Below are 57,671 nucleotides of genomic sequence, written 5' to 3' on the forward strand. Positions count from 1 at the left end.
GCTTTCGCCTTACCCGGCCTACGAAAAATTGCAATATCAAACAGTTACGCAAATATCTGTAGGCCCGCGCAAGCAGCGCCGCCGGGCAATTCCTGAAGATTGCGCCTGGCCAGCACGATGAAGCCCTCTTTACAGAGGGCTTTTATCGCACAATAGCGAAGATTAACGCTTAAAGCGGTCCGGGAAGGTCATTTCGCTGTAGCGAACGAAGCGGGTGCCTTTCGCCAGTTTGTACCCAAACCAGATGACGAGGAACAGCGGAATACCGATGTAGGTCGCCGCCACGCCGCCCCAGTCAATGGTGTCCTTGAGGAACGCTTCGTAGTTCTGTCCGAGGGTGATGATCAGGCACAGCACGAAGGCGAAGATCGGCCCCAGCGGGAAGAACCCGGAACGATACGGCAGATTATTAATATCGTTACCCTGCAGGACGAAGCCACGACGGAAACGATAGTGGCTGATGGCAATCCCCAGCCAGGCGATAAAGCCCGTCATCCCCGAGGTGTTCAGCAGCCACAGGTACACCGTCTGGTTACCGAACATCGAAGTCAGGAAGCACAGCGCCGCGATAACGGTGGTCGCATACAGGGCGTTGCGCGGTACGCCGCCACGCGACAGCTTCGAGAAAATGCGCGGCGCTTTGCCGTCGCAGGCCAGGGTATACAGCATACGCGTAGAAGCGTACATCCCCGAGTTACCCGCCGACAGAACGGCCGTCAGGATAACGGCGTTCATGATCGCCGCCGCCGACAGCAGACCGGCGTGCTGGAAGACCAGCGTGAACGGGCTGACGGAGATATCTTTAACGTCGTTGCGCAGCAGGCTCGGATCGGTATACGGAATGATCAGGCTGATAATCAGGATCGCGAAGACGTAGAACAGCAGGATACGCCAGAAGACCTGGCGCACCGCGCGCGGAATGTTCTTTTCCGGGTTCTCAGACTCACCGGCGGCAATACCGATAAGCTCGGTGCCCTGGAAGGAGAAGCCGACAATCATCGCCACGCCGATCATCGCCGAGAAGCCGCCGGCAAACGGCGCATCCGCGATCCCCCAGTTGCTCCAGCCGGCAGGCTGCGCCCCTTTGAAGATGCCAACAATCATCATCACGCCGACGATGATAAAGATAATGACGGTGGCCACTTTGATCAGCGAGAACCAGTATTCCGCCTCGCCAAATCCGCGCACCGAGATCCAGTTCAGCAGGAACATAATGCCGAGGAACAAGGCGCTCCAGATCCAGCCTGGGGTATCAGGGAACCAGTAGCTCATCACCAGCTGCGAGGCCACGAGGTCAACGGCGATCGTTACCGCCCAGTTGTACCAGTAGTTCCAGCCCAGCGCGAAGCCGAAGCCCTCTTCAACATAATTCTGCCCGTAGGTGGCGAAGGAACCGGACACCGGCATAAACGCCGCCAGTTCGCCCAGGCTGGTCATCAGGAAATAGACCATCAGACCGATCAGAATATAAGACAGCAGCGCCCCGCCGGGACCTGCTTGCGAAATCGTTGCGCCAGAGGCAACAAAAAGACCCGTACCGATGGAACCGCCGATGGCGATCATGGTCAAGTGGCGCGCCTTTAGTTCACGACGTAGCGTGGGCGCTTCTGTGGTTTTAGTTTCCGAAACCATGTGATAATGCTATCCATCCAAAAAATGAGGCGCGATTGTAGCAGACGATCGGGGTTCCATCCGGTACAAATGCAAAGTTATAAGAGAGCTTCATGATCGACCGCAAATTATTAGTAAAGCACTAACCTGCGGAATTGCCAGCAAATTCCCCCCTCTATCAGGCGATAAAGCCGGATCGCTACACCTGGCAATACTGCAGAAAACGTTGTAATGCTTTGGAAATATGCTTCTGCCGGTGGTGGATCCGCCACAGCGTGCGCGTCAGCCGGGGCAGCGGCACTTTCAGCTCCGCCAGCGTGCCGGAGGCCAGCTGTTCGGCAATCACCCGCCGCGATAAGCAGCTGATCCCCAGCCCATGGCGCACCGCGTGTTTGATCGCCTCCGAGTTGCCCAGCTCCATCCCCAGATGAAACGCCGGCAGATGCGACAGCAGAACGTAATCGACAATCTCCCGGGTGCCAGACCCATGCTCGCGCAGGATCCACGGCGCCTCGGCCAGCTGCTGCAGGGTCACCTCCCCCGCCAGCAGCGGCGAGTCAGGCGCGGCAAACACCACCAGCTCATCTTCCAGCCACGGCTCGGCGATAATATCGGCGGCATGGCACGGCCCCTCGATCAGACCGAAATCCACCCGCAGGTCGGCAACGGCGTTGATCACGTCCAGGCTGTTGCCCACGCTCAGCTCAACCGGCAGATCCGGGAAGTCATGGCGATAGCGGGCAATGATCTCCGGCATAATATAGTTGCCGATGGTGCTGCTGGCGTAGACCCGAATCGCCCCGTTGTCGCCGCGAAACAGCTGCTCGATCTCCAGGGCCCGCTCCAGCAACGCCAGGGCGCGCGGATAGAGCAGCCGTCCATGCTCATTGACCACCAGCCGCTTGCCGACGCGGTCGAACAGCTGTACACCAAGCTGCCCTTCCAGATCGGTCAGCGCGGCGCTGACCGCCGATTGCGAAAGCGCCAGCATCTGTGACGCCTGAGTGGTCGACCCACTCTTATGGACTTCGGCGAACACTTCCAGCTGCCGCAGCGTAATATGCATAACCCACCCGTTTAGTAATCCAGTCTGAATAACCTTCCTTACTATGGTGACACAAATCGAGGCGGCTGACGGAAGGAAAATCCCCTTACGTCACAAAATCATCGTCTTGCTGACAAGAGCAGCTCGCTTGCGCGCCTCACTCCCCTGCCCCGTTGTCCCCGGCGAAGCGGCCATTAACCACTTATTACGATTGATTATAAACATATAATCAATTTTATATTTAATCCCGCGCGGCGTAACCTTTAGGCAGACAAAGGAGAAGGTTATGACAGCACTCACTTTACCCACCAAACATCGTTCCCTGTGGCATTTTGTCCCAGGCCTGGCGCTGACCGCCGCCCTGACCGGCGCCGCCCTGTGGGCCGGTAGCTTCCCGGCCATCGCCGGGGCGGGCTTCAGCGCCCTGACCCTCGCTATCCTGTTCGGGATGGTCGTCGGTAACACGGTCTATCCGAAAATCTGGCAGCCCTGCGACGGCGGGGTGATCTTCGCCAAACAGTATCTGCTGCGCCTGGGGATCATCCTCTACGGCTTCCGCCTGACGTTCGCCCAAATTGCCGACGTCGGCGTGAGCGGTATTTTGATTGACGTTCTGACGCTCTCCAGCACCTTTTTCATCGCCTGCTTCCTGGGCCAGAAAGTGTTTGGGCTCGATAAGCACACCAGCTGGCTGATCGGCGCCGGCAGCAGCATCTGCGGCGCGGCGGCAGTGCTTGCCAGCGAGCCGGTGGTCAAAGCCGAAGCCAGTAAAGTGACCGTCGCCGTCGCCACGGTGGTGATCTTCGGTACCATCGCCATCTTCCTCTACCCGGCGATGTACCCGCTGCTGGCGCACTGGTTTACCCCGGAGACCTACGGGATCTATATGGGTTCCACCATGCATGAAGTGGCGCAGGTCGTCGCCGCCGGCCATGCGGTCAGCCCGGATGCGGAGAACGCCGCGGTTATCGCTAAAATGCTGCGCGTGATGATGCTGGCCCCGTTCCTGCTGTTCCTGGCGGCGCGTGTTAAACAACTGACCCCGGCAGGTAACGGCGAGAAAAGCAAAATCACCATTCCGTGGTTTGCCATTATGTTCATCCTGGTGGCGGTGTTTAACTCCTTCCATCTGCTGCCGAAAGCGGTTGTGGAGATGCTGGTGACGCTGGATACCGTCCTGCTGGCGATGGCGATGGCCGCTCTTGGGGTGACCACTCACGTCAGCGCCCTGAAAAAAGCCGGGGCGAAACCGCTGCTGATGGCGCTGATGCTGTTCGTCTGGTTGATTGTCGGCGGCGGGGCCATTAACGTCGCCATCCACAGCCTGATGGCATAAAGCACTACATCTTTCTCCAGTTAAGCCGCTATCATTACCCACCCCCCAGCGGCTTTAACTGGAGTTTTTTTATGAAATACGTAGGAGCGCACGTGAGCGCCTCAGGTGGACTGGCCAATGCCGCCATTCGCGCCGCCGAAATCGAAGCAACCGCCTTCGCCCTCTTCACCAAAAATCAGCGCCAGTGGCGCGCCGCGCCGCTCAGCGACCAGACCATCGCCGAATTCAAAGCCGCCTGTGAAAAGTATCACTTTGGCCCCGGACAGATCCTGCCGCACGACAGCTACCTGATTAACCTCGGCCACCCGGTGGAAGAGGCGCTGGAAAAATCCCGTGACGCCTTCATCGATGAGATGACCCGCTGTCAGCAGCTGGGGCTGACGCTGCTCAACTTCCACCCCGGCAGCCATCTGCAGCAGATCCCGGAGGAAGAGTGTCTGGCGCGCATCGCCGAATCGATCAATATCGCGCTGGCGAAGACCGAAGGCGTCACCGCGGTTATCGAAAATACCGCCGGCCAGGGCAGCAACCTGGGCTTTAAGTTCGAGCACCTCGCGGCCATCATCGACGGCGTGGAAGATAAAACCCGCGTCGGCGTCTGCATCGATACCTGCCACGCGTTCGCCGCCGGCTATGACCTGCGCAGCGCCGAAGCCTGCGAGAAGACCTTTGCCGACTTCGACCGTATCGTCGGCTTTCAGTATCTGCGCGGCATGCATCTCAACGATGCCAAGAGCGCCTTCGGCAGCCGGGTTGACCGTCACCATAGCCTGGGGGAGGGCAACATCGGCCACGATTGCTTCAGCTGGATCATGCAGGACAACCGCTTCGACGGCATTCCGCTGATTCTGGAAACCATCAACCCGGATATCTGGGCGGAAGAGATTGCCTGGCTGCGGGCGCAGCAGATCGCCGAAGTGGCGTAAATAGAGACATAAAAAAAGGGCCGAACAGTCGGCCCTTTTTTATTGCGCAGAGATTATGCCGCTTTTTCGACTTCCGCTACCTGCGCTTCCGGGCGTTTCAGCACCGCGTAGGAGAGGCCCGCCACCAGCGTCCCGGCAACAATCGCCAGCAGGTAGCCCAGCACTGGCGTAATCGCCCCCGGGATCAGCAGAACAAACAGCCCGCCGTGCGGCGCCATCAGTTTCGCGCCAATCGCCATCGAGATAGCGCCGGTTACCGCGCCGCCGACGATACAGCAAGGCAGCACGCGCATCGGGTCACGGGCGGCAAAAGGAATCGCCCCTTCAGAGATAAAGCACAGGCCGAGAACCAGCGCGGCTTTACCCCCTTCCCGCTGCCCTTTGTCGAACTTATTGCGGGCAACCAGCGTCGCGATACCCATCGCCAGCGGAGGCACCATACCGGCCGCCATGATCGCCGCCATCGGCGCGTAGGTCTGGGTACTCAGCAGGCCAACGCCGAAGGCATAGGCCGCTTTGTTCACCGGGCCGCCCATGTCGGTACACATCATCGCGCCGAGGATCGCGCCCAGCAGAACCGCGTTGGCGGTGCCCATGGTTTGCAGCCAGTGGGTCAGCCAGGCGAGGATACCGGCGACCGGTTTACCAATCAGGTAGATCATCGCCAGGCCCACGATCAGGCTGGAGACCAGCGGAATGATCAGGATCGGCTTCAGCGCTTCCATACTCTGCGGCAGTTTCAGCTTAGTGCTGATGGCTTTCGCCACGTAACCGGCAAGGAAACCGGCAATGATCCCGCCGATAAAGCCGGAGCCGCCGCTGACCGCCAGCATACCGCCGATAAGACCCGGGGTCAGACCCGGACGGTCGGCAATAGAGAAGGCGATAAAGCCCGCCAGCACCGGCACCATCAGCGCGAAGGCCGAGCCGCCGCCGATTTGCATCAGCGCCGCCGCGAGGGTGTCTTTCACTTCAAACGCTTTGATCCCGAAGGCAAAGGAGAGCGCGATACACAGGCCGCCCGCCACCACCATCGGCAGCATGTAGGAGACGCCGGTCAGCAGGTGGCGGTAGGCGCCCGCCGACTCTTTTTTACCTTCGCCAGCAGCCTGAGGTTTACCGGAAGGCTGGTACGGTTTGGCTTCAGCCACCGCTTTGTCCAGCTCCTGGGCGGTTTTCTTCAGCGCCAGACCGGTGGTGGTGCGATACATCGGCTTGCCAGCGAATTTCGCCAGGTCGACTTCGATATCGGCGGCGACGATCACCAGATCCGCCTCGGCCACCTCTTCCGGGGTGATAGCATTGCCCGCGCCGACGGAGCCGCGGGTTTCCACTTTCACCCACCAGCCGCGTTTTTTCGCTTCGGTTTCAATGGCTTCAGCCGCCATAAAGGTATGGGCAACGCCGGTCGGACAGGCAGTGACCGCGACAATACGTTTCGGTCCGCCGGTGGCCGCCGGGACTGCCGCGGCGGCAGGCGCCGCGTACGGCGTCGCGTGGCCTTTGGCTTCGCTGAGGAACAGCTCCGGGTGCGCCACGGCGCGATTAATATCGCCGAGGTAGACCTGTTTGCCGTTCAGCGCGCTGTCAGTGGGCAGCGCCGACCCGAGAACAATCACCAGTTCGGCGTCGTTCGGATTATCAGTCAGTTCAAGGTGCGCTTTTGGCGCTGCGGCACCCAGCAGGGTTTTCGCCATATAGGTGCGCGCCTGTCCGAGTCCGGCATCAATAATCAGCAGCGTTTTCATTATGCCTCTCCTGCTGTCAATTAAAGGGTTGTAAGTCGACGCGCGCCATCATCGCGGCCAACTGGGTACGGTCGGTGATCCCGACGTTGCTCTGGCTGACTGCCAGGGCAGCGACGGCGGTCGCCAGGCGCAGGGTATGCTCGCTGGATTCACGCATCAGCAGGCCGTAAATCAGGCCGCCGACCATCGAATCGCCGGCGCCAACGGTGCTGACCACTTCGACTGAAGGCGGTTTGGCAATCCACTCGCCGGAGGCGTTCACCCACAGCGCGCCCTCTTCGCCCAGGGAAATCACCACGTGGGCGATCCCCTGCTCGCGCAGCGCATGGGCGGCGTCGATAACGTCTTTCATCTCCGGCAGCTTACGGCCAGCCCAGATCTCCAGCTCGCGACGGTTCGGTTTCACCAGCCACGGCGCCGCTTTCAGTCCGGCAACCAGCGCTTCGCGGCTGCTGTCGAAAATGATGCACGGGCACTGGCTGCGCAGACGGGTCATCCAGTCGGTAAAGGCCTCCGGGCTGACGCCGGACGGCAGGCTGCCGCTGACGCAGACCATATCGAACTGCCCCAGCCAGCTCAGGGAGTCGTTGACGAAGCGTTCCCAGTCGCCTGGGGTGACTTCAAAGCCGGAGAAGTTGAAATCGGTCACTTCGCCATCTTTTTCCGTCAGCTTAACGTTGATGCGGGTCCGCCCCTGCACCACCTGGAAACGGTTGGCGATCCCCAGCTCGCTGAACAGCTGCTGAAAGCCATCCTGGTTGTCTTTCCCCAGGAAGCCGCCGACGGTGACGTCAATACCAAGATCTTTCAGCACTTTCGCCACGTTAATGCCTTTCCCGGCGGCGTGCAGGCCGGTGGTACGCACCAGGTTCACTTCACCGCGCTCGATCTCCGGGGTGAAGCCCACCAGATCGTACGCCGGGTTTAAAGTAATGGTTGCTACACGTCTACTCATTTATGCGCCCTCCCCAAGGCCTGCGGCGATCGCTTCGCCAATCGCATCCAGCGCTTGTTGCGCATCCTCACCCTGCGCGGTAAAGCGCAGACGGTGACCTTTTTTCACACCCAGCGCCACGACCTTCATCAGGCTGCGGCCGTTGGCCGGCTTGCCGGAACCGTCGAGGTTAGTGACGGTGACGTCGCTGGAAAATTGTTTAATGGTGTTGACCAGCATGGTGCCCGGACGGGCATGCAGGCCGTGCTCATTGCGCACCACGAATTCGGCGCTCAGCACATCTTCGGCAATCGCGTCGTCGCTGGTCAGCAGCGCCAGCACGGTGGCGGCGTCGGCTTTCAGCAGATGGTCAGCTTTCTTGTCCAGCAGCAGCTTGCTCAGGCGGTTCAGCACCGCGGTTGGCTGATCGTCGGTCATCGCCACCGTGACCAGCAGGGAAACCGGCTGGTCGTCGCGGGTGAAGGCGGTGGCGGCGCGGCTGACCGCCACGGCGCTGCGCAGATTGCCTTCGGCGCTGTCGTTCAGCCAGATGCCCTGACCGAGGTTCAGCGGCGTATCGTTAATGACGTGGCTAACGAAGGCGGAATCCACAGCGCCTGCTTCTTTCAGACGCGCGGCGTTCAGCGCCTGCAGGGTCAGCAGATCGCTGGCCGCGACGTCGAGACTGAGGGTCTCGTTGTCCAGCTTCAGCGCTTCGCTCTGCTTCTCCCCCATCAGCAGCGCCCGCAGCTCTTCCGCGGTGGTGGCGGACTGCAGCTGGGCGGCGACCGCGTCATCGCTCAGCACATGGGTCAGCTGACGCAGCAGGCCGAGGTGTTCATCTGAGCTGGCGGCAATCCCGATCGCCACATAGGCGGTCTGCCCTTCGCCCCAGGTGACGCCCTGCGGGAACTGAAACACCTGAACGCCGGTCTTCAGCACCTGGTCACGCGTATCCGTCGTGCCGTGCGGGATCGCGATCCCGTTGCCGAGGAAGGTCGAGGTCTGCTGCTCGCGCGCCAGCATGCCGTTCACGTAGCCATCGGCCACGTTGCCGGCGCTGACCAGCGCAGCGGCGACCTGCCGGATGGCCTCTTCTTTATTACCGGCCTGCTGGCCGGGATGAATATCCTGCACAGATAACTGGAACATGGTTCTCCTCTCCTGCTGAATTGAATCGTTTCAGCTAACTTGAGAAAAAAGGCGCCATCTGACGGTGAACGATATGCCGAATGACGCTGAAACGTTTCAAGAATTCTGTACCTTTCTTGCTCAACGCGCAAGGTACGTCAGCGACTTGATTGCAGAACTTAGAGGTACTGCACACTTTTGCTGAAGCCCTGGCGCCTGGCCGCGGTAAACGTCAGCTTTTTGCTGAACCCTCTATTTTGAAACGCCTTTTTAATTATTCGTGCCATACTACTGTTTATTTTCAGCCAGCAGGCGTAAACTCCGCGCCGTCTCCTGAAACTACAGAAAACCAAACACATGGAAAACCGAAGCGCCGCCCTCCCCCGACGCGGGTTCGATGTCACCTCTTCCGCCTTCCTGATCGTCGCCTTTCTGACGGGCATTGCCGGGGCGTTGCAGACGCCGACCCTGAGCCTGTTTCTGACCAATGAAGTGCATGTCCGCCCGGCGATGGTGGGTTTCTTTTTTACCGGCAGCGCCGTCATCGGCATTCTGGTCAGCCAGTTCCTCGCCGGACGTTCTGACCGTCAGGGCGATCGCAAGCAGCTGATTGTCGTCTGCTGCCTGCTGGGGGTGCTGGCCTGCGTGCTGTTTGCCTGGAACCGGAACTATTTCATTTTGCTGTTCATCGGCGTATTCCTTAGCAGCTTTGGTTCGACCGCCAACCCGCAGATGTTCGCCCTCGCGCGCGAGCATGCCGACAAAACCGGCCGCGAAGCGGTGATGTTCAGCTCCATTTTGCGCGCCCAGGTCTCCCTGGCCTGGGTGATTGGTCCCCCGCTGGCCTATGCGCTGGCGATGGGGTTTGGCTTTACCGCGATGTACCTCAGCGCCGCGGCGGCGTTTATCGTCTGCGGGATCATGGTCTGGCTGTTCTTGCCCAGCATGCGCAAAGCGAAGGCAGTGGCGACTGGCCGGCTGGAAGCCCCGCGCACGCACCGCCGCGATGCGCTGCTGCTGTTCAGCATCTGCACGCTGATGTGGGGCACCAACAGCCTGTACATCATTAATATGCCGCTGTTTATCATTAACGAGCTGCATCTGCCGGAGAAGCTGGCCGGCCTGATGATGGGGACCGCCGCCGGGCTGGAAATTCCCACCATGCTGATTGCCGGTTACTACGCCCGGCGCTTCGGTAAACGCTTTCTGATGCGCCTTTCCGCGGTGGCTGGGGTGCTGTTTTATGTGGGCATGCTGACGGTGCATACGCCGGCGCTGCTGCTGGCGATGCAGGTGCTGAACGCCATCTATATCGGGATCCTCGCCGGGATTGGCATGCTTTATTTCCAGGATTTGATGCCCGGGCAGGCGGGCGCGGCCACCACCCTCTACACCAATACCACCCGCGTCGGCTGGATCATCGCCGGCTCACTGGCGGGCGTGGTGGCAGAGATCTGGAGCTATCATGCGGTGTTCTGGATAGCGCTGTTTATGGGGATCGCCACGCAGGCCTGCCTGTGGCGGATCAGAGACGTATAGATAAGGTTGCCCGGCCGGAGCCGGGAAGTGCGGATTAGTGATCCAGATAGAGATAATGCAGCCAGCTGGTCATGCGCAGCAGAACCTTGCGCATAATCGACACATGGGCAAAATAATCGGTATATACCGCCGCCTGGGCGCTGACCCCGTCCGGTAAATGTTCCACTTCCGGATGGGGATCGAGGTCGATCAGCACGTAAATGCCCTCTTTCCCCGCCCCGGCGTTCAGCCCCTGCAGCGCGCCGCTGGCCTGATAGCTGCCGTCCGGGACGGTCGGCAACACGCGCGATACCTTACCGCTGTAGACGCTGCCCGGCAGACCGTTAAACACCACCTCCGCGCTGTCCCCGGCCGTCAGACGCAGGACCGAGTTCTGACGGAATACCGCCACCACCTGGCGCTTTTGCTGGGGAATAAACACCAGCACCGGCTTGAAGGGCAGACGCACCGCGGTCATCCCCGGCCGCGCCAGAAGCTGGGTGACGTAGCCGTCGCTCGGCGCGCGAACCACGGTTTGCGCCAGATTATACTCCGCCTCAAGGATCTGCGATTTCAGGCTGGCAATATTGGCATCCAGCCCGTGGTAGCGGCCGGACACCTGCTCTCTGGCGTTTTGTAATTGCGCTTTCGCCGCCTGCAGGACCGCCGCCTGGATCTGCACCTGCTGCCTGGCGTGAGTCACATCCTGTTCCGAAAAAGGATTCACCGGCATGGCCGCCCCCTGAGCATAGCGCTGGTTGTCACGGGTGACCCGGTCGTACTCCGCCTGCGCCTGCTGTACTCTGGCACGGGCATCGTCAATGGTCGCCTGCTTCGCCCGCAGCGTGGCCTCTTCGGCCGCCAGATCGGCTTTCAGCTTGTTCAGCCGCGCGCGGTAGCGGGTATCGTCGATGCGGAACAGCAGTTCGCCCTTCTTCATTAACACATTGGTTTTACTGGTGACCTCCACCACCTCGCCTGATACCTGGGGCACCATCGGAATGGAGACGACAATTTTTTGCGCTCGCATCGTATAGGGGTGGTTATAGTTCATCGTTAATATTAACGCGCCAACGACCACTATTCCGCCTAATATCGCTGTCGGGATTGTCCATTTATTTACTGGAATGCGAAATATCTTAAACACGCCCCAGGCAATGGCGACATAGCAAAGGATAATTAACAGATCCATATTATTTCTCGCTATTCTCCGCCGACGCCTGCTGGCTGTTTTTTAACGCCGCTTCAAGTAACGCAATGCGTTTTTCCAGCTCCGCTCGCTGCTGATGTCCCTCGGACTGCGAAGCCATCCCCCAGCCACGATCGGGCCGGTACAGCGTGGCCCAGATCCACAGGAAAGGCCAGATAGCATGCAGGGTAAACAGGCTTATCCAGCCCGCCACATGAATCGCGTCCTGATGGGGGTGCTGGCGTTTTTGCGCGATGTGATAGGGAATATCGTGGATAATAATAACTCCATAAAACAGTATGAGAAAAACCAGTATTAATACAAACAAAGCAAAATAATTAAGCAGCATGGTGCATATACACTCAGTAAGCCAGCGGGAAGATCGTTATTTTTAATGACATCGAGAACCACAAAAGAAGCAATAAAACGCACAGGTTTCCTTAAATAACCGACTGTTCACGGCAAAGGCCATCATACGTTCAGCAGATCAATAAATCACATGGCAATTCCGCCAAACTGGTATATCATTTTTGATATACCATCAATATCAGGCAGCGATAAGATGTTGAAAGACTTTAAAATGGATGAGCTGAGGATCCTCTGCGCCATCGCCGAAACCGCCAGCGTAAGCCGGGCAGCACAGCGCCTGAATATGCCCCAGTCTAACGTCTCACGGACGCTGACCAGCGTGGAGCGGAAAGTCGGCCTGGCCATTTTTCTGCGCACCGCCAGGGAACTGGTGCGTACCGAGTTCGGCGAGCAGTTTATTCACGCCAGCAGCGCCGTTCTTGAGCAGCATGAGCAGCTTATCAACCTCGCCGACCGTTATAAAAACACGCTGCAGGGCGTCGTCACCCTTGGGGCGCCCATCGGCATCCACCAGTTTCTCGGGCGCTATATTCTGCCGGCGCTAAGAAAAACGCTGCCGGAGCTGCAGATCAATCTGGTCACCCGCAACGCCAGCGAGCGGGAACAGAAATACGGCGCCATTTTCAATAGCGACTGCGATCTGCTGATAAGCCCCTTTAAGCCACAGAATGAAAACCTTATCGCCCGCCCCTTCACCCGCTTTCGCACCGGCGTCTTCGCCTCCCCGGATTACCTGGCGCAACACCCTATCGCCGAGCCGGAGGCGCTGGTGGATCATGAGTGCATCACCCTGCGCATGCTGGGCGGCAGCGACAATATCTGGACCTTCAAAAGCAAAAACGGCAAACCGCTCAATCTCACGGTAAAGGGGGGATTCGTGTGCGATAACACGCTGCCGGCGGTGGAGCTGGCGAAGCTGGGGATGGGGATCGTTTATGCGCCCTACTATTCACTCGCCACCGAGCTGGCGGCAGGACAGCTGGTTCCCTGTCTGAAGAAGGAGCGCTGTATCGATCTGCAGGCCTGGCTTATCTACCAGCGACGGGACATTCTTCCGCTACGCGTCCAGGCGCTGCTGGACGGCCTCAGCGTCCATATCAAAAACCTGTCTCATTTGCTGCTTTAAGCTCAGGGCGCGGTGGCCAGCTCAAGCTCCAGCAGCCAGGTGATGGCGTCATCACGATGAGTGAAGCACATCTCCGGCGAGGGCTGCAGGCTGGCGCACACCTTCGGACGCAGTGGGGAGCCGAAAATCAGGCACAGATTGTGCTCGGAGAGCTGAATACAGCGGGTATTGGCCGGCTTGCCCTGCGGCATGCCGGGGATCGGCGAGGATATAGAGGGGGCGATGCAACATGCGCCACAATCAGTACGACATTCCACAACCCAGCTCCCAAACGCTCATTTTGCGCCACAGCCTAAACGTTTTGCCAGAAGATAGCAAAACTCGCGAATTCCACTTGCCTGAACGCCCGGGCGCGAGTAGTTTTACGCGATATTTTTGACTCGTTAAGTGACAGGATTACTGCAATGCCAAGAGCGAATGAAATTAAAAAAGGTATGGTGCTGAATTACAACGGCAAGCTGCTGATTGTGAAAAATATCGATATTCAGTCACCCAGCGCCCGCGGTGCTGCGACACTGTATAAAATGCGCTTCTCCGATGTGCGTACCGGCCTGAAAGTAGAAGAGCGCTTCAAAGGCGACGATATCGTCGATACCGTGACCCTGACCCGCCGTTTCGTTGACTTCTCCTATGTCGATGGCAACGAATACGTGTTCATGGATAAAGAAGACTACACCCCTTACACCTTCACGAAAGAGCAGATCGAAGAAGAGCTGCAGTTTATTCCGGAAGGCGGCATGCCGGATATGCAGGTGTTGACCTGGGACGGCCAGCTGCTGGCGCTTGAGCTGCCGCAGACCGTGGACCTGGAAATTATCGAAACCGCGCCGGGTATTAAAGGGGCATCCGCCAGCTCCCGCACCAAGCCCGCCACCATGAGCACCGGCCTGGTGATTCAGGTGCCGGAATACCTGACCACCGGTGAGAAAATCCGCATTCATATCGAAGAGTGCCGCTATATGGGCCGCGCGGATTAATTTTCCGTGACGAGTTGAGCAGAAAAAAGGACAGCCGCTGGCTGTCCTTTTTGTTATCCCCGTTGCCGCGATTACAGCAGTTCAGGGTATTTGGTCATCTTCAGCGCCAGCTCCACGCCGCGCACTTCCGCCATCCCCTTGAGACGGCCAATCGCCGAATAGCCTGGGTTGGTTTTCTTGCGCAGATCGTCCAGCATCTGATGACCATGATCCGGACGGAACGGGATCGGGCGCAGATCGCCGGCCTGTTTACGCCGCTGCTCTTCACGCAGAATCGCATCCACCACCGCCACCATATTGACGTCGCCGCTAAGGTGCGCCGCCTCGTGGAAGGTTTTCGGGTTCGCCTCGCGGCAGGTGGCGCGCAGATGGGTAAAGTGGATGCGATCGCCAAAGGTCTCCACCATCTTCACCAGATCGTTATCGGCGCGGACGCCATAGGATCCGGTGCACATGGTAAAGCCGTTATTGATGCTGTCCACTGTCTCTTTCAGCCACTGCATATCTTCGATGGTCGACACGATACGCGGCAGGCCAAGGATCGGCCGCGGCGGATCGTCCGGATGCACTGCCAGTCGGATCCCCACCTCTTCGCACACCGGTACGATGGCCCGCAGGAAATAGGCCATATTTTCGCGCAGCTGCGCTTTATCGATGTGGTCATATTCCGCCAGGCGCGCGCGGAACTGGTCGAGGGTGTAGCCCTCTTCCGCCCCCGGCAGGCCGGCGATGATATTGCGGGTCAGTTTCTCAATGTCCGCTTCGCTCATCGCCTTGTAATACGCCTCGGCCTGGCGCTGCTCTTCTTCGCTGTAATCCGCTTCCGCCCCCGGGCGTTTGAGGATATGCAGTTCAAAGGCGGCGAAGGCGATCTGATCGAAACGCAGCGCCCGGGAGCCGTCCGGCAGCTCATATTCCAGATCGGTGCGCGTCCAGTCGAGGATCGGCATAAAGTTGTAGCATACGGTATCGATGCCGCAGGCCGCGAGGTTGCGGATGCTCTGCTGATAGTTGGCAATCCAGGTCGCATACTGTCCGCTGTGGGTTTTAATATCCTCGTGCACCGGAATGCTTTCGACCACCGACCAGGTCAGCCCTTTCGCCGCTAACAGCGCCTGACGCTCTTTAATCTCGTCGACCGGCCAGACCTGACCGTTTGCAATATGGTGCAGCGCAGTGACGACCCCGGTCGCCCCCGCCTGTCGTACATCATCAAGCGATACCGGATCGTTCGGCCCATACCACCGCCAGGTTTGCTCCATCGCTATGCCCTCACAAAAGTTGTTATACCAATAATGGCGACAATCATGACGACTACCATACATGTTTCTCGTCAGGCTGCAAACAGTGCCGGCGCATTGATTGATCCAGCTCACAGTCAGCGGATAATTTCGGCTTACCAATTTAATTTCCTGTCATATAACTTTAGACTGGCAATGTTAATAAGCAGTTAAACAGGTGTGTAAAGAATGACAACAATTGCAACCGCTACGCTACCGGAAAACGTGCAACGTCCTCAGTACGATCGCAGCCAGCTCCGCTCGCGTATTGTCCATTTCGGCTTTGGCGCGTTTCATCGCGCGCACCAGGCGCTGCTGACCGATCGCGTGCTGAATAACATCGGCGGCGACTGGGGGATCTGCGAAATCAGTCTGTTCAGCGGCGATACGCTGATGAGCCAGCTTCGCGAACAGGACCACCTGTTTACCGTACTGGAAAAAGGCGCCGACGGTAATCAGCCCATTGTTATCGGCGCGGTGCACGAATGCCTGAACGCCAGGCTCGATTCGCTGGCGGCGATTATCGAGAAATTTTGCGAGCCGCAGGTAGCGATTGTCTCGCTGACCATCACGGAAAAAGGCTATTGCATCGATCCGGCGACCGGCAAGCTGGATCCGACGCATCCGCGTATCGTTCACGATCTGGAAAATCCGACGCTGCCGCAGTCGGCTCCCGGTATTTTAGTTGAAGCGCTGGCCCGCCGCCGGGAACGGGGCCTGCCGCCCTTTACCGTGCTCTCCTGCGATAACATTCCCGACAACGGCCACGTGGTGAAAAATGCCGTCCTCGGCATGGCGGAAAAACGCAGTCCGGCGCTGGCGAGCTGGATCGCCGACAACGTCAGCTTCCCGGGCACCATGGTGGATCGCATTGTTCCCGCCGCCACCGCGGAGTCGCTGGCGGAAATCGCCGCCGTGCTGGGGGTGGAAGATCCCTGCGCCATCAGCTGCGAACCCTTCATTCAGTGGGTGGTCGAAGACCACTTTGTCGCCGGGCGCCCCGCCTGGGAGACGGCGGGCGTGCAGATGACCGACGACGTGCTGCCCTGGGAGCAGATGAAGCTGCGGATGCTCAACGGCAGCCACTCTTTCCTCGCCTGGCTTGGCTATCTGGCAGGTCATGCGCACGTCAGCGACTGCATGCAGGATGAGGTCTTCCGCCGCGCCGCCCGCCAGCTGATGCTTGACGAACAGGCCCCGACGCTGACCATTACCGGCGTCGATCTGGCGGCCTATGCCGACAGCCTGATCGCGCGCTTCAGCAACCCGGCGCTCAAACACCGTACCTGGCAAATCGCCATGGACGGCAGCCAGAAGCTGCCCCAGCGTATGCTCGACGGTATTCGCGTGCATCTTGAGCGCGGCAGCCGCTGGCCGCTGCTGGCCCTCGGCGTAGCCGGCTGGATGCGCTACGTCAGCGGTACGGACGATGCCGGTCAGGCCATCGACGTCCGCGATCCGCTGGTGGACAAGATCCAGCAGCGGGTGGCGCAGAGCGATGAGCAGCAGCGCGTTGACGCCCTGCTGGGTCTGGAGGAAATATTTGGCCGCGACCTGCCGCGCAACGCGCAGTTTGTCGCCGGGATCCGCGCCGCCTGGCAGCAGCTGGCGATGCACGGCGCTCGCGAGGCGGTTGCCCGCGCGCTCAATTCTTAACAATATTTGCGCTTATGCGGACAGAATTTCCTTCTGTCCGCCTCAGGACTTCTCTTTTCCCTCTTTTTTCGTCAGGATAGGCGTAACTGTTACAACATTACATTTATCCTGGAGAAAAGAGTGACCAGAACCAATTTGATCACCGGCTTTCTCGGCAGCGGTAAGACGACCTCGATTCTTCATCTGCTGGCGCAGAAGCCTGCGGATGAAAAATGGGCCGTACTGGTTAACGAGTTTGGCGAAGTCGGGATAGACGGCGCCCTGCTGGCCGACAGCGGCGCCCTGCTCAAGGAGATCCCCGGCGGCTGCATGTGCTGTGTCAATGGCCTGCCGATGCAGGTCGGGCTGAATACCCTGCTGCGCCAGGGGAAACCCGATCGTCTGTTGATTGAGCCCACCGGACTTGGCCATCCAAAGCAGATCCTCGATATCCTCACCGCGGCGGTGTATGAACCCTGGATCGATCTGCGCGCGACCCTGTGCATTCTCGATCCGCGTCAGCTACTGGACGAGAAAGCGGTCAACAACGACAACTTTCGTGACCAGCTGGCGGCGGCGGATATCATCGTGGCCAATAAAAGCGATCGGGAAACGCCCGAAAGCGCTCAGGCGTTTGTCGACTGGTGGCAACGCTGGGGCGGCGATCGCCGCCAGGTGTCGGCGACCCAGGGTAATATCGACCTGGCCCTGCTTGATGAACCGCGGCGCAACACCGCCCCGCTGCCGGCGAGCGCGGAGCACGCCCACCGCCATCCCCCAACAGCCGGTCTCGCCGCCCTTAGTCTGGCGGAACACCAGCGCTGGCGCCGCCACCTTAACAGCGGCCAGGGCTATCAGGCCTGCGGCTGGATCTTCGACGCGGAAACGGTCTTTGACACCATCGCCCTGCTGGAGTGGGCCCGGCTGGCGCCGGTGGCGCGCGTCAAAGGTGTGCTGCGCATTGCCGAAGGGGCGGTGCGGATCAACCGCCAGGGCGAGGATCTGCATATCGAGACCCTTAGCGTCGCCCCGCCCGATAGCCGCATCGAGCTTATCTCCGCCCATGAAGCCGACTGGAACGCGCTCCAGACCTCATTGTTGAGGCTTCGTTTAAGTTAAGGCGGCTAAGGTTGCCGCCGACTGTCACAAAATCGCAATGGCTATGATGAAAAACCGAATTCCTTTAATCCTGCTGCTTAACATCGCGGGTGTGGCGCTATTTTGCTCCTGGTATCTGCCAGCCAACCACGGCGCGTGGGCGCCGGTAGACGCCGCGATCTTCCATTTCTTTAACCATGGCGTCAGCGTCAGCCGCGCTTACGCCTGGCTGCTGGCGATCATCAACAATCGCGCCTTCGACGCCTGCTCGCTGCTGGCGATGGGTTGCCTGATGCTCAGCTACTGGCTCAAGGCGCCGGCGGCAGGCCGTCGTCAGATCGCTATTATGGGCGTGGTAATGCTGCTGGCGGCGGTGATCATCAACCAGCTGGCGCAGCACCTGATGCCGGTTCAGCGCGCCAGTCCGTCGCTGTTTTTCAGCGATGTCACCCGCGTCAGCGACGTCGTTAACTTCCCCACTAAGGATGCTTCCAAGGACAGCTTCCCCGGCGATCATGGGATGATGCTGCTGATCTTCGCGAGCTTTATGTGGCGCTATTTTGGTCGCCGCGCGCTGGCCGTGGCGCTGGTGATATTTGTGGTCTTTGCTTTCCCGCGGGTGATGATTGGCGCCCACTGGTTCAGCGATATTGCCGTCGGCTCTCTGACCGCCGTGCTGATTGGCGCGCCCTGGGTATTGATGACGCCGCTGAGCGATAAACTGATCGCCTTTTTCGATCGCTACTTACCCGGCGGAATATCGGCCAAATAAAGCCGCGGGCCGCCGCCAGGGGCATTATCTATAAGGGGACCTTTTGGGTCCCTTTTTTCAATTGTCCTTTTTTTCAACATCACGTTCATCTTCTTGTCACATTAATCCCGTGACAAATGAAGGAATTGTCTGTTTTTTGCCCGTAATTGCCGCAATTTTGGCCTTTCCCGATGATTCACTTTTTGTCACCAAAATACTTATAAGAAATCGCGCAAAACCGCTCGCCATGCGGCGTTTGATAGGGTAATCTCGTTCTCGTTTTGCCTTTTCCGCAACATTAATTCAGGCCCTGAATAAAATTGTGCGTGACTGCACAAATTTAAGCTTAAGGAATTGTCTCATTGCGGATGGGTATTTAGGCTCTAACACGTTTGGCATTTTTTATAACGACATTGTCGTTAAGGACAACAAGGGAAAATAAACAGCATGGTCAAATCTCAGCCGATTTTGAGATACATCTTGCGGGTAGCCCCCGCGATTGCAGTAGCGGTTCTGCTTTCCGCGTGTAGTTCAACAAGTACCGCCAGGAATATGCATTCTGAGACGCATGCTGTGGGTAGTGGCGATTTATCATCACTGCAAGCCTCTCAGGATGAATTTGAAACGATGGTCCGTAACCTGGACGTGAAGTCCCGTTTAATGGATCAGTATGCCAGCTGGAAAGGCGTGCGTTACCGCCTCGGCGGCAGCACTCGCAAAGGTATCGACTGCTCGGCGTTCGTGCAGCGCACCTTCCGCGAACAATTTGGTCTGGAACTGCCGCGTTCAACTTCTGAACAGCAGGAAACCGGAAAATCGATTTCCCGTACCCAGCTGCGTACTGGCGATCTGGTTCTGTTCCGCGCCGGCTCTACCGGCCGCCATGTCGGGATCTACCTCGGCAACAACCAGTTTGTTCACGCCTCTACCAGCAGCGGAGTGACCATCTCCAGCATGGATGAGCCATACTGGAAAAAGCGCTACAACGAAGCGCGTCGAGTTCTGAGCCGCTCGTAAACTGTCCTCTACCGCCGCCGGTTATCCCTTGGCTGGAAGCGGGATAAAAAACACTGCCCCGGCAGTGTTTTTTTTTGCCACCTGATTCTGAACGACGCAAAATAAGCTATGTCTTTTAAGTGGGAATGAGAAAAACGACGACTGACAACCCGTTGCTGCGCATCAATAACACGGAAAGACTATAGCTATGCTGACTTGCTACTTTTCGCCCCAGCGTAAAACCTGGCTAACCAGCCTGTGCGTGGGCATTATCGTCGCGCTACTGGCTGGCAGCATTCAATTTATGGTGATTTACCATAACCGGGCCGAGCGTTTCGACGCCATTATCAACAATGTTAATACCTATCTGAAAAGCTATTTTCACGACCTGCGCCAGACCATTGACGGCCTGCAGCCGCTGGTGGAGCAGCCCTGCGAGAATATTGACTCCGGGCTCACCTCCCACGCCGCGTTCAGCCCTAACGTCCGCGCTTTCCTGCTGGTCAAAAACGGCGTGGCCTTTTGCTCCTCGGCAACCGGCGCCATGAATACTCCCCTCACCCAGCTGATCCCGGCCATTGATATCCGCAAACCCCTTGATATGGCGATTTTGCCAGGCACGCCGATGATGCCGAAGAGCGCGGCGCTGGCGCTATGGGTAGGCAAACCCGGTGATGAAAACAGCGGCATTTTCGTGTCGATTAACGCCAATCTCACGCCGTATATCCTCTATTCCGCACGGCAGAATGATTTCAGCGGTATTGCGCTGGTCATCGGCCACACCGCTATCTCCACCTTCAGTAACCGGCTGGTGGATCCGCAAACGCTGCATAACGTGCCTATCCGCGAAGTGCAGATCGACGGTTTCCCCCTCAAGGTCTACCTGTATGCCAACAGCTGGCTGGCGGAAAATACGCAGTTTGCTCTGCTGCTCGGGGTGGTGTGCGGCCTGCTGGCGGGGCTGCTCTGCTATTACGTGCTGTCGATCAAATCCGATCCGCGAAAATCCATTCTGCTGGGGATCAAAAACAACCAGTTCTACGTCGTCTATCAGCCGGTGGTGAATGCCCAGACTCTGCGTATCAGCGGCGTGGAGGTCCTGATGCGCTGGCGCCATCCGGTGGTGGGCGAAATTCCGCCTGACGTCTTTATTAACCTCGCGGAAACCCAGCAGATGATCGTGCCGCTGACCGATCACCTGCTGGCGCTGATCGCCCGCGACGCGCCGGCGCTGAAGCGTATTCTGCCGCACGGCGTCAAGCTGGGGCTCAATATTTCCCCCGCCCATCTGCAGGCCGACAGCTTCCGCGACGATATGCTGCGCTTCGCCGCCGCGCTGCCCGCCGGCCATTTTCACGTGGTGCTGGAGGTCACAGAGCGGGCGATGATTGACAAAGAAAAATCGGTCGCTAACTTCGCCTGGCTGCACCAGCACGGTTTTGAAATCGCGATCGATGATTTTGGCACCGGGCATAGCGCGTTGATCTATCTCGAACGCTATAACTTCGATTATCTGAAGATCGATCGCGGCTTTGTGCAGGCGATCGGCACCGAAACCGTCACCTCGCCAGTGCTGGATGCGGTGCTGACCCTCAGCCGTCGGCTGAAATTGATGACCGTTGCCGAAGGGGTGGAGACCCAGGAGCAGGCGGAGTGGCTCCGCGCTCAGGGAGTGCATTTCCTGCAGGGGTACTGGATCAGCCGGCCGCTGTCGCTGGCGGCGCTAGTGGCCGCGCACGATGAACCCGCGAATTATTTCACAACGCGTTAAGTCTCACTTATGATGCGGGAACAGAAGTCGGCCACGGGGGCCGGCTATGACAGGGTATTCTGCCGCCTATGTATGCGCGACTTTTTCTGCTTCTGCTTGCTCTGTTTAGCCTGAGCGCTAAAGCGCAATCCATTCAGGAAAGCGTCGCCTTCGCGATTATCGGCGAACCCAAATACGCCGCCGGTTTCAGCCATTTTGATTATGTTAATCCACAGGCGCCGAAAGGCGGCACCCTCACCCTGGCGGCGATCGGCACCTTTGACAACTTCAACCGCTACGCGCTGCGCGGCAATCCCGCGGTACGCACTGAGGCGCTCTACGATCCCCTGTTCACCACCTCGGATGATGAGCCCGGCAGCTACTATCCGCTGATTGCCGAACGGGCGCGCTACGCCGGGGACTATTCATGGATGGAGATCGCCCTCAACCCGCGCGCCCGTTTTCACGACGGCACGCCAATCACCGCCCGCGATGTCGCTTTTACCTTTAATAAGTTTATGACCGAAGGGGTGCCGCAGTTCCGCCTCTTTTATAAAGGCACCACCGTGAAGGCCATCGCGCCGTTGACCGTGCGTATCGACCTCGGCCAGCCCGGTAAAGAGAACATGCTGAGCCTGCTGAGCCTGCCGGTGATGCCCGAGGCGTTCTGGCGTCATCACAAACTCAGCGACCCGCTGTCAAAGCCGCCGCTGGCCAGCGGGCCCTACCGCATCAGCGCCTGGCGGATGGGACAGTATATTACCTATTCCCGGGTCGCCGACTACTGGGCGGCCGACCTGCCGGTCAACCGCGGTCGCTGGAACTTCGATACGCTGCGCTATGACTATTATCTTGACGACAACGTCGCTTTCGAAGCCTTTAAAGCCGGGGCCGTCGACCGCCGGGAAGAGACGGTCGCCAAAAACTGGGCCACCCGCTACTTTGGCCGCAACTTCAGCCGCGGCTACATCATTAAAGAGGAGTATGCCAACACCTCGGCGCAGGATACCCAGTGGCTGGCGTTCAATATTCAGCGCCCGGTATTCGCCGATCGCCGGGTGCGGGAGGCCATTACCCTGGCGTTTGATTTTGAATGGATGAACAAGGCGCTGTTTTACAGCGCGTATCAGCGCGCCAACAGCTATTTCCAGAACACCGAATATGCCGCCCGCAGCCTGCCCGACGCGGCCGAGCTGGCCCTGCTGACGCCGATGAAAAACGAACTGCCCCCCGAGCTCTTCAGCCAGGTGTACCAACCGCCGGTCTCCCGCGGCGATGGCTTCGACCGCGCCAACTTACTCCAAGCCGACGCCCTGCTTAACGCGGCGGGCTGGACGGTGAAGAACCAGCGCCGGGTTAACGCCGCCACCGGCAAGCCGCTGCGCTTTGAACTGCTGATGCCGGCCGGAAGCAATGACCGCTGGGTGCTGCCGTTTCAGCACAACCTGCAGCGCCTGGGGATCGTCATGGATATTCGTCAGGTGGATAACTCGCAGTACAGCAACCGCCGCCGCAGCCGCGATTACGACATGATGCCGAGCCTGTGGCGCGCCATGCCCTGGCCGGGCACTGACCTGCAAATCTCCTGGGCGTCGGACTATATTCACTCCAGCTACAACGCGCCGGGGGTGCAAAGTCCGGTGGTGGATAAACTGATTGCGCAGATCCTGCAGTGGCAGGGTAATAAGCAGAAGCTGATCCCGCTTGGCCGGGCGCTGGACCGCGTCCTCACCTGGAACCACTACATGTTGCCGATGTGGTATATGGCGCAGGACCGCACCGCGTGGTGGAATAAATTCTCGTTCCCCCAAACCCGCCCCATTTATTCGTCCGGCCTTGATACCTGGTGGTATGACGCGAACAAAGCGGCCACCCTCCCCGCGGACAGACGCTAAGGACATACCATGGGCAGCTACCTGATCCGCCGTTTGCTGTTAGTGATCCCCACCCTGTGGGCCATCATTACCATTAACTTTTTTATTGTACAGATCGCTCCCGGCGGCCCGGTCGACCAGGCCATCGCCGCCATCGAATTTGGTCAGCACGGCGGAATGCCAGGCGCCGGCGACGGCGGGATGGGTGCCAGCCATGCCCGTACCGGCGCCGGCAATATCAGCGAGGGTCACTATCGCGGGGGGCGCGGCCTCGATCCGGAAGTCATCGCCGAGATCACCCACCGCTACGGCTTCGACAAACCGCTGCACGAGCGCTACCTGAAGATGCTGGGCGATTATCTGCGCTTTGATTTTGGCGACAGCCTGTTTCGCAGCGCCTCCGTGCTGCAGCTGATTAAAGACAGCCTGCCGGTCTCGGTGAGCCTCGGGCTGTGGAGCACGCTGATCATCTATCTGGTCTCCATTCCGCTGGGTATCCGCAAAGCCGTCAGCAACGGCAGCCGCTTTGACATCTGGAGCAGTACGCTGATTATCATTGGCTATGCGATCCCCGCCTTTCTGTTCGCCATCCTGCTGATCGTGATTTTCGCCGGCGGTAGCTATTTCGACCTCTTCCCGCTGCGCGGTCTGGTCTCGCCAAACTTCGACACCCTCCCGTGGTATGAAAAGATCCTCGACTATCTGTGGCACATCACCCTGCCGGTGCTGGCGACGGTGATCGGCGGCTTTGCCGCCCTGACCATGCTGACTAAAAACAGCTTCCTTGACGAGATCCGCAAACAGTATGTAGTCACCGCCCGCGCCAAAGGCGTCGGTGAGAAACAGATCCTCTGGGGACACGTGTTCCGCAACGCCATGCTGCTGGTGATCGCCGGTTTCCCGGCCACCTTTATCAGTATGTTCTTTACCGGCTCGCTGCTGATCGAAGTGATGTTCTCCCTGAATGGTCTGGGGCTGCTGGGCTATGAAGCGACGGTCTCCCGCGACTATCCGGTGATGTTCGGCACGCTCTATATTTTCACCCTGATCGGCCTGCTGCTGAATATCGTCAGCGATATCAGCTATACGCTGGTCGACCCGCGTATTGATTTTGAGGGCCGCTAATGTCGTTCTTCAGTCCCGTTAATCAGGCCCGCTGGGCGCGCTTTCGCCACAACCGTCGCGGTTACTGGTCGCTGTGGCTGTTTTTAATCCTCTTCCTCTGCAGCCTGGGGGCTGAGCTGCTGGCCAACGATCGGCCGCTGCTGGTGCAGTACCGGGGCCAGCTGTACGTCCCGGTGTTAAAAAACTATACCGAGCAGACCTTCGGCGGCGCATTCGCCACCGCCGCCGACTATCAGGATCCCTGGCTGCAGCAGCAGCTGGCCAGCCACGGCTGGGCGCTTTGGCCGCCGGTGCGCTTCGGCGCGACGACGATCAATTTTGCCAGCACGGTTCCTTTTCCATCGCCGCCCTCGGCCAGCAACTGGCTCGGCACCGACGCCAACGGCGGCGATGTGCTGGCGCGGATCCTTTATGGGACGCGCATCTCGGTACTGTTTGGTCTGCTGTTGACGCTGTTCTCCAGCGTGCTGGGGGTGCTGGCCGGTGCGATACAAGGTTATTACGGCGGTAAAATCGACCTCTGGGGGCAGCGTTTTATCGAAGTCTGGTCCGGTATGCCGACGCTGTTTCTGATCATCCTGCTCTCCAGCGTCGTGCAGCCGGGCTTCTGGTGGCTGCTGGCGATCACCGTCCTGTTTGGCTGGATGACGCTGGTGGGCGTGGTGCGCGCTGAATTTCTCCGCACCCGCAACTACGACTACATCCGGGCGGCGCAGGCGTTAGGGGTCAGCGACCGGCAGATCATCCTGCGGCATATGCTGCCCAACGCGATGGTGGCGACCCTCACCTTCCTGCCTTTTATTCTCTGCAGCTCTATTACCACCCTGACGTCGCTGGATTTTCTCGGCTTCGGCCTACCGCTCGGCTCGCCCTCCCTCGGTGAGCTGCTCCTGCAGGGCAAAAACAACCTGCAGACGCCCTGGCTGGGCATTGCCGCGTTTCTCTCTGTCGCCGTGCTGCTGACGCTGCTGATTTTCATCGGTGAAGCGGTGCGCGACGCCTTTGACCCCAGTAAGGCGGTGTAATATGACCCACCCGCTGTTAGCTATCGACAATCTCTCTATCGCCTTTCGCCAGCAGGGGGAGACGCAGACCGTCGTGCATAATCTGTCGCTCGAGGTGGCGGCCGGCGAAACGCTGGCCCTGGTGGGGGAATCCGGCTCCGGTAAGAGCATCTCCGCCCTGTCGGTGCTGCGGCTGCTCCCTACCCCGCCGGCCAGCTACCCCAGCGGCGATATCTGTTTTCATGGCCAGTCGCTGCTGCATGCGGATGAGGCGACCCTGCGCGGCGTGCGCGGCAACCGGATCGCGATGATCTTTCAGGAGCCGATGGTGTCGCTCAATCCCCTGCATACCCTGGAAAAACAGCTCTACGAGGTGCTGTCGTTACACCGGGGAATGCGCAAAGAGGCGGCACGCGGAGAGATCCTCGACTGCCTGGAGCGCGTCGGGATCCGTCAGGCGCCGCGGCGGCTGGCGGACTATCCGCACCAGCTCTCGGGCGGCGAGCGCCAGCGGGTGATGATCGCCATGGCGCTGCTGACGCGCCCGGAGCTGTTGATCGCCGACGAGCCGACCACCGCCCTCGATGTGTCAGTGCAGGCGCAAATTCTGCAGCTGCTGCGCGAGCTAAAGCGGGAGCTGAACATGGGGATGCTGTTTATCACCCATAACCTGAGCATCGTCCGCCAGCTGGCTGACCGGGTGGCGGTGATGCAGAACGGCCGCTGCGTGGAGCACAATCACTGTCGGGCGCTGTTTAGCGCGCCGGCCCATCCTTACACCCAACGCCTGCTGGATAGCGAACCGGACGGCGAGCCGGTGCCGCTGGCCGCCGATGCCCCGGTGCTGCTGCAGGCGGAGGCGTTACAGGTGGCGTTCCCCATTCGCCGGGGGATCCTGCGTCGGGTGGTCGATCACCATCGGGTGGTCAATGATCTCCATTTCCAGCTACGGGCCGGCGAGGCGCTGGGTCTGGTGGGAGAATCGGGTTCCGGCAAAAGCACGACCGGTCTGGCGCTGCTGCGCCTGATCCCCTCCGAGGGCAAGATAACCTTTGCCGGCCAGCCGATTCAGGGACGCGGTCGCCGACAGCTGCTGCCGCTGCGCCGACAGATGCAGGTGGTTTTTCAGGATCCGAACTCGTCGCTCAATCCGCGCCTGACGGCGCAGCAGATCATTGAGGAGGGCCTGCGCGTCCACCAGCCGACGCTGACGGCGGCTGAACGCGAACAGGCGGTGATCCTTGCCATGCAGGAGGTCGGCCTCGACCCGGCCAGCCGCCAGCGCTACCCGGCGGCTTTCTCCGGCGGCCAGCGCCAGCGTATCGCCATCGCCAGAGCGTTAATCGTCAAGCCGCAGCTGATCGTCCTCGACGAGCCGACTTCCTCGCTGGATAAAACCGTTCAGGCGCAGATCCTGAATCTGCTGAAAGCATTACAGCTGAAGCATCAGCTGGCCTATATTTTTATCAGCCATGATTTAGGCGTGGTGCGCGCGCTGTGTCACCAGGTGATGGTGCTGCGGCAGGGAGTGGTGGTCGAACAGGGCGAGTGCCAGTCCGTCTTCAGCGCGCCCCGGCATAAGTATACCCGCCAGCTGCTGGCGCTAAGCTGACGGTCAGAAAGGGTTATTGCCGGAGAAGGGCTCGGCGATCGCCACGCCAAAGTTTTTCAGACGACAGGTGGCGGCAAACTCATCCTGCAGATTAACGAACAGGCAGGGCTCGCCTTCGCACTCCAGAACGGAACAGTCGACTTCGATGTCGCTTAACGCCTGGCTGAGCTTATGCATTACCGGCCAGGCTTTTTCACCGTCCGGACTCAGCAACTTCAGGGCGACGAGACTGTTTTCGTTCTGCGCGCCGTTTTGCGGAATCGGTTCAACTCTGGAACCCGCAAAACCGGCCAGCCAGCGATAGCTCTGCGGCAGACGGTGTACGATAGAGAGTTGTTGTGTATTCACGTGGTTTCCCCGGAAGCAAAAGGCTTCACAATAAATTTACATCAATATTAACACACTGTTGACAAATAGTCCTGCTCAGACGCAGAAAACGTTTACAGCCGCGGCGGCCCAGGGTTAAGCGCTTATATTCCAGCGTGTTATTTTTTAACCCGGCAAGCCGATTGGCGCTATATGTACCCGTTTCTGTGATCCAAAACAACTTTTTTATCGCAACAATGCGACTTTTTACACTAATTGATTTTACATAAAGGAAACAAATCGCAGAACCCTGAAGCCCATTGCGGTTGACGTGCATCAAGAAAGGGGCGATTTCGCCCCTGAAAATGTGACCTAGCGTGCGATTTTTCGCCGGCGGGAAGCGTAAAGGGAGAAGAAAATAGAGCTGGTGGCGCAGAAGGCGATGGAGATCAGCATCGGCCAGGCGGTGGTAAAGGTGGCCATCGACAGCAGCGCGCCGATAATCGCCCCGATACCAAAGCGGAAAGTCCCCGCCAGCGACGAAGCGGTGCCCGCCATATGCGGAAACTCATCGAGGATCACCGCCATAGCGTTCGACGACACCATCGATACGCAGCCAACGAAGGCCGCCACGCCGATGACCAGCGACCAGAAGCCGACGTCGAGCAGGGCGCAAACCACCATCCACACCGCCATGGCAAACTGGATCCACAGCCCGGCGCGGAACATGCGCAACGCCCCTACCCGCCGCACAAACCGGCTGTTGAACATGGTCATCAGGAACAGAAAGACAATGTTCAGCGCAAAATAGTAGCCAAAGTGCTGAGGCGCGACGTGGTTAATATTGATATAGACGAAAGGCCCGGCGCTAAGAAAAGAGAACATGCCCGCGAAGCTGAAGCCGCTCGCCAGCATATAGCTCAGGACCCGCTTATGGCGGAACAGGGTGGCAAAGTTACCCATCGTGGTGCGCAGGTGGAACGGCTGACGCCTTTCAGCCGGCAGCGTTTCGCGGATAAACAGGCCGATCATCAGCGACGCCAGCAGGGCCGCCAGGGCGAGGATCCAGAAGATGGCATGCCAGCTGAACCAGACCAGCACCGCCCCGCCGACCATCGGCGCCACCAGCGGCGCAATGGTCGTCACCAGCATGACAAACGACATCATCCGCGAAAACTCATCTTTCGGATAGATATCGCGCATCAGGGCGTTAATCACCACGCTGGCCGCCGCGGCCGCCAGACCGTGGAAGAAGCGCATGGCGATCAGCATCTCGATGGTCTGCGACAGGGCGCAGGCCACCGCCGCCGCGGCGAAGACCAGCGTTCCGCCGAGGATCACCGGCTTGCGGCCGAGGCTGTCGGCCATCGGACCGTACAGCAGCTGCCCCAGCGCAAAGCCGAGGATATAGGTGCTGAGGGTCATCTGCGCGCTGCCGTCCGGCACGTGGTACTGGGCAGCGATCACCGGCAGGGCCGGGAGATACATATCGATCGACAGCGGCATCAGCATGGCCAGCAGGCCAAGGATAAAGACAATCCCCAGAGACGAATTTTGCTTCAGCGTCACGTTTTGCTCCGTGGCTGCGGGGCGCCCACGCTGGCGATTTCCGCTTCCGTCAGCGGACGATATTCACCCGGCGCCAGAGATTCATCCAGCAGGATGTCGCCGATGCGTTCCCGATGCAGGCCAACCACGTGGTTGCCCACGGCGGCGAACATGCGTTTCACCTGATGGTAGCGGCCTTCGCTAATGGTGAGGCGCACTTCGGTCGGAGTGATAACTTCCAGCACCGCCGGTTTGGTGAGATCTTTTTCGTTATGCAGCTGGACGCCTTTGGCAAACAGCTCCGCGGTCCCTTCCGCCAGCGGGCTTTCCAGCGCCACCAGATAGGTTTTTTCACAGTGGTGTCGCGGCGAGGTAATGCGGTGCGACCATTGGCCGTCATCGGTCATCAGCACCAGTCCGGTGGTGTCGATATCCAGCCGACCGGCGGCGTGCAGCTTATGCGCCACCGGCTCGTCGAGGAAATAGAGGATAGTCGGATGATCGGGATCGTCGGTGGAACAGACGTACCCCTGCGGCTTGTTGAGCATAAAATAGCGCGGGCCGTTCTGCTGGGTCAGCGTGTTCCCGTCATACTCCACCTCGTGCTCCGGCTGAAGCTTAAAGGAAGCATCTTTTACAATGTCGCCGTCCACGGTAACGCGGCTGCCGCGGATTTCACGCCCGGCAATAGCCCGGCTGACGCCAAGCTGCTGAGCGATAAACTTATCAAGTCGCATGAGATTTTTTTAGCCTGTCAAAGTGCTGGAGCGGGCAAATCGCCCGAAAAAGAAGAAATTCACTGGCTAGTATAACGGGCTCTTAACACCACTCAAGGGAAAAGATTCATGGCATACTATTCGCGAGTTAATTAGCCCCGTGAATTCATGACTTTTACATTACGTCCCTACCAACAAGAAGCCGTCGATGCCACCCTCGCCTGGTTTCGTCGCCATACCGAGCCGGCGGCGATTGTCCTGCCCACCGGCGCGGGCAAAAGCCTGGTGATCGCCGAGCTTGCCCGACTGGCCCGCGGCCGCGTGCTGGTGCTGGCCCACGTCAAAGAGCTGGTGGCGCAGAATCATGCTAAATACTGCGCCCTTGGCCTCGAGGCGGATATCTTTGCCGCCGGACTGCAGCGTAAAGAGAGCCACGGCAAAGTGGTGTTCGGCAGCGTGCAGTCGGTGGCGCGCAATCTGGCGCAATTTCGCAGCGAGTTTTCGCTGCTGATCGTCGATGAATGCCACCGCATCAGCGATGATGACGACAGCCAGTATCAGCAGATCATCAGCCACCTGCGGCAGGTCAACCCGCAGCTCCGGCTGCTCGGCCTGACGGCGACCCCGTTCCGCCTCGGCAAGGGGTGGATCTATCAGTTCCACTACCACGGGATGGTGCGTGGCGATGAAAAAGCGCTGTTCCGCGACTGCATCTATGAGCTGCCGCTGCGCTATATGATTAAGCACGGCTACCTGACGCCGCCGGAACGCCTCGATATGCCGGTGGTACAGTACGATTTCAGCCGCCTGCAGGCGCAAAGCAACGGCCTGTTCAGCGAGGCCGATCTTAATCACGAACTGAAAAAACAGCAGCGCATTACACCGCATATCGTCAGCCAGATCGTGGAGTTCGCCGAAAGCCGCAAAGGGGTGATGATCTTCGCCGCCACCGTGGAGCACGCCCGGGAAGTGACCGGCCTGCTGCCGGCAGGCCAGGCGGCGCTGATCACCGGGGAAACCCCGGGTCCGGAGCGAGATCGCATCATCGAGGCGTTTAAAGCGCAGGCGTATCGCTATCTGGTGAACGTCGCGGTGCTAACCACCGGCTTCGACGCCCCGCACGTCGACCTGATCGCTATCCTCCGCCCCACCGAGTCGGTGAGTCTTTACCAACAGATCGTTGGCCGCGGCCTGCGCCTGGCGCCGGGAAAAACTGACTGTCTGATCCTCGACTACGCCGGCAACCCGCACGACCTGTACGCCCCGGAAGTGGGGACGCCGAAGGGCAAAAGCGACAACGTGCCGGTGCAGGTCTTCTGCCCGGCCTGCGGCTTCGCCAACACCTTCTGGGGAAAAACCACCGCCGACGGCACCTTGATTGAGCATTTTGGCCGCCGCTGCCAGGGGTGGTTCGAAGACGACGACGGCCACCGCGAACAGTGCGACTTCCGCTTTCGCTTCAAAAACTGCCCGCAGTGCAACGCGGAAAACGATATCGCCGCCCGTCGCTGCCGGGAGTGCGACACCATTCTGGTTGACCCGGACGACATGCTGAAGGCGGCGCTGAAGCTGAAGGACGCGCTGGTGCTGCGCTGCAGCGGCATGGCCCTGCAGCACGGTAGCGACGAGAAAGGCCCGTGGCTGAAAATCACCTACTACGATGAGGACGGCGCCGACGTCAGTGAGCGCTTCCGTCTGCAAACGCCCGCCCAGCGTACCGCCTTTGAGCAGTTGTTTATCCGCCCGCATACCCGCACGCCGGGAGTGCCGCTGCGCTGGATAACACCGGCGGATATCGTGGCCCAGCAGGCGCTGCTGCGCCATCCGGACTTTGTCGTCGCCCGCATGAAAGGCCAGTACTGGCAGGTGCGGGAAAAAGTGTTCGATTATCAGGGGCGTTTTCGCCGCGCCAACGAGCTGCGTTAATCACCCGAAAGCTGAGGTTTTGATTGCCCGTGTGTCGTTTGGCGGCTATAATGCCGCCCGCTTTTGCATTCGCAAAGCAGATAATCCGCCTGTTGCTGGGTCGCCTGTAGCAGGCTTTATATATAGAGAGACATCAATGTTTACTATCAACGCAGAAGTACGTAAAGAGCAGGGTAAGGGTGCGAGCCGCCGCCTGCGCGCAGCTAACAAGTTCCCGGCAATCATCTACGGTGGCGAAGCTGCTCCGGTTGCTATCGAACTGGACCACGACAAAGTATGGAACATGCAGAGCAAAGCTGAGTTTTACGGCGAAGTTCTGACCGTCGTTGTTGATGGCAAAGAAGAAAAAGTCAAAGTTCAGGCTGTTCAGCGCCACGCGTTCAAGCCGAAACTGACTCACATCGACTTCGTTCGCGCGTAATCGCCGATAGCAAGTTGTATGGCAAGCGCCCCGGGGTCTTCGGCTCCGGGGCGTTTTGTTATCCGCGCCGCCAAAGCGCCGGCGCCTCGTCCACGATGTCGCTCAGCAGCCGGTGCTTATTCATTCCGGGCAGCCAGAGCATCACCATGGTGACGTTAAGCCCCTGACTGCCGACCTCCGTCGCGATTTCACCGACTCCCCGCCACTCGCCTGGCCGCAAATGGTCCGGTAAAAACCCCCAGCCCCTCCCCTGCTCCATCGCATGGCGCAGCAGGGTAATTTCGCTCATATACAGCGTATGGCCGGAGATCTGCAGCCGGCGGGCAATCTGATCGTCGCTGCGCCGGTGCATCACCAGCTGCGGCGTCAACGACAGATTCAGCAGCGTCAGCGGCCGCGCGGCATCCCGGAACAGGCGGTCCGCCGCGTAGAAACGCAGATCCACGGTGCCGAGCGCCCGCCACTCCATTTCGCTGCCCAGCGTGCGGTTGTTGGCCTGGCACATCGCCATATCCGCCACGCCATCGCTCAGCGCCTGCTCGGCTTCGCGCCGCGAGGCGCTCCAGCAGCTTAACCGGATCTGCCGCCGGGCCAGCGTATCGGCCAGCGCGCAGAGAAAATCACGTGGGATAAAGGGATCGTATACCAGACGCAGCGCCTGCCCGGCGGTTTGCGGCAGCGTTTGCGCAAAAGACTCGAAAGCCTGCGCCTGGCGCAACAGCAGATGCGCCTGACGAAAAAGCTGCTCCCCTTCGGCGGTTAAGGTCAGGGTACGCCCTTCCCGGCTGAACAGCCGATAGCCCAGCGCATCTTCCAGATAGTCCAGCAGATCGCGCAGCGTGGTTCGGTCTTTACCTAACCGAATGGCCGCCCGCGACAGGCTACCGGTCTCGGCGATGGTGGCGAATGCTTCAATCTGCGCGAAAGAATACTGCAGGGTTTTCATCCTTCTCTCCCTTGCGGGGGAAAATCCCCCCTTTACTGATTTTAGCCGCCGCGCGCCGATTTATATACTGCGATGCGAATCTATGGCAAACGAGGAAAGGATGATGATAAGAAAACCACTGGCCCTGGCGTTAATCCTGGCGGCGCTGCCGGCCGCGGCAATGGCACAACGCTGCGGCGACCTGACGCTGGATATCTGCCCAACGCCTTACGACCAAACGCTACCCGCCGCCAAAGATATGCTCAGCTGGGATCAGACTTCACGCGTGATTGGCTTTCGCAATGACTATCGCAACTATGCCGGCGATGTTTTCCGCCACGGCGCCTCGGCGCCGCTGGAACGCGCTGAAAAACAATTGACCGATGCCCGCTATACCCTCAACGGCCACACCTGGACCCTGCAGGATTACCTGAAGCGCGAGAACGTCAGCGGTATGCTGGTGCTGAAAGACGGCAAAGTCGCCTGGAAATATCTTGGCGACGGCAACACCGATACCACCCTGTGGACCTCACGCTCGGTGGGAAAATCGGTGGTCTCGACGCTGGTGGGCATCGCCATTCAGCAGGGTAAGATCCACTCCCTTGATGATCTGATTACCGTTTATGAACCCGAACTGAAAGGCACCGCCTGGGACGGCGTGACGCTGAAACAGTTGATGCAGCACACCAGCGGTGTGGAATGGAATGAAGACTACACCGACCCGCAGTCGCACTTCGCCCGCCTGACCCAGTGCGAGGCGCAGCCCGGGGCCTATGCCTGCGTGCGCAAGATCGTCACCGGCCTGGCGCGCAAACATCCGGCGGGCGAGCAGTGGTCCTACTCTTCCGGCGGCGCCTGGCTGCTGGGCGATATCCTGGAGCGCGCCACCGGCATGTCGCTGGCCGCCTGGCTTGAGCAGTCGCTGTGGCAGCCAGCCGGGATGGCCCACGACGGCGTATGGCATGCTTATCAGCAAGGGAAGCACGATGTCGGCGCCCACGGCTTTAACGCCACCCTTGAAGACTGGGGCCGCTTCGGCGAATTCGTCGCCCGCGATGGTCGGTTAAGCAACGGCAAACAGCTGGTGCCGGCGGGCTGGTTCGATCAGGCCGCAAGCTGGACCACTGCGCTAAACTCGGTCTCGGCGGCGCATCCGCAAGGTATCTACGGCTATCAGTGGTGGAATAACGCCATACCGGCGAATGCGCAAAACGTCCAGCCGACGCCGCAGGAAGGGCTGAAAGACTCGCTGTGGGCGCTGGGGATCTACGGCCAGGTGATCATGGTGAACCGCGCGGAACACCTGGTGATCGTCCAGTGGTCGACCTGGCCGCAGGCGGAACCCTCCTTTAACGCCCAGCCGCTGGAAGCGGCGCTGATGTACAGCGCCATTGCCCGCGAGCTGCGTTAACCCTCCCTCCTCCTTGCCGCTCAGCCGGCGAGGAGCGTGTCGGCATTCAGCGCCAGGTGCTGCAGCAGGATAATGGTTTTGGCATCCATGATCTCGCCATCGCGAATGGCCTGCAGCGCCCGCGCCAGCGGCCACTCCAGCACTTCAATGTCCTCACCTTCCGCCGCCAGCCCGCCGCCGTCTCCCTGCCGGTCATCGGCCTGATATTCGGCGATAAAAAAGTAGAGTTTTTCGGTGACAGATCCGGGGCTCATAAAGACGGTGAAGAGGGGCTCGATGCGCGTCACCCGAAAGCCGGTCTCCTCTTCCGCTTCGGCAACGATCCGCGCCTCCGGCGAGGCGTTATCCAACAGCCCGGCCGCCGCTTCAATGAGATATCCGTCGTGACCGTGAGTAAACACCGGAAAACGGAACTGACGGGTCAGGACCACCGTCCGCTTTTCCCGGTTGTAGAGTAAAATGACCGCGCCGTTGCCGCGATCGTAGGCCTCGCGGCTCTGCTCCTGCCAGCGTCCGTCCCGGCGCTGCAGTTCAAAGGTATATTTTTTCAGCGTGTACCAGTTATCAGAGAGCAGCGTCTCGCGAACGTGTCGGACGTGCGGTGCGTGAGTTTGCATGTTATATCCCCTTTCAGATGACAGCAGGCACCATAACATGCATAATCGTGCATAAACAAGATCACTCGTGAAGGAAAAATCATGCTCGCCAGTCAACGAAAACAGCAAATCCTGCAGATCCTTGCGGAGGAAAAACAGGTGATGTCCGGGGAGCTGAGCCAACGGTTTAACGTCTCTGAGGACTCCATTCGCCGCGATCTGCGCGAGCTGGCGGCGGAAGGAAAACTGCAGCGGGTCCACGGTGGGGCGCTGCCGGTCTCTGCCGCCATCGCCCCTATTGAAACACGCAAAAGCGTGCAAATCGCCTCCAAACAGGCGGTGGCGCGCGCTGCCGCCGGCCTGATCCAGCCTGGACAGGTGGTGATTGTCGATGGCGGCACCACCACCGCGGCGATGATCGGCTTATTACCCGCCGACCTCAGCTGCACGGTGGTCACTCACAGCCCCGGCATCGCCGTGGCGCTGGTCGATCACCCGCGAATCGAGGTGATCCTGCTCGGCGGCAAAGTGTTTAAGCATTCGGTTGTCGCCGTCGGCCCCGAAACGCTGGAAGCAATGGCGCGGATCAACGCCGATGTGTTCTTTATGGGGGTGACCGGCGTCCACCCGCGAGCGGGTTTTACCACCGGTGATTATGAAGAGGCAGGCATCAAGCGCGCGCTGGCGGCCAGGGCCGCGGAAACCGTGGTGATGGCCTCCCGGGAAAAGCTCAACGCCGCGTCGGCCTTTGCCATCGGCGAGCTGAACCTCGCCAGTACGCTTATCGTCGATGGGGAGCCCGACGCCGCGCTGCGCCAGCGGCTGGTGCAGAGCGGCGTGGAGATCGTCCCCGTTCAGCGGTCGCGCTGACGGGGCGTGGCGCTTAGTTGCCGCCGGACGTCCGGCGCTGCAGCTGGTCGCGCAGGTTCGGCGGGGTGCCCTTAATGGTCAGGGTATCGGTGGCGGGATCCCAGAATACGCGTTCGCCCAGCAGCATCGCGTCGAAGTTAATGGTCAAACCGCCGCCGCTGCCGGCAAACTTGGTCAGCTGACGTAAGGTGCTGCGATCCGCCGGGAAGCTCTCTTCCAGCTCGTAGCCCTGCTCGGCGGTGAACTCCTGGAAGCTCTTTTCGCTGACGCCGGCAAGCTCTTTGGACAGCGACTCCAGCTCAATCTCTTCCCCGGCCTGCAGCTGTTCATTGCAGTAAGCATAGACCTGCTGACGCACATTCTGTCGCTCGGATTTATCAAGCTGCGCGTCGGCGGCAAAGTCATCCACCGCCTGCAGCAGGCCGCGGTTCTGCGCTTTGGCGTTGAGACCTTCGCTGGCGCCGAGGAAATCCATGAAGAAATCGGCCACTTTGCGCCCCACCCGCCCTTTCAGGAAGGTCAGGTAGCGGGTCGACTCCGGATTGGTTTCCCACTCGGTCAGATCGATGCGCGCGACGATATCGGCATGGTTAATATCCAGATAATGGGTCGAGCGGATATCCAGCTCTTCGTTGACGCGCATGCTGCTGAGGTTATTGAGCACCGCCACCAGCAGATACTCGACCGCCAGGTAACGATACTGACAGAAGAGGACAATGCCCCCTTCGGCGAACGGGTATTTCGCCAGCTCATCGCGCAGGCGGCCGGTCGCCGCGCGGCTGAACGCCAGAAACTCCTCTTCCCCCTGACGCTGCAGGCGCAGCGCCTGCGCCAGTTCGCTCTCTTCATTGAACAAGCCATAGGCTTTGCTTTTGGCGCTATAAACCCGGTGCAGTTCAGCCATCATCTCGACGACCGTCGCGTTCGGCTCCAGCAGTGACTCGCGCAGCACCAGCTCCAGATTTTGTTCATCACGTTTGATTAACTGATGCAGGGCAATCTGGTCGATATCCAGACTCATGTTAAACTCTCCTTTTAGACCGGGCGGTATTCAACCACCGCCGGGTTGCCGACGCAACTGGCACCACACATTTCGACGTCATGACTGACGATCGGTGCGCTTTTGCGCCGCGGCGAAAAAATGCGGAAAAAAAGCTGCTGCTACGGTAATATGTTGCCCTTTCACGAACAAACAGATTTTGAGTTTATGCCGCAAATTTCCCGCTATAGCGATCAACAGGTCGAACAGTTGCTCAGCGAGCTGACGAACGTCCTGGAATCACACAAAGCCCCGGTTGACCTTTCACTGATGGTGTTAGGCAATATGGTGACCAACCTGATCAACAGTAGCGTCGCGCCGGCGCAGCGTCAGGCCATCGCCCGTTCTTTCGCGCAGGCTTTGCAATCTTCGATTAACGACGATCCAGCGCATTAAGGATAACAGCAACAGTATATGGTGACTCTACGTCAGCCCTACCGAGAAAAAGTCTCCCAGATGGTTAGCTGGGGGCACTGGTTCGCCCTGTTCAACATGTTGTTGGCCATGGTGCTCGGCAGCCGCTACCTTTTTGTCGCCGACTGGCCGACGACGCTTGCCGGACGACTCTTTTCGTACGTCAGTCTCGTCGGGCACTTCAGCTTCCTGGTGTTTACCAGCTATGTGCTGATCCTCTTTCCGTTGACCTTTATCGTGGTCTCGCAGCGCCTGATGCGCTTCCTGTCGGTGATCCTTGCCACCGCCGGGATGACGCTGCTGCTGATAGACAGCGAGGTCTTTACCCGCTTTCATCTTCATTTAAACCCGGTGGTCTGGGAGCTGGTCATCAACCCTGACCAGAATGAGATGGCGCGCGACTGGCAGCTGATGTTTATCAGCGTCCCGGTCATCTTTTTGATTGAAATGCTCTTCGCCACCTGGAGCTGGCAAAAGCTGCGCAGCCTGACGCGTCGCCGCCATTATGCCCGCCCGGTCGCCTGGTTCTTCTTTTTGTCGTTCATCAGCAGCCACCTGGTCTATATCTGGGCGGATGCCAATTTTTATCGCCCGATCACCATGCAGCGAGCGAATCTACCGCTTTCTTATCCGATGACCGCCCGACGTTTCCTTGAGAAACATGGCCTGCTCGACGCCCAGGATTATCAGCGTCGCCTGGTGGAGCAAGGGGCGCCGGAGGCGGTATCGGTCCAGTATCCGCTCAGTAACCTGCGCTACCGCGACCTTGGCGCGGGCTATAACGTGCTACTGATCACCGTCGACAACCTGAACTACTCGCGGTTTGAAAAAACGATGCCGGCGCTGGCGGCGTTTGCCAAAGAAAACGTGAATTTTACCCAGCATATGAGCTCGGGCAATACTGCCGACAGCGGCCTGTTTGGCCTGTTCTACGGCATTTCGCCAGGCTATATGGACGGTGTCCTCTCGGCGCGTATTCCCGCGGCGCTGATCACCGCTCTCAACCAGCAGGGCTACCAGCTGGGCCTGTTCTCTTCCGATGGGTTTAGCAGCCCGCTGTATCGCCAGGCGCTGCTCTCCGACTTCTCGCTGCCGAGCGCGAAGACCCAGAGCGACGAGCAGACCGCCAATCAGTGGATCGGCTGGCTGGACCGTTACGCGCAGGATGAGAATCGCTGGTTCTCGTGGGTCTCGCTCAATGGCACCACCCTCGACGATACGCAGCAGCAGGGCTTTGTCCGCCGTTATAGCAAGGCGGCAGGCGACGTTGATGCCCAGATCGATCGGGTGCTGACCGCGCTGCGCGAAGCCGGCAAGCTCGATAATACGGTGGTCATTATCACCGGCGGCCACGGCAAGCCGCTTAACGTCAAACACGACCCGTTTGACTGGTCGCGCGAGCAGCTGCAGGTGCCGCTGGTTATTCACTGGCCGGGCACGCCGGCCCAGGAAATTGCCACCCTGACCGATAACAAAGATGTGATGACCACGCTGATGCAGCGCCTGCTTCACGTGTCGACGCCGGCCAATGAGTATTCGCAGGGGGAAGATCTGTTCAGCGCCGCGCGGCGTCGGAACTGGGTCACCGCGGCCAACGGCGATACGCTGGCCATTACCACCCCGGCTATCACCGTGGTCCTCAACCATAACGGCACCTATACCACCTGGAGCCGCGACGGCGAGAAAATCAAAGATCAGAAACCGCAGCTCAGCCTGTTGCTGCAGGTCCTGACCGATGAAAAACGCTTTATCGCTAACTGATTGATTAATTATGAATCAATCGCGCGCGACCCGCTTGCATTCGCCTGGGGAACGGGTAATATTGTTCCCCACGCGTCGGCACGTAGCGCAGCCTGGTAGCGCACCGTCATGGGGTGTCGGGGGTCGGAGGTTCAAATCCTCTCGTGCCGACCAAAAACCCCTGAGAAACCAGCCTTTTAAGGCTGGTTTTTTTATGCCCCTCTTTTACGCCTGTTCCCCTCAGCTCGTTGAATTTGTGCCCTTTCCGCACCACAGCGTATAGAGTACGACTATCCTGATGGTAAATTACGTCGTAGCATCTATTATTCGACCGTATGACTCATAAGCAGGAGCGGATGACATGAGAGTTAATGGACTTACCAAAGGATTTTTCATCCTTATCGTCTTCATTGTAACCCTGGCCTTTTTTGATGTTCTCTCACCCTATTATTCCGCCATCCTCTGGGCCGCCATCCTCGCGGTAATTTTCAATCCGGTCAAAAACAAGATGCGCACCCGCCTCGGCGAACGTAACGGCCTTGCGGCGCTGATGACCATCGTCATTATCTGCCTTATCGTGTTCACGCCGCTGGCGATTATCCTGTCGTCACTGGCCTACGAGCTGAACGTGGTGTACAGCAAACTGCAGCATAACGATACCCAGTTCCCGACGGTGGTCGCCAGCCTGATCGCCCACCTCCCCGGCTGGGCCAGAAGCTTCCTCGCCGAACATAACCTGGATAGCGCGCAGCAGATCCAGCAGCAGCTCTCCGATGTCGCCCTGAAAGGCGGCCAGTATCTGGCCGGCAGCGCGTTTCTGATTGGTAAAGGCACCTTTGGCTTCACCGTCAGCTTCGGCATTATGCTCTACCTGCTGTTCTTCCTGCTGAAGGATGGCCCTCACCTGGTGCTGTTGATCCTCGAATCTCTGCCGTTATCCAGCTACGTGAAGCAGCACCTGTTCGCTAAGTTCGCCGCGGTGGCTCGCGCCACGGTAAAAGGCACCGTCGCCGTGGCGCTGGCGCAGGGGGCGCTGGGCGGCTTTGCCTTCTGGATCGCCGGTCTGGACGGCAGCATTCTCTGGGGCGCGCTGATGGCGTTCCTGTCGCTTATCCCGGCGGTAGGCTCGGCCATTATCTGGGTGCCGGCGGCGATTTACCTGTTTGCCACCGGCCAGCTGTGGCAGGGCGCCTTTATCGTCGGCTTCTTTGTCATTGTGATTGGCCTGGTGGACAACATTCTGCGTCCGCTGCTGGTGGGCAAGGATACCAGGATGCCGGACTATCTGATCCTCATCGCCACCCTCGGCGGCATGGAGATCTACGGTATTAACGGCTTTGTTATCGGCCCGCTGATCGCCGCCTTGTTTATCGCCTGCTGGAATTTGCTGTCGGGGCGGGAACACGCTGGCAACACTGATGAAATCGATGAAGAATTTATTGAGGAAGCGAAAAATAGCCGTAATGAATAATTTCACCGGCAGGCCTCTGGCGGCCTGCCAGCGCCCCTGTTGCGCTCTGCGCGGCCGACGTCTTACCAGTAGATAACACTATTCATTTTGCAAAAATTGGTAAATAAATCTTAACATTTAGCAAAGTGATGATAGGCTATCTTTGTCAGGAACGAAAATAAAGGATGATCAACCGTGAAAAAAATCACTACGCTAGCCGTTTCTCTGCTGACCGCCGCCTGCATGTCCGCCGGCGCCCTGGCCGCAGACCAGCCGCTGGAAAAAGTCGCGCCGTTCCCGAAAGCGGAAAAAGGCATGAAGCGTCAGGTTATTCAGCTGCCGCAGCAGCAGGATGAATCGGCGCTGAAGGTTGAGCTGATGATCGGCCAGACGCTGGAAGTTGACTGCAACCACCATCGTCTTGGCGGGGAGCTGGAAAGCAAAACCCTGGAAGGCTGGGGTTATGACTACTATGTTTTTGATAAGCTGAGCGGCCCGGTATCCACCATGATGGCCTGCCCGGACGGCAAGAAAACGAAGAAATTTGTGACTGCCGGCCTCGGCGATGACGCCATGCTGCGCTACAACAGCAAGCTGCCGATCGTCGTCTACACGCCGACCAATGTCGATGTGAAATATCGCATCTGGCGCGCGGAGGAGACTATCGGTAACGCCGAGGTCCGCTAAGGCGCGCCATTAAAACGGCAATAAAAAAACGGCAGCCCGCAGGCTGCCGTTTTTGTCAGAGCGCGATATCCGCTATCGGCTTGCCGCCGCTCAGCGGCTTCAGCTCCGCCTGCGGGGCTTTATCCATCGCGGCGGCTGGCTCATATTTCAGCTCGAGCACTTCACTGGTCCACGCCAGCGCTTTCTCAATCTCCGCCGGGTTGCCATCAAGGCGAATACCGTAGGTCGGGATGATCGCCTTCAGCCTGGCCTGCCATTCCGGCGAATTAACTTTGTCCTTAAACACTTTTTCCATCAGCTGCAGCATGATAGGCGCCGCGGTGGAAGCGCCTGGCGATGCGCCGAGCAGCGCCGCGACGGTGCCTTCGTCATCGCTGACCACTTCGGTGCCCAGGCGGAGTACCCCGCCCTTCTTCGCATCGCGCTTGATGATCTGCACGCGCTGACCGGCCTGCCACAACCGCCAGTCCTCTTTCCGCGCTTCCGGATAGTATTCGCACAGCGCGGCCAGACGATCTTTATCTTTCTGCATCACCTGGCTAATCAGATATTTCACCAGATCGAAGTTGTCCAGGCCGACGTTGAGCATCGGCAGGATATTCGAGGTATTGGTCGAGGCCAGCAGATCCCACAGCGAACCGTTCTTCAGGAAGCGGGTCGAGAAGGTCGCGAACGGCCCGAACAGCACCACGCGTTTACCGTCGATAATACGGGTATCGATGTGCGGCACCGACATCGGCGGCGCGCCCACTTCGGCCTGGCCGTAAACCTTCGCCAGATGGTGGTTTACCACCTCCGGATTTTCGCAGACCAGGAACTGGCCGCCGACCGGGAAGCCCGCATACTCTTTGGCCTGTGGAATGCCGGTTTCCTGCAGCAGGGTCAGCGCCGCGCCGCCGGCGCCGATAAAGATAAATTTGGCTTTGATAACCCGCTTCTGACGACGGTTGTCGGCATCCGCGAGGGTGACCGTCCAGCTCTTGTCGGCGTTGCGCTTGAAGCGACGTACCACGGTGCCCAACTGGAGGGAGAAATTATCATGCTTTTGCAGGCTGGCGATCAGCTGGCGGGTGATTTCGCCATAGTTGACGTCGGTTCCCACTTCCGTACGGGTAGCGGCCACTTTTTGCAGCGGGTCGCGGCCTTCCATCACCAGCGGCGCCCAGGCTTTGATCTGCTGATGGTCTTCAGAGTAACGAATGCCGCGGAACAGTTCGCTCTGCTGCAGCGCTGCATAGCGCGCGCGCAGGAAGTTGACGTTATCTTCGCCCCACACAAAGCTCATGTGCGGCACGCTGTTAATGAATGATTTTGGTTTGTTCAGGACGCCGCGCGTCACCTGATGCGCCCAGAACTGACGTGAGATGTGGAAGGCTTCGTTGATGTCGACCGCTTTGTCGATATTGATGCCGTTGGCGGTCTGCGGCGTGTAGTTCAGCTCCATCAGCGCCGCGTGGCCGGTCCCCGCATTGTTCCACCCGTTTGAGCTCTCTTCCGCCACGCTGGACATCTGCTCAACCATGGTAATAGACCAGTCTGGCTCAAGCTCCTGCAGCCAGGTTCCCAGTGTGGCGCTCATAATGCCGCCGCCAATCAACAATACATCCGTCTCTTGCTCATGGCGGGTGTTGGTCCGAGTGCTGTTGGGACCAACCGCCTGTGAGCGTGGTACGGCCATCTTTTTATTCATCGGATTTGAGCCTTACTTTACTCGCTGTTTTTATTTAGCGCAGGTGATACGATTCTCACCCCTCACGTTACCACCGAAGCTCAAAAATTTAAATATTGTTTAAATTTTAAGTTCTGTTTTGAGATCCGTTATAAAAATGTTTAATAAATGTATACAGCAAATCACTTTTTGTACTGGTGCGCTGGTAGATTCCGCGCTATCATCCCTGGTTTTGTGACAGACCGCACGGAAGCAGGGTCTGACACCGCTCCTCCTTTTTTTATAAGCTGCGAACTTTTTTTATGCCTCCAGTTTCTGACTCCGCCGCTTCCGGCAACCTGCGCACCATCCTCCGTTCTCCGTCGCTGCTGACGCGCGAAGCCCTGGCCGGCGTGCTCACCGCCCTGGCGTTAATCCCGGAAGTGATTTCGTTTTCTGTCATCGCCGGCGTTGACCCGCAGGTGAGCCTGATTGCTTCCGTGGTGCTCTGTCTGGCGATGTCGCTACTCGGCGGACGCCCGGCGATGGTCACCGCGGCCGCGGGCTCAGTAGCGCTGGTCATTGGCCCGATGGTGCATCAGCACGGCGTGGGTTACATTCTGCCAGCCGTCATTCTGGCGGGTATTATTCAAATTTTGTTTGGTCTGTGCGGCATGGCGCGCCTGATGCGCTTTATCCCCCCGGCGGTGATGACCGGGTTCGTCAACGCCCTCGGGATCCTGATTTTCTTTGCCCAGGTGCCGCACTTCTGGAGCCGTCAGCCGCTCATCGTCGGCCTGTTTGTCCTCACGCTGCTTATCGTCCTGTGGGCGCCGCGCTTTATTAAGGCTATCCCGGCGCCGCTGATCGCCATCGTCGCGCTCACTCTCTATACCGTCACCACCGGCCAGCTGCTGCCGACCGTCGGCGATGAAGGCTCGATGAGCGGCGGCCTGCCGGGATTCACCGCCCTGACCGTTCCCCTCAATCTTGCCACGCTGCAGATTATCTGGCCGTGCGCCCTCAGCATCGCCTTTGTCGGCCTGATGGAGTCTTTGCTGACGGCTAAGCTGGTGGATGACCTGACCCATACGCCGTCGAATAAATCGCGGGAGAGCGCCGGGCTGGGTATCGCCAACATCCTCGCCGGCTGTTATGGCGGTATCGCGGGCTGCGCGATGATCGGCCAGACCATCGTTAACGTGGAAATGGGCAAAGCCCGCAGCCGTCTCTCTACGGCGATCGCCGGTCTGGTGCTACTCCTGCTGGTGACAGCGCTCAGCCAGGTGATGGCGAAGATCCCGATGGCGGTCCTGGCCGGGGTGATGGTGATCGTGGCGGTGAAGACCTTTAGCTGGCACAGCATTCGCCCGGGCGAGCTGGCGCGCAATCCGTGGCCGGAAACGCTGGTGATGCTGGTGACCGTCGCCGCGACGGTGGGAACCAGCAATCTGGCGATTGGCGTGCTGGCGGGGATCGTCGCGATGGCGATCATCCCCCGCCGCCTGCGGGCAAAAGCGCAGGCTACATCAGAAACAGCGTCGCCAGCCCCAGAAAAATAAAGAAGCCGCCGGTGTCGGTGATAGCGGTGATCATCACGCTGGAGCCGACCGCCGGGTCGCGGCCCAGCTTCACCATGACCATCGGGATGATGACGCCCATCATCGCCGCCATCAGCAGGTTGAGCATCATGGCCAGCGTCATCACTCCGCCAAGCTGCGGATCGTCATACAGCCACCAGGTGATGCCCCCCATGATCCCGCCCCACACCAGGCCATTAATCAGCGCAACGCCCATTTCACGCAGGATCAGGAAGGTAAAGCTGCCGGGCTGGATCTGCTGCAGCGCCATCGCCCGGACGATCATGGTGATCGTCTGGTTGCCGGTATTGCCGCCGATCCCGGCGACGATCGGCATCAGCGAGGCCAGCGCCACCAGCTGAGAAATGGTGTGTTCGAAGCCGTCGATGACCCTGGATGCGATAAACGCCGTACACAGGTTGACCGCCAGCCACGCCCAGCGCGTTTTTACCGCCTTGCTGACCGGGGCGAAGACATCTTCTTCATCGCTCAGACCGCCCATCCGCCGCAGATCGTTGTCGGTCTCTTCATAGACCACATCGACGATCTCATCGATAGTCAGACGGCCGATCAGCTTACCATCGGCATCGATAACGGCGGCGCTGAGCAAGTCATCACGTTCGAAGGTGCGCGCCACCTTCTCAGCCTCTTCGTGCGGCTGAAAGGTGACCGGATCGCCCTCCATCACCTCCCCCACCCGCTTCTGCGCATCGTTGAGCAGAATGGTCTGCAGCTCCAGCTCGCCGAGCAGCAGCTTATTGCGGGTGGTGACAAACAGTTTGTCGGTGTTCTCCGGCATTTTACCGAGACGCCGCAAATAGCGCTGGACCGCCGCCAGGGTGGCCTCCGGCCGCACCGTAATGACCTCAAACTCCATGATCGACCCGACGCTGTTGTCGGCGTAGCGCATGATCTGGCGAATACGGGCGCGCTTCTCGGCCGGCAGGGTCGCCAGCAACCGTCCGGTCAGGTTGCGCGGCAGATGCTGCAGCAGGTAAACCTGTTCATCGATATCCAGCGGCTGCATCGCCTGCAGCAGCTCGTGGTCGCTCATCTTATCGATGAGGTCGCCCCAGACGTTTTCTGAGGCTTCCAGCAGCACTTCGCCGCGTTTATCGTCGGGCACCTGGCACCACAGCGCGGTGCGGGCGTCATAGGGAAGCGCTTCCAGCGCATCGGCGAGATCCGGCGGCGGCAGATGCGAGACCAGGATTTCCACTTCGGCCAGGTCATCGGCGAGCGTACCTTCATCGTAACGTTCTGCCAGCGTCAGTTTGCCCAGCAGCGCAGAGGTCACCGCTTTATCGGTGCTCAACAGCCAAATCAGACGGGCGCGCTCTTCGTCACGCAAGCGGGCGCTTTTTTTATGCAAAACGGACATCGGTCGGGCAATCCTTTTGAGAATAGTGAGCCGGCCTGCGGGCCGGAAGCCTTAAGCATAGCGCGAGGAGGGGGAAATAATAACCGTCAGCAATGTAGACGCTGAAAATTTCAGCGGCGCCCGGGCTTTCCCCGGGCGCGCAGCGTGAATCAGGCCGTGCGGGCCACCGCATCGCGGGAGGCCTGCGCTCGCTCTTCGCCGGTGAGCTCTGACAGCTGCCCGGCACGCATCTCCAGCAGGCGATCGGCGTGCTGGAAGTAGTGATCGTCATGGCTGATGGCGAACACGGTTTTCCCCATCTGCTTCATCAACGGCAGCAGGACCTGGTAGAACTCGCGGCGGAAATGCGGATCCTGATCCGCCGCCCATTCATCCAGCAGAATGATATCCCGGGACTCGGCCAGCGCCAGCAGGAGCGCCACGCGCTTCTTCTGCCCTTTCGACAGCCGCAGGTCGCCGATCTTACCGTTTTCCAGCTGCAGCTTGTGGGCCATTTGCAGACGCTCCAGCCACGTTGCCACCAGCGCCGGATCGGCCTCCTCGCCCTGCGGCCCGAGCAGACGGTCGAACAGCCAGACGTCGGTAAACACGGCGGAGAACAGTTTGCGGTACGCCTCCGGTTTATCCGCCGCCAGCGGCTGGCCGTCCACCAGAATCTGACCGGAAACCGGCTGATACAGGCCGGTCAGGAGCATCGCCAGGGTTGACTTGCCGCTGCCGTTGCCGCCGATCAGAAACACCAGTTCGCCGCGTTTTAGCGTCAGATTAAGCGGCCCTACCGCAAAGCGATGGTCCGGATAATGGAAAGTGACATCGCGCAGCTCCAGCGTCTGCCAGTCAGCCTGCGGCTGCGGCCGGGGGAAATCGGCCCGGTAAGGGGCGAGGGAGAACTGGCGCAGCTTGTTGAACGCCACCTGGGCGCTCAGCAGCGTGGGCAGCGCGCCGACGGCGGAGAGCAGCGGCGTGCGCAAAAACAGCAGCGTCAGGGAGTAGGTCGCCGCCACGGCGGTATCGGCCCAGCCGAGGCTGTTGGCCATCCAGAACACCAGCCCGATGGCGCCAAGCATCATAATATTCGACCAGTTGACCGCGCTGAGGTGGAAGGTATCGGCGCGAACGATGTGGTGCCGGTATTCACGGGCGTCCGGGAGGTAGAGCTGATTAAACACATACTCCGCGCGCTCGCGGTTGAGGGTCAGCTCTTTGCGCCCTTCCAGCACCGTCTGGTAGTCGTGATAGAGCTTATCTTCCGTTTCGCGCAGGCTGGCCATATGTCTGTAGACCCGCGACACCAGCACAAAACCGCCCCAAATGGTGAGCGCCATCCACAGGGCCGTCACCAGCATCATTTTTCCTGACAGCCAGGCCAGATAAGCGGCGGAGCCGAAGGTGAGAATGATCCCCTGCACCAGCTCAGGGAGGCGTACAAAGGCGATGGTAATATTGCGGATATCGCTGGTCAGCCCGGCAAGCAGCGACGCGCTGCCGATCTTCTCCACCTGTTCAATCTGGGTATCGAGGATGCGTTTCACAAACTCGCCGCGCAGGCGATAAACAAAATGATGGCCGAGGGTGGTCAACGCCAGCTGCGAGCCCAGGGTCACCGCCATCAACAGCCCCAGCAGGCCAAGAAATTCCGGCAGCACCCGCAGCGAGGTATCGACAGTGGCGATCAGGCGCAGGTTAATAAAGGCGATTAAGCCGATACCCAGCGCGGCGCTGAGCAGGCTGAGGGCAATAACGCCCAGAAACGGCCAGCGATACTGGCGCCAGACGAGAGAAAGAAGTTCCATAACAGGCTATCCGGAAAAGCAAAACAGCCAGCAGTTTAAACGGCTCGCCGGTGACATCAAGAATAATTCTTATTTTAATCGCCGGGACGGCCCGCCTGCCGAAAGGTGAGGTTATATCGACAGTCTCCGGTCTCGGGATGATGGCCCGCTTTCAGCGGCTGAACGCCATGATAAAACAGGCGCGACTCCCCGCCCCAGACCACCACATCGCCATGCTCCAGCAGCAGCCGCTGCAGCGGGTCGCTGCGCTGCAACCCGCCAAACTGAAAGATGGCCGGCACGCCCAACGAGACCGAGACGATCGGCGCCCGCAGATCCTGTTCATCTTTATCCTGATGCAACGACAGCTTTGCGCCGGGCTGGTAGCGGTTAATCAGACAGGCGTCGGGGGAAAAGTCCGGATAGCCGCCGGCCGCGGCTGCCGCCAGCGCCAGTTCACGGAATACGGCCGGCATCGGCGGCCAGGTATGATGAGTTACCGGGTCGACCGGGGCGTAGAGGTAGCCGTGGCGATCGGTGGTCCAGCCCAGCCGGCCGCAGTTGGTCATCGCTACCGACATGGTGTACCCGCCCGGCGTGACCATCCGGCGAAACGGCGACTGACGGGCGACGTCGGCAATCGCCTGCAGAAGCCCCGGAGCGCGCTCGCGGGCAAAGCGCCGAAGGACCACCGCGCCGGGGGCCAGCGGCTCCTGCCACGGTGGGGTATCGCTAAACAGATCGAGCATTACTCCTCCTCTCGTTGCGCCTCGCGCGCCAGCAGCTGCGCTTTTCGCGCGGTTCCCCAGCGATAACCGGACAGCGCGCCATTCTCACGCACCACCCGATGGCAGGGAACGATCACCGCCAGCGAATTCGCCGCGCAGGCGCCGGCCACGGCTCTTACCGCCCGCGGCTGGCCAATATGCTCCGCCACCTGGCGGTAGCTGCGGGTCTCGCCCGCCGGGATCTGCCGCAGCGCCTGCCAGACCTGCAGCTGGAACGCGGTGCCCTGCAGATCCAGCGGCAGCGACACCGGCCGCCGGCTGTCGTCGAGGTGGGCGAAAATCTCCGCCATCTGACGACGAAACTCAGGGTCGCCCTGGCGCAGCTCGGCGCGGGGAAAGCGTTGGCGCAGATCGTCGAGCAATGCAGCATCGTTATCACCCGGCAGCACGGCGCAGACGCCGCGTTCGCTTTGCGCCACCAGGCAGCGGCCCAGCGCGCAGTCGCCCGTCGTCCAGGTCACCACGGCGGCGGCGCCGCCGCGGCGAAACTGGCTGGCGGTCATCCCTAAGGCGGCATCGGCCTGGCGATAATAGCTGCTGCTGTCGGGGAAGCCGGCCGCCAGCGCGGCGCGGGTCACCGGTTTCCCCTGCTCCAGCGCCTCGCGCAGGCGTCGCGCGCGCCACGCCTGCTGCCAGGCTTTGGGGGTCATACCGGTCACGGATTTGAATAAACGGTGGAAATGAAACGGGCTGACCGCCAGCTCGCGCGCCAGCGCCTCGAGGGTCAGGGGCGCCTCCTGCTCCAGCAAGCGACAGGCCTGCGCCACTTTATCGATCCTTTGCTGCTGCGGGCAGTCTTTATCCGGCTGGCAGCGTTTGCAGGGGCGGAATCCCGCCGCCACGGCAGCAGCGACGTCAGCAAAAAAGCGCACGTTTTCCCGCCGCGCGCGCCGCGAGCGGCAGGAGGGACGGCAGCAGATGCCGGTGGTCAGTACCGCAAAGACGAACTGACCATCGGCCCGGGTATCACGCTCGCAGACCGCCTGCCAGCGGCGGTCATCGGTATCGGCAACTATCGGTTTCATCACGGGTCTCCTGCTGTAAGTGTATCCTCAGTCTGTGGTAAAGCCCGCCGCAAAAAACCCGCAATCTTGCTTTTTAATTTTTTTCGCCGACGAGGAAGGTACGGAACTGCGGCGACATCCAGGTTTTAAAGCCCTCCCCCTCTTTGACGATCATGTAGACTGCCAGCCCTTGCTCGCGCACCACCTGCTGCGCTTTTTCCGGCCCCAGCACCATCAGCCCGGTATCCCAGCCGTCCGCCTCCAGCGCCGTTGGCGCAATAACGGTCACCGAGACCAGCTTATGGGTTATCGGCTGCCCGGTCTGCGGGTCGATGACGTGTGAGATACGTTTCCCGTCGAGTTCATAGTAGTTGCGATAGCTGCCGGAGGTGCTGATGCCGTGGCCATTGATGTCGACAATCGCCTGAACGGCGTTTTCCCGGTCGGTCGGTTTCTGGATCGCCACCCGCCAGGGCTTGCCTTCGCCATTCATCCCGCGGCTGACCAGCGCCCCGCCCACCGACACCAGATAGCGGGAGATCCCCTCCTGCTCCATCAAGCGCGCAAGGTGGTCGGCGGCATAGCCTTCCCCCACGGTGGAGAGGTCGACAAACAGATCGGGAATATCTTTTTGCAGGAACTGCCTGCCGCTCTGATTGATAACCTGCAGATGCTGCAGGCCGGTGCGCGCTTTCGCCGCGGCGATCGCCTGCGCATCCGGGGTGGCGACCGGCTGTTTATCCGGGCCAAAGCCCCACAGATTGACCAGCGGCCCCACGGTGATGTCCATCGCGCCGTCCGTTTTGGCGCCAATCCGCAGCGACAGGGTCACGATGTCCGCCATCGCTTCGCTCACCGGCCAGGGCCGGGTATCCGCCGCGTGGTTGAAACGCATCAGCGCCGAGTCGTTTTTCCAGGTCGACAGCAGGCGATCGTCGGCGTCCAGCTGGGCCTGAACCTTGGCGCGCAGCGCCTGGGCCTTTGCCTCATCCACGCCGATAACGCTGACCCGCCAGAAGGTGCCCATCGTTTTACCATCCAGTACGGTGGCCGTTGAAGCGGGTGTCGCGGGAGTGGTGGCTGAATCGCAGCCAGAGAACAGTACGCAGGCGCCCAACAGCGCGGCGCGAAAGAAAGTCATATCCATTAATCGAGGCTCCTCTTACCAGGGCGACAAGAGTATACCAGCGAGGTTAAACCAGACATAAAAAAAGGCGCCAGAGGCGCCTTTTTGTTATACAGCTTGCAACTTAGAACTGGTAAACCAGGCCCAGTGCAACCACGTCGTCGGTAGAGATACCGGCGTTGCGGGTGAAGCTGTTGTCGTCCAGCAGGTTGATTTTGTAGTCAACATAGGTGGACATGTTTTTGTTGAAGTAGTAGGTCGCGCCAACGTCAACATATTTCAGGATGTCCTGGTCGCCGTAGCCTTCCAGATCCTTACCTTTAGACTGCAGGTAAGCAACGGACGGACGCAGACCGAAGTCGAACTGGTACTGAGCAACCACTTCGAAGTTCTGCGCTTTGTTAGCAAAGCCCAGAGAACCAGCGCGGGTCGCGTTGTAGGTCTGGGTGTACTGAGTGGCCAGGTAGATGTTGTTCGCGTCGTATTTCAGGCCGCCGGTGTAGGTTTCAGCGTTGTCGCCACGACCCAGTGCCAGCTTGCTGTTCTGGTCGCCAAGACGTTTGGAGTTAGAGTATGCGAAACCAGCGCTGATGCCATCAAAGATGTCATAAGTCAGAGAGGTACCGTAACCGTCGCCGTTCTGTTTCAGAGCGGTACGACCGTTGTTGGTCGGAGACAGAGCGCCTTCACCGCTCGGGCTGCCGTTTTTACCCTGGTACTGCAGAGCAAAGTTCAGGCCGTCAACCAGACCGAAGAAGTCAGAGTTACGGTAGGTTGCAACGCCGTTAGCACGAGACTGCAGGAAGTTGTCAGAACCGTAGGTGTCGCCGCCGAATTCCGGCAGAACGTCGGTCCAGGACGTTACGTCGTATACTACGCCGTAGTTACGACCGTAGTCGAAAGAGCCCGCATCGCCAAATTTCAGACCGGCGAATGCCAGACGAGTCCAGGCCTGATCGCTGGAGCTTTCAGTGTTGTTCGCCTGAACGTTGTATTCCCACTGGCCGTAACCGGTCAGCTGGTCGTTGATCTGAGTTTCGCCTTTCACGCCTACACGCATGTAGGTCTGGTCGCCGTCGACGCTCTTGTCGTCAGAGAAGTAGTGCAGACCGTCAATTTTACCGTACAGATCTAATTTGTTGCCGTCTTTGTTATAAATTTCAGCCGCATTTGCTGCGCCTGCTACCAGCAGAGCCGGTACCAGGAGGGACAGTACTTTAACTTTCATGTTATTAACCCTCTGTTTGTTATATGCCTTTTATTATGCCACTGCTTACTGATTACCCTTCTAATCAGTCGGCTATTTCATTGTGCTGCAAAATGCAGAATAATCCAACAAGAATATGATACTAAAACTTCTAAGATGTTTCAAAGTTCCCACAAGATGTTTCAATTTGTAAATGCAGCGGAACTTTTTTTCACCCCAAAATGGCCAGGGAAATACGCACTAATAATCAAAAAAATTATTTAGCCATTGAAAATCAATATGATATACAAAACCAAGCCTATAGCACTGAATGGTAAAACAAAATGATCATTGGTGACTAAAATAAGAGTCGCTATCATCATTAACTTTATTTATTACCGTCATTCAGTTCTGAATGTCTGTTTACCCCTATTTCAACCGGATGCCTCGCATCCGGTTTTTTTTACCCTTCTTTACACAACTTTAATTTATCTGTGCTACAGCCAATGATTCCCTAACGACTATTAATCAATCAATTAGGCCGCCTTTCGTGCTTATTCTGCCAATGTCTTGTTATTTCGTGCGATTCTTCGCTTTTGTTTCTGCCAATATCGTCAGCTGTCAGCCTTGCGGACGCGGTTTCATTTACGCTTCGTTTCTAAGATAATTCCTGGGCGGTATCGCGCCGCTGGCGCCAATCTGTAGTATGGATTTACGCCATTAGCCTTTATACTGCCTGCAGCATCTGCTTTGTTGCCAGTTACTCTGGCGCTACATCCTGTTTACAAACAATGATGAGTCGTTCAGCCACAAGATGACCCCGAAAAAATTCTCTCTGATCCCCGGCAACATCAGCCGCTTCTTCATTTTGATGGTTATTGTCCTGCTGGCGACGATGGGGGTGATGATTCAAAGCGCCGTCAATGCCTGGCTGAAAGAGAAGAGCTATCAGGTGGTTGATGTCTCCCATGCCCTGCACCAGCGTATTGATACCTGGCGCTATGCCACCTGGCAAATCTACGACAATATCGCCGCCACCTCTTCCAACACCGCCAGCGGCGGCCTGCAGGAGACGCGTTTAAAGCAGGACGTGTACTATCTGGAGAAGCCCCGACGTAAAACCGAAGCCCTGATCTTTGGCTCCCACGACAGCTCGACCCTCGAGATGACGCAAAAAATGTCCGATTATCTGGATATTTTGTGGGGCGCGGAGACCATTCCGTGGTCGATGTACTATCTCAATGGTCTGGATAATAGCCTGATTCTCATCTCCACCCTGCCGTTGAAGGACCTCTCCTCAAGCTTTAAAGAGTCAACCATCAGCAGCGTGGTGGAATCCCGGCGCGCGGAAATGCTGCTGCAGGCCAATACCCTTGATGAGCGCGAGACCTTCTCGCCGCTGCGCCATCTTGCCTGGCAGAACGCGCACTACTTTACGTTACGTACTACCTTCAATCAGCCTGGACACCTGGCGACAGTGGTCGCCTTCGACCTGCCGATTAACGATCTGATCCCGCCGGGCATGGCGCTGGACAGCTTCCGTATCGAGCCTGATCCCTCGCAAAATGTTGCCGCCAGCCCCGAGAAAGAGGCTAGCGATCATATCGGGATCACCTTCAACGGCATGCAGATTGACATCGCCACCGACATCAGCACCACCGGTATGCAGGTGCTGTGGACGGTCCCGATGAGCACCATGCTGCTGGAGTCCCTGCAGAACATTCTTCTGCCGCTCCTGCTTAACATTGGCCTGCTGGCGCTGGCCCTGTTCGGTTTCACCACCTTTCGGCATTATAAAGGACGCAGCAGCGCCTCGGGCGCCGGGCTCCCCTCCGCCGCAAATAGCGAACTGCGTTTACTGCGCGCCATTAATGAAGAAATTGTGTCTTTGCTGCCGCTGGGGCTGCTCGTCCACGATCAGGAAGCCAACCGAACGGTGATCAGTAACCCGATTGCCGACCATCTGCTTCCGCACCTGAACCTGCAGAACATCACCAACATGGCGGACCAGCATCAGGGGGTGATCCAGGCCACCGTCAACAACGAACAGTATGAGATCCGCCAGTATCGCAGCCAGGTAGCGCCGCGCACGCAGATCCTGATTATCCGAGACCAGGACCGCGAAGTGCTGGTTAATAAAAAGCTCAAACAGGCCCAGCGCTTGTATGAGAAAAACCAGCAGGGCCGGGCGGCCTTTATGCAGCATATCGGCAGCGCCCTGAAGCAGCCCGCCCTGAACCTGGCGGCCGAGGCAGCGGCGCTCGACGGCGCGGAGAACCGGACGCTGGCGCAGCATGCCGATGAGCTGGTCACACTGATCGATGACATTCAGCTGGCTAACCTGCTGGAAAGCGATGCCTGGAAAACCAGCCAGTCGCTGTTCTCGGTGCAGGAGCTGATCGACGACGTCGTACCGGAGGTGCTGCCGGCGATGAAGCGCAAGGGGCTGCAGTTGCTTATCAATAACGCGCTGCCTGCCGGCGAGCAACGCTATGGCGACCGTGAAGCGCTGCGGCGCACGCTGGTGCTGCTGATCAAGTATTCCGTCACCACCACGCCGATCGGCAAGATCACCCTCGACGTCTGCCAGGAAGAGTCGGCCAGCGATCGCCTGACCTTCCGCATTCTCGATACCGGCAACGGGGTCTCGGCTAACGAGATCGACAATATGCACTTCCCGTATCTCAATGAGACCCAGAGCGATCTGTACGGCAAAGCGAACGCCCTCACCTTCTGGTTATGTGACCGCATGACGCGCAAGCTGGGCGGGCAGTTGACCATCAAAGCGCGAGAGTCGCTGGGGACTCGCTATAGCCTGCATCTGAAAATGCCGGCCAGCGAAGAGGCGCCAGAGGCGGGAGAACATCTGCTGGATGACGTTATCGTCCTGCTGGATGTGACCTCCAGCGAAGTGCGGCGGATTGTCACCCGCCAGCTGGAGAGCTGGGGGGCGTCCTGCATCACGCCGGACGATCGGGCGACAAGTCAAGCGTTCGATCTGTATTTAACGGATAATCCGTCTAATCTTACTGCTTCGGGCTTGCTTTTAAGCGATGATGAGGTTGGGATACGCAAAATCGGCCCGGGCCAACTGCGGGTCAACTTTAATATTAGCACGGCGATGCAGGAGGCTATCCTGCAGCTTATTGAGCAGCAGCTGGCGGAGGAGGCGGTTCAGCCCGCCACCTCAGGAAACGAGAGTAACGCCGAACTCCATGCCAGCGGCTATTACGCACTGTTTGCCGATACGGTACCGGATGATGTTCAGAGATTGTATACTGAAATCGAAGCGGGCGATTTTGCTGCTCTGGCACAAACCGCCCACCGCCTCAAAGGGGCATTTGCTATGCTTAATCTGATACCCGGCAAGCAGTTATGTGAAACGCTTGAGCATCTGATTCGCGAAAAGGATGCGCAAGGCATAGAAAAATATATCAGCGACATTGACGCTTACGTCAAGAGCTTGCTGTAGAAGGTAGCCTTATACATGAACACTATGAACGTAATTATTGCCGATGACCATCCGATCGTACTGTTCGGTATTCGTAAGTCACTTGAGCAAATTGAGTGGGTGAACGTCGTTGGCGAGTTTGAAGACTCCACGGCCCTTATTAACAATCTTCCGAAGCTGGACGCCCATGTGCTGATCACCGATCTGTCCATGCCCGGTGATAAATACGGCGACGGGATCACGCTGATTAAATACATCAAGCGCCACTTCCCGGATCTGTCGATCATTGTTCTGACCATGAACAACAACCCGGCGATCCTCAGCGCGGTGCTGGATCTGGATATCGAAGGGATCGTCCTCAAGCAGGGGGCGCCGACCGATCTGCCAAAAGCGCTGGCCGCGCTGCAGAAAGGGAAGAAATTCACCCCGGAAAGCGTCTCTCGTCTGCTGGAAAAAATCAGCGCCAGCGGCTATGGCGATAAACGCCTGTCGCCGAAAGAGAGCGAAGTGCTGCGTCTGTTCGCCGAAGGCTTCCTGGTGACCGAGATCGCCAAAAAGCTTAACCGCAGCATCAAAACCATCAGTAGCCAGAAAAAGTCGGCGATGATGAAGCTGGGCGTCGAAAACGACATCGCCCTGCTGAACTACCTCTCCTCCGTCTCGCTGAGCGCGACGGACAAAGAGTAACCCTACGCTCTCTCCGTCTCGCCCCGGCGAGACGGAGTTCCCCGTTATTCCCGCCCTTTACGTACCCGCGCCGCATATACCGTCAGCGTTTGCTTCAGCACGTCAAGCGTCACCGGCTTGGACAGACAGCTGTCCATCCCCGATTCCAGACAGCGCTGCTTCTCTTCCGCCAGGGCATTGGCCGTGACGCCAATCACCGGCAGCGTCAGGCCAAGCTGACGAATGCGCTGCGTCAGGCGATAACCATCCATATTAGGCATGTTGACGTCGCTGAGCACGATATCGATGTGCTGCTTGCTGAGGACGTTGAGCGCGTCGACCCCGTCGTTCGCGGTCACGCACTGGTAGCCGAGCGATCCCAGCTGATCCGCCAGCAGGCGCCGGTTGATCGGATGATCGTCGACCACGAGGATCATCATGTCGTCGTTATTGCCGGCCTGCGCCTCCGGCGCCATCAGCGCCCGGCTATTGTCCGCACTGGCCAGCGCGACGTGGAAAATACGCCCCAACAGCGGCAGCAGTTCATGCGGCGTCGTCACGCTATGCAGCCACTCGCCGGCGGCCCGTTCCTGCGGAATACCGATATGACGACGGCAGAAGATGACCATCGCCCTTCCCTGCCAGCCGCTCAGCGCTTCATCGTCAGTGAGTAAGACATCCTCGGCGTCCGGGGTTTCTCCGGCATGACGACGTACCGTAAGGCCGTGATAGCTGAGCAGCGAGGTGACGAACATCGCCAGCGAGGTGTTGTGGATGGCCAGCCAGCAGGTCTTGCCAGCGAAACCGTTCGCCGTCATCTGCGGCGTGTTCTGCACGCCATACAGCGGGATGCGGATGGTAAAGCGGCTGCCCATTCCCGGCTCCGTTTCCACGGCGATATCGCCATCCATCATGCTGATCAGTTTTTCACAGATCGCCAGGCCAAGGCCGGTGCCCTGGAAGTTGCGCTGCACGCCGGTCCCCACCTGGAAGAAGGGGTCGAAGAGACGCAATACCTCTTTCGCCGGGATCCCCTCCCCGGTGTCGCGGACGCTAATCTGCAGATAATCCCCCGCGCACTGGACGTGCAGGATAATGCAGCCGGTGTCGGTGAACTTGATCGCATTGCTCAGCAGGTTGGAGATCACCTGCTGCAGGCGCATCGGGTCGCCGGACATCTGTTCCGGAACGTCCGGTTCGATAAAGCAGTACAGACCCAGCTGCTTGCGCACCACCAGCGGCAGATAGTTGGCGGAGATATGGTTCATGACCTCGCGCGGGGAAAATTCCCGCGGCTCGATCTTCAATTGCTCGGACTCGATTTTGGAGAAATCGAGAATATCGCTGATGATTTTCAACAGCAGGCTTGAGGAGTTGTTCATCGCCGTCACCAGGCGATCGACGCCCTTCGGCAACGCTTTGGTCTGCAGCAGATCGAGGTTGCCGATGATGCCATACAGCGGAGTACGCAGCTCATGGCTGACGGTGGCAAGGAACATCGATTTCGACTGGCTGGCCTGCTCCGCCGCCTGGGCCATCTCCTGCAGCGACTCTTCCATCTTCACGCGGGCGGAAACGTCCACCAGCACGCAAATCGCCACGTTTTCGTTGCGATAGCGCGAGTGGACAAAGCTAATCTGCAGGTTGGTATGGTTGCTGGTCAGCACATCGACAAAGTTGACCTGCTGGCCGCAGATGATCTGCGTCAGCCGCTGGCGGTCCTCATGGGTCAGCATGTTCAGATAGTTGTGCGCCAGCTCGTTACTGAGAATGTTGGTCCCGTCGAGGGTGCGCAGAATACAGATCCCCACCGGGGCGGAGGCCACGATTTTGCGGTTGAACTGCTCATGCTCTTCCAGCCGCTGAGCGTCATTTTCCGCAGGGATAAAAATGCGCCGCTCATACATCCGCGCCAGCGCAAACAGCATCGCGCCGCTGAGGATATTGAGAACGATGGCGTTGATGATCAGCATACGGATCCGCTC

The 57,671-nt window shown here is 59.0% G+C and carries 48 protein-coding genes and 1 tRNA gene (1 of these 49 running past the window's edge); 26 read left to right on the top strand and 23 right to left on the bottom strand.

Annotated elements, in window-relative coordinates; genetic code table 11:
* Positions 1-162: 162 nt before the first annotated feature.
* Positions 163-1,632 carry an amino acid permease gene (locus K5R89_RS09530; protein WP_023290447.1) on the bottom strand — a complete coding sequence of 490 codons (1,470 nt, stop codon included), beginning with the start codon at positions 1,630-1,632 and terminating at the stop codon, positions 163-165.
* A gap of 178 nt (positions 1,633-1,810) precedes the next feature.
* The gene (gene yieE / locus K5R89_RS09535) at positions 1,811-2,677 is read right to left on the bottom strand and encodes a DNA-binding transcriptional regulator YeiE (protein WP_004201638.1); all 867 of its coding nucleotides are present in this window, start codon (positions 2,675-2,677) and stop codon (positions 1,811-1,813) included.
* Positions 2,678-2,942: 265 nt separating this feature from the next.
* On the opposite strand from yieE, the gene K5R89_RS09540 reads away from it, so the two are divergent.
* Positions 2,943-3,992, top strand: coding sequence for a YeiH family protein (locus tag K5R89_RS09540; protein ID WP_044524219.1), 1,050 nt, complete (start codon positions 2,943-2,945; stop codon positions 3,990-3,992).
* Positions 3,993-4,063: 71 nt separating this feature from the next.
* Positions 4,064-4,918, top strand: coding sequence for a deoxyribonuclease IV (nfo, locus tag K5R89_RS09545; protein WP_023290450.1), 855 nt, complete (start codon positions 4,064-4,066; stop codon positions 4,916-4,918).
* Positions 4,919-4,971: 53 nt separating this feature from the next.
* On the opposite strand, the gene fruA is transcribed toward nfo, so the two are convergent.
* The 3 genes from fruA to fruB are packed head-to-tail and all read right to left on the bottom strand — an operon-like array spanning position 4,972 to position 8,752.
* Entirely contained in the window at positions 4,972-6,666 is a 1,695-nt protein-coding gene (gene fruA, locus K5R89_RS09550; protein WP_165457844.1) for a PTS fructose transporter subunit IIBC, read from the bottom strand.
* A 16-nt stretch (positions 6,667-6,682) separates the two neighbouring features.
* Positions 6,683-7,621 carry a 1-phosphofructokinase gene (gene fruK, locus K5R89_RS09555; RefSeq protein WP_002912941.1) on the bottom strand — a complete coding sequence of 313 codons (939 nt, stop codon included), beginning with the start codon at positions 7,619-7,621 and terminating at the stop codon, positions 6,683-6,685.
* Positions 7,622-8,752 carry a fused PTS fructose transporter subunit IIA/HPr protein gene (gene fruB, locus K5R89_RS09560; RefSeq protein WP_023290452.1) on the bottom strand — a complete coding sequence of 377 codons (1,131 nt, stop codon included), beginning with the start codon at positions 8,750-8,752 and terminating at the stop codon, positions 7,622-7,624. It abuts the gene before it with no gap.
* Between the two features lie 336 nt (positions 8,753-9,088).
* Here fruB and setB point away from each other — a divergent pair, with 336 nt between their 5' ends.
* Complete coding sequence (setB, locus tag K5R89_RS09565) at positions 9,089-10,270, top strand: sugar efflux transporter SetB (RefSeq protein ID WP_217259333.1); 1,182 nt, start codon at positions 9,089-9,091, stop codon at positions 10,268-10,270.
* Between the two features lie 34 nt (positions 10,271-10,304).
* Here setB and K5R89_RS09570 read toward each other — a convergent pair whose 3' ends face one another.
* Together K5R89_RS09570 and K5R89_RS09575 are read right to left on the bottom strand one after the other, a co-directional pair.
* Positions 10,305-11,441 carry an HlyD family secretion protein gene (locus tag K5R89_RS09570; protein ID WP_049013699.1) on the bottom strand — a complete coding sequence of 379 codons (1,137 nt, stop codon included), beginning with the start codon at positions 11,439-11,441 and terminating at the stop codon, positions 10,305-10,307.
* Position 11,442: 1 nt separating this feature from the next.
* Positions 11,443-11,787 (bottom strand): DUF3302 domain-containing protein, encoded by a 345-nt coding sequence (locus K5R89_RS09575; protein WP_032453532.1) that lies wholly within the window; start codon positions 11,785-11,787, stop codon positions 11,443-11,445.
* Between the two features lie 213 nt (positions 11,788-12,000).
* Here K5R89_RS09575 and K5R89_RS09580 point away from each other — a divergent pair, with 213 nt between their 5' ends.
* Entirely contained in the window at positions 12,001-12,933 is a 933-nt protein-coding gene (locus tag K5R89_RS09580; RefSeq protein WP_032453533.1) for a LysR family transcriptional regulator, read from the top strand.
* 2 nt (positions 12,934-12,935) lie between these two features.
* Here the strand turns inward: K5R89_RS09580 and K5R89_RS09585 are convergent, their stop codons facing one another.
* On the bottom strand, positions 12,936-13,190 hold the full coding sequence (locus K5R89_RS09585; RefSeq protein ID WP_023290454.1) for a YkgJ family cysteine cluster protein: 255 nt from the start codon (positions 13,188-13,190) through the stop codon (positions 12,936-12,938).
* 147 nt (positions 13,191-13,337) lie between these two features.
* Between K5R89_RS09585 and yeiP the strand changes: the two genes are divergently transcribed.
* Complete coding sequence (gene yeiP, locus K5R89_RS09590; protein WP_002912951.1) at positions 13,338-13,910, top strand: elongation factor P-like protein YeiP; 573 nt, start codon at positions 13,338-13,340, stop codon at positions 13,908-13,910.
* 71 nt (positions 13,911-13,981) lie between these two features.
* Here the strand turns inward: yeiP and uxuA are convergent, their stop codons facing one another.
* Positions 13,982-15,172, bottom strand: coding sequence for a mannonate dehydratase (gene uxuA, locus K5R89_RS09595; RefSeq protein ID WP_023290455.1), 1,191 nt, complete (start codon positions 15,170-15,172; stop codon positions 13,982-13,984).
* Positions 15,173-15,379: 207 nt separating this feature from the next.
* Here uxuA and K5R89_RS09600 point away from each other — a divergent pair, with 207 nt between their 5' ends.
* The 9 genes from K5R89_RS09600 (at position 15,380) to yejF (ending at position 27,035) form a co-directional block, all read left to right on the top strand.
* Entirely contained in the window at positions 15,380-16,846 is a 1,467-nt protein-coding gene (locus tag K5R89_RS09600) for a mannitol dehydrogenase family protein (protein WP_086075553.1), read from the top strand.
* Positions 16,847-16,966: 120 nt separating this feature from the next.
* Entirely contained in the window at positions 16,967-17,944 is a 978-nt protein-coding gene (locus tag K5R89_RS09605) for a GTP-binding protein (RefSeq protein ID WP_023290457.1), read from the top strand.
* A 37-nt stretch (positions 17,945-17,981) separates the two neighbouring features.
* Entirely contained in the window at positions 17,982-18,695 is a 714-nt protein-coding gene (locus tag K5R89_RS09610) for a phosphatase PAP2 family protein (RefSeq protein ID WP_075206790.1), read from the top strand.
* A gap of 426 nt (positions 18,696-19,121) precedes the next feature.
* On the top strand, positions 19,122-19,691 hold the full coding sequence (gene mepS / locus K5R89_RS09615) for a bifunctional murein DD-endopeptidase/murein LD-carboxypeptidase (protein ID WP_004201653.1): 570 nt from the start codon (positions 19,122-19,124) through the stop codon (positions 19,689-19,691).
* A gap of 187 nt (positions 19,692-19,878) precedes the next feature.
* The gene (locus K5R89_RS09620) at positions 19,879-21,441 is read left to right on the top strand and encodes a cyclic di-GMP phosphodiesterase (RefSeq protein WP_217259334.1); all 1,563 of its coding nucleotides are present in this window, start codon (positions 19,879-19,881) and stop codon (positions 21,439-21,441) included.
* 68 nt (positions 21,442-21,509) lie between these two features.
* Complete coding sequence (locus K5R89_RS09625) at positions 21,510-23,315, top strand: extracellular solute-binding protein (protein WP_171878771.1); 1,806 nt, start codon at positions 21,510-21,512, stop codon at positions 23,313-23,315.
* A gap of 9 nt (positions 23,316-23,324) precedes the next feature.
* Complete coding sequence (locus K5R89_RS09630) at positions 23,325-24,419, top strand: microcin C ABC transporter permease YejB (RefSeq protein WP_004201658.1); 1,095 nt, start codon at positions 23,325-23,327, stop codon at positions 24,417-24,419.
* Positions 24,419-25,444 carry a microcin C ABC transporter permease gene (locus K5R89_RS09635; RefSeq protein ID WP_217259335.1) on the top strand — a complete coding sequence of 342 codons (1,026 nt, stop codon included), beginning with the start codon at positions 24,419-24,421 and terminating at the stop codon, positions 25,442-25,444. The genes K5R89_RS09630 and K5R89_RS09635 overlap by 1 nt, the downstream gene beginning before the upstream one ends.
* A 1-nt stretch (position 25,445) precedes the next feature.
* Complete coding sequence (gene yejF / locus K5R89_RS09640) at positions 25,446-27,035, top strand: microcin C ABC transporter ATP-binding protein YejF (protein ID WP_135733006.1); 1,590 nt, start codon at positions 25,446-25,448, stop codon at positions 27,033-27,035.
* 3 nt (positions 27,036-27,038) lie between these two features.
* Here the strand turns inward: yejF and K5R89_RS09645 are convergent, their stop codons facing one another.
* The 3 genes from K5R89_RS09645 to rsuA form a co-directional block, all read right to left on the bottom strand.
* The gene (locus K5R89_RS09645; RefSeq protein WP_002912974.1) at positions 27,039-27,383 is read right to left on the bottom strand and encodes a YejG family protein; all 345 of its coding nucleotides are present in this window, start codon (positions 27,381-27,383) and stop codon (positions 27,039-27,041) included.
* Positions 27,384-27,713: 330 nt separating this feature from the next.
* Positions 27,714-28,910 (bottom strand): Bcr/CflA family multidrug efflux MFS transporter, encoded by a 1,197-nt coding sequence (locus K5R89_RS09650; protein ID WP_023290465.1) that lies wholly within the window; start codon positions 28,908-28,910, stop codon positions 27,714-27,716.
* Complete coding sequence (gene rsuA / locus K5R89_RS09655; protein ID WP_023290466.1) at positions 28,907-29,626, bottom strand: 16S rRNA pseudouridine(516) synthase RsuA; 720 nt, start codon at positions 29,624-29,626, stop codon at positions 28,907-28,909. The genes K5R89_RS09650 and rsuA overlap by 4 nt, the downstream gene beginning before the upstream one ends.
* Positions 29,627-29,773: 147 nt before the next feature.
* On the opposite strand from rsuA, the gene K5R89_RS09660 reads away from it, so the two are divergent.
* A complete protein-coding gene (locus K5R89_RS09660) occupies positions 29,774-31,531 on the top strand; it encodes a DEAD/DEAH box helicase (RefSeq protein ID WP_032453539.1) in 1,758 nt (585 codons plus the stop codon).
* A gap of 136 nt (positions 31,532-31,667) precedes the next feature.
* Positions 31,668-31,952: a 50S ribosomal protein L25 gene (gene rplY / locus K5R89_RS09665; RefSeq protein ID WP_032453540.1), complete on the top strand. Its 285-nt coding sequence runs from the start codon at positions 31,668-31,670 to the stop codon at positions 31,950-31,952.
* A gap of 58 nt (positions 31,953-32,010) precedes the next feature.
* On the opposite strand, the gene K5R89_RS09670 is transcribed toward rplY, so the two are convergent.
* A complete protein-coding gene (locus tag K5R89_RS09670; RefSeq protein WP_217259336.1) occupies positions 32,011-32,898 on the bottom strand; it encodes a LysR family transcriptional regulator in 888 nt (295 codons plus the stop codon).
* A 103-nt stretch (positions 32,899-33,001) separates the two neighbouring features.
* On the opposite strand from K5R89_RS09670, the gene K5R89_RS09675 reads away from it, so the two are divergent.
* Positions 33,002-34,288 (top strand): serine hydrolase, encoded by a 1,287-nt coding sequence (locus K5R89_RS09675; RefSeq protein WP_217259337.1) that lies wholly within the window; start codon positions 33,002-33,004, stop codon positions 34,286-34,288.
* Positions 34,289-34,308: 20 nt separating this feature from the next.
* Here the strand turns inward: K5R89_RS09675 and K5R89_RS09680 are convergent, their stop codons facing one another.
* A complete protein-coding gene (locus K5R89_RS09680; protein ID WP_032453543.1) occupies positions 34,309-34,905 on the bottom strand; it encodes an NUDIX domain-containing protein in 597 nt (198 codons plus the stop codon).
* A gap of 81 nt (positions 34,906-34,986) precedes the next feature.
* On the opposite strand from K5R89_RS09680, the gene K5R89_RS09685 reads away from it, so the two are divergent.
* Complete coding sequence (locus K5R89_RS09685) at positions 34,987-35,754, top strand: DeoR/GlpR family DNA-binding transcription regulator (RefSeq protein WP_049013174.1); 768 nt, start codon at positions 34,987-34,989, stop codon at positions 35,752-35,754.
* Positions 35,755-35,767: 13 nt separating this feature from the next.
* Here the strand turns inward: K5R89_RS09685 and yejK are convergent, their stop codons facing one another.
* A complete protein-coding gene (yejK, locus tag K5R89_RS09690) occupies positions 35,768-36,775 on the bottom strand; it encodes a nucleoid-associated protein YejK (protein WP_004144267.1) in 1,008 nt (335 codons plus the stop codon).
* Between the two features lie 186 nt (positions 36,776-36,961).
* Between yejK and K5R89_RS09695 the strand changes: the two genes are divergently transcribed.
* The 5 genes from K5R89_RS09695 (at position 36,962) to eco (ending at position 41,084) form a co-directional block, all read left to right on the top strand.
* On the top strand, positions 36,962-37,189 hold the full coding sequence (locus tag K5R89_RS09695) for a YejL family protein (protein ID WP_004195346.1): 228 nt from the start codon (positions 36,962-36,964) through the stop codon (positions 37,187-37,189).
* Between the two features lie 18 nt (positions 37,190-37,207).
* On the top strand, positions 37,208-38,968 hold the full coding sequence (gene yejM / locus K5R89_RS09700) for an LPS biosynthesis-modulating metalloenzyme YejM (protein WP_049013176.1): 1,761 nt from the start codon (positions 37,208-37,210) through the stop codon (positions 38,966-38,968).
* 76 nt (positions 38,969-39,044) lie between these two features.
* Positions 39,045-39,121: transfer RNA gene (locus tag K5R89_RS09705), tRNA-Pro, on the top strand.
* A gap of 187 nt (positions 39,122-39,308) precedes the next feature.
* Positions 39,309-40,418: an AI-2E family transporter gene (locus K5R89_RS09710; RefSeq protein ID WP_048336221.1), complete on the top strand. Its 1,110-nt coding sequence runs from the start codon at positions 39,309-39,311 to the stop codon at positions 40,416-40,418.
* A gap of 174 nt (positions 40,419-40,592) precedes the next feature.
* Complete coding sequence (eco, locus tag K5R89_RS09715) at positions 40,593-41,084, top strand: serine protease inhibitor ecotin (protein ID WP_023290474.1); 492 nt, start codon at positions 40,593-40,595, stop codon at positions 41,082-41,084.
* 55 nt (positions 41,085-41,139) lie between these two features.
* On the opposite strand, the gene mqo is transcribed toward eco, so the two are convergent.
* On the bottom strand, positions 41,140-42,774 hold the full coding sequence (gene mqo, locus K5R89_RS09720; RefSeq protein ID WP_023290475.1) for a malate dehydrogenase (quinone): 1,635 nt from the start codon (positions 42,772-42,774) through the stop codon (positions 41,140-41,142).
* A 281-nt stretch (positions 42,775-43,055) separates the two neighbouring features.
* On the opposite strand from mqo, the gene K5R89_RS09725 reads away from it, so the two are divergent.
* A complete protein-coding gene (locus tag K5R89_RS09725) occupies positions 43,056-44,294 on the top strand; it encodes a SulP family inorganic anion transporter (RefSeq protein WP_023290476.1) in 1,239 nt (412 codons plus the stop codon).
* Here K5R89_RS09725 and mgtE read toward each other — a convergent pair.
* The 6 genes from mgtE to K5R89_RS09755 form a co-directional block, all read right to left on the bottom strand.
* Positions 44,257-45,693, bottom strand: coding sequence for a magnesium transporter (gene mgtE, locus K5R89_RS09730; protein ID WP_023290477.1), 1,437 nt, complete (start codon positions 45,691-45,693; stop codon positions 44,257-44,259). The genes K5R89_RS09725 and mgtE overlap by 38 nt on opposite strands.
* A gap of 149 nt (positions 45,694-45,842) precedes the next feature.
* Entirely contained in the window at positions 45,843-47,486 is a 1,644-nt protein-coding gene (locus K5R89_RS09735; protein WP_072420976.1) for a multidrug ABC transporter permease/ATP-binding protein, read from the bottom strand.
* A gap of 74 nt (positions 47,487-47,560) precedes the next feature.
* A complete protein-coding gene (gene alkB, locus K5R89_RS09740) occupies positions 47,561-48,214 on the bottom strand; it encodes a DNA oxidative demethylase AlkB (RefSeq protein WP_087827415.1) in 654 nt (217 codons plus the stop codon).
* Positions 48,214-49,278: a bifunctional DNA-binding transcriptional regulator/O6-methylguanine-DNA methyltransferase Ada gene (gene ada, locus K5R89_RS09745; RefSeq protein ID WP_023290480.1), complete on the bottom strand. Its 1,065-nt coding sequence runs from the start codon at positions 49,276-49,278 to the stop codon at positions 48,214-48,216. The genes alkB and ada overlap by 1 nt, the downstream gene beginning before the upstream one ends.
* 73 nt (positions 49,279-49,351) lie before the next feature.
* The gene (gene apbE / locus K5R89_RS09750) at positions 49,352-50,404 is read right to left on the bottom strand and encodes an FAD:protein FMN transferase ApbE (protein ID WP_023290481.1); all 1,053 of its coding nucleotides are present in this window, start codon (positions 50,402-50,404) and stop codon (positions 49,352-49,354) included.
* A 103-nt stretch (positions 50,405-50,507) separates the two neighbouring features.
* Positions 50,508-51,611 carry an OmpK36 porin gene (locus K5R89_RS09755; RefSeq protein ID WP_032453553.1) on the bottom strand — a complete coding sequence of 368 codons (1,104 nt, stop codon included), beginning with the start codon at positions 51,609-51,611 and terminating at the stop codon, positions 50,508-50,510.
* Positions 51,612-52,383: 772 nt separating this feature from the next.
* On the opposite strand from K5R89_RS09755, the gene rcsD reads away from it, so the two are divergent.
* The gene (gene rcsD, locus K5R89_RS09760; RefSeq protein WP_132134379.1) at positions 52,384-55,041 is read left to right on the top strand and encodes a phosphotransferase RcsD; all 2,658 of its coding nucleotides are present in this window, start codon (positions 52,384-52,386) and stop codon (positions 55,039-55,041) included.
* 15 nt (positions 55,042-55,056) lie between these two features.
* Positions 55,057-55,707 carry a response regulator transcription factor RcsB gene (rcsB, locus tag K5R89_RS09765; protein ID WP_002913007.1) on the top strand — a complete coding sequence of 217 codons (651 nt, stop codon included), beginning with the start codon at positions 55,057-55,059 and terminating at the stop codon, positions 55,705-55,707.
* Positions 55,708-55,751: 44 nt separating this feature from the next.
* Here the strand turns inward: rcsB and rcsC are convergent, their stop codons facing one another.
* Positions 55,752-57,671, bottom strand: partial view of a two-component system sensor histidine kinase RcsC gene (gene rcsC / locus K5R89_RS09770; RefSeq protein ID WP_023290484.1) — the 3' portion only. Its footprint extends 921 nt past the window's final position; the window shows 1,920 of its 2,841 coding nt (coding positions 922-2,841); the start codon falls outside the window, past its right edge; it ends in the stop codon at positions 55,752-55,754.

The organism is Klebsiella sp. TF21-TM (assembly GCF_019753495.1).
Classification (GTDB): domain Bacteria; phylum Pseudomonadota; class Gammaproteobacteria; order Enterobacterales; family Enterobacteriaceae; genus Klebsiella; species Klebsiella quasipneumoniae.

Coding starts and splice junctions, on each gene's coding strand:
- mepS (WP_004201653.1), top strand. CDS start 19,122: ATGGTCAAATCTCAGCCGATTTTGAGATACATCTTGCGGGTAGCCCCC.
- K5R89_RS09530 (WP_023290447.1), bottom strand. CDS start 1,632: ATGGTTTCGGAAACTAAAACCACAGAAGCGCCCACGCTACGTCGTGAA.
- K5R89_RS09735 (WP_072420976.1), bottom strand. CDS start 47,486: ATGGAACTTCTTTCTCTCGTCTGGCGCCAGTATCGCTGGCCGTTTCTG.
- K5R89_RS09540 (WP_044524219.1), top strand. CDS start 2,943: ATGACAGCACTCACTTTACCCACCAAACATCGTTCCCTGTGGCATTTT.
- fruK (WP_002912941.1), bottom strand. CDS start 7,621: ATGAGTAGACGTGTAGCAACCATTACTTTAAACCCGGCGTACGATCTG.
- K5R89_RS09670 (WP_217259336.1), bottom strand. CDS start 32,898: ATGAAAACCCTGCAGTATTCTTTCGCGCAGATTGAAGCATTCGCCACC.
- rsuA (WP_023290466.1), bottom strand. CDS start 29,626: ATGCGACTTGATAAGTTTATCGCTCAGCAGCTTGGCGTCAGCCGGGCT.
- K5R89_RS09685 (WP_049013174.1), top strand. CDS start 34,987: ATGCTCGCCAGTCAACGAAAACAGCAAATCCTGCAGATCCTTGCGGAG.
- K5R89_RS09610 (WP_075206790.1), top strand. CDS start 17,982: ATGGCTATGATGAAAAACCGAATTCCTTTAATCCTGCTGCTTAACATC.
- apbE (WP_023290481.1), bottom strand. CDS start 50,404: ATGGATATGACTTTCTTTCGCGCCGCGCTGTTGGGCGCCTGCGTACTG.
- K5R89_RS09755 (WP_032453553.1), bottom strand. CDS start 51,611: ATGAAAGTTAAAGTACTGTCCCTCCTGGTACCGGCTCTGCTGGTAGCA.
- setB (WP_217259333.1), top strand. CDS start 9,089: ATGGAAAACCGAAGCGCCGCCCTCCCCCGACGCGGGTTCGATGTCACC.
- fruB (WP_023290452.1), bottom strand. CDS start 8,752: ATGTTCCAGTTATCTGTGCAGGATATTCATCCCGGCCAGCAGGCCGGT.
- rcsD (WP_132134379.1), top strand. CDS start 52,384: ATGACCCCGAAAAAATTCTCTCTGATCCCCGGCAACATCAGCCGCTTC.
- yieE (WP_004201638.1), bottom strand. CDS start 2,677: ATGCATATTACGCTGCGGCAGCTGGAAGTGTTCGCCGAAGTCCATAAG.
- K5R89_RS09675 (WP_217259337.1), top strand. CDS start 33,002: ATGATAAGAAAACCACTGGCCCTGGCGTTAATCCTGGCGGCGCTGCCG.
- yejF (WP_135733006.1), top strand. CDS start 25,446: ATGACCCACCCGCTGTTAGCTATCGACAATCTCTCTATCGCCTTTCGC.
- alkB (WP_087827415.1), bottom strand. CDS start 48,214: ATGCTCGATCTGTTTAGCGATACCCCACCGTGGCAGGAGCCGCTGGCC.
- K5R89_RS09725 (WP_023290476.1), top strand. CDS start 43,056: ATGCCTCCAGTTTCTGACTCCGCCGCTTCCGGCAACCTGCGCACCATC.
- K5R89_RS09695 (WP_004195346.1), top strand. CDS start 36,962: ATGCCGCAAATTTCCCGCTATAGCGATCAACAGGTCGAACAGTTGCTC.
- rcsB (WP_002913007.1), top strand. CDS start 55,057: ATGAACACTATGAACGTAATTATTGCCGATGACCATCCGATCGTACTG.
- fruA (WP_165457844.1), bottom strand. CDS start 6,666: ATGAAAACGCTGCTGATTATTGATGCCGGACTCGGACAGGCGCGCACC.
- yejM (WP_049013176.1), top strand. CDS start 37,208: ATGGTGACTCTACGTCAGCCCTACCGAGAAAAAGTCTCCCAGATGGTT.
- uxuA (WP_023290455.1), bottom strand. CDS start 15,172: ATGGAGCAAACCTGGCGGTGGTATGGGCCGAACGATCCGGTATCGCTT.
- K5R89_RS09580 (WP_032453533.1), top strand. CDS start 12,001: ATGTTGAAAGACTTTAAAATGGATGAGCTGAGGATCCTCTGCGCCATC.
- ada (WP_023290480.1), bottom strand. CDS start 49,278: ATGAAACCGATAGTTGCCGATACCGATGACCGCCGCTGGCAGGCGGTC.
- K5R89_RS09625 (WP_171878771.1), top strand. CDS start 21,510: ATGTATGCGCGACTTTTTCTGCTTCTGCTTGCTCTGTTTAGCCTGAGC.
- K5R89_RS09570 (WP_049013699.1), bottom strand. CDS start 11,441: ATGGATCTGTTAATTATCCTTTGCTATGTCGCCATTGCCTGGGGCGTG.
- yeiP (WP_002912951.1), top strand. CDS start 13,338: ATGCCAAGAGCGAATGAAATTAAAAAAGGTATGGTGCTGAATTACAAC.
- K5R89_RS09620 (WP_217259334.1), top strand. CDS start 19,879: ATGCTGACTTGCTACTTTTCGCCCCAGCGTAAAACCTGGCTAACCAGC.
- K5R89_RS09660 (WP_032453539.1), top strand. CDS start 29,774: ATGACTTTTACATTACGTCCCTACCAACAAGAAGCCGTCGATGCCACC.
- K5R89_RS09710 (WP_048336221.1), top strand. CDS start 39,309: ATGAGAGTTAATGGACTTACCAAAGGATTTTTCATCCTTATCGTCTTC.
- K5R89_RS09635 (WP_217259335.1), top strand. CDS start 24,419: ATGTCGTTCTTCAGTCCCGTTAATCAGGCCCGCTGGGCGCGCTTTCGC.
- mqo (WP_023290475.1), bottom strand. CDS start 42,774: ATGAATAAAAAGATGGCCGTACCACGCTCACAGGCGGTTGGTCCCAAC.
- K5R89_RS09575 (WP_032453532.1), bottom strand. CDS start 11,787: ATGCTGCTTAATTATTTTGCTTTGTTTGTATTAATACTGGTTTTTCTC.
- K5R89_RS09680 (WP_032453543.1), bottom strand. CDS start 34,905: ATGCAAACTCACGCACCGCACGTCCGACACGTTCGCGAGACGCTGCTC.
- mgtE (WP_023290477.1), bottom strand. CDS start 45,693: ATGTCCGTTTTGCATAAAAAAAGCGCCCGCTTGCGTGACGAAGAGCGC.
- rplY (WP_032453540.1), top strand. CDS start 31,668: ATGTTTACTATCAACGCAGAAGTACGTAAAGAGCAGGGTAAGGGTGCG.
- nfo (WP_023290450.1), top strand. CDS start 4,064: ATGAAATACGTAGGAGCGCACGTGAGCGCCTCAGGTGGACTGGCCAAT.
- K5R89_RS09600 (WP_086075553.1), top strand. CDS start 15,380: ATGACAACAATTGCAACCGCTACGCTACCGGAAAACGTGCAACGTCCT.
- K5R89_RS09630 (WP_004201658.1), top strand. CDS start 23,325: ATGGGCAGCTACCTGATCCGCCGTTTGCTGTTAGTGATCCCCACCCTG.
- yejK (WP_004144267.1), bottom strand. CDS start 36,775: ATGAGTCTGGATATCGACCAGATTGCCCTGCATCAGTTAATCAAACGT.